The 57,671-nt window shown below is 56.7% G+C and carries 51 protein-coding genes and 1 pseudogene (2 of these 52 cut by a window edge); 14 read left to right on the top strand and 38 right to left on the bottom strand.

Annotated elements, in window-relative coordinates; all coding sequences use genetic code 11:
- Window positions 1-30 carry the 5' end (the start) of a GNAT family N-acetyltransferase gene (locus tag DYL59_RS02865; RefSeq protein ID WP_003189869.1) on the bottom strand. Its footprint begins 252 nt before the window's first position, so only the first 30 of its 282 coding nucleotides appear in the window; the start codon lies at window positions 28-30; the stop codon falls past the left edge of the window.
- Window positions 31-641: 611 nt separating this feature from the next.
- Here DYL59_RS02865 and oprI point away from each other — a divergent pair.
- Window positions 642-893 (top strand): outer membrane lipoprotei OprI, encoded by a 252-nt coding sequence (gene oprI, locus DYL59_RS02860; RefSeq protein WP_003172710.1) that lies wholly within the window; start codon window positions 642-644, stop codon window positions 891-893.
- 135 nt (window positions 894-1,028) lie between these two features.
- On the opposite strand, the gene DYL59_RS02855 is transcribed toward oprI, so the two are convergent.
- The 3 genes from DYL59_RS02855 to DYL59_RS02845 all read right to left on the bottom strand — a co-directional run bounded on the left by DYL59_RS02855 (window position 1,029) and on the right by DYL59_RS02845 (window position 3,028).
- Window positions 1,029-1,997 (bottom strand): L,D-transpeptidase family protein, encoded by a 969-nt coding sequence (locus tag DYL59_RS02855; protein WP_135287815.1) that lies wholly within the window; start codon window positions 1,995-1,997, stop codon window positions 1,029-1,031.
- Between the two features lie 73 nt (window positions 1,998-2,070).
- Entirely contained in the window at window positions 2,071-2,364 is a 294-nt protein-coding gene (locus DYL59_RS02850) for a hypothetical protein (protein ID WP_010211879.1), read from the bottom strand.
- 58 nt (window positions 2,365-2,422) lie between these two features.
- The gene (locus DYL59_RS02845) at window positions 2,423-3,028 is read right to left on the bottom strand and encodes an arylesterase (protein ID WP_167496649.1); all 606 of its coding nucleotides are present in this window, start codon (window positions 3,026-3,028) and stop codon (window positions 2,423-2,425) included.
- 10 nt (window positions 3,029-3,038) lie between these two features.
- Here DYL59_RS02845 and DYL59_RS02840 point away from each other — a divergent pair, with 10 nt between their 5' ends.
- Both DYL59_RS02840 and DYL59_RS02835 read left to right on the top strand, forming a co-directional pair.
- Complete coding sequence (locus tag DYL59_RS02840; protein WP_135287813.1) at window positions 3,039-3,722, top strand: ABC transporter ATP-binding protein; 684 nt, start codon at window positions 3,039-3,041, stop codon at window positions 3,720-3,722.
- A complete protein-coding gene (locus DYL59_RS02835) occupies window positions 3,722-6,232 on the top strand; it encodes an ABC transporter permease (RefSeq protein ID WP_135287812.1) in 2,511 nt (836 codons plus the stop codon). Before DYL59_RS02840 ends, DYL59_RS02835 begins: the two co-directional genes overlap by 1 nt.
- A 44-nt stretch (window positions 6,233-6,276) precedes the next feature.
- On the opposite strand, the gene greB is transcribed toward DYL59_RS02835, so the two are convergent.
- On the bottom strand, window positions 6,277-6,750 hold the full coding sequence (greB, locus tag DYL59_RS02830) for a transcription elongation factor GreB (RefSeq protein WP_135287978.1): 474 nt from the start codon (window positions 6,748-6,750) through the stop codon (window positions 6,277-6,279).
- A 123-nt stretch (window positions 6,751-6,873) separates the two neighbouring features.
- The gene (locus tag DYL59_RS02825; RefSeq protein ID WP_337678409.1) at window positions 6,874-8,025 is read right to left on the bottom strand and encodes a hypothetical protein; all 1,152 of its coding nucleotides are present in this window, start codon (window positions 8,023-8,025) and stop codon (window positions 6,874-6,876) included.
- Between the two features lie 257 nt (window positions 8,026-8,282).
- Here DYL59_RS02825 and DYL59_RS02820 point away from each other — a divergent pair, with 257 nt between their 5' ends.
- From DYL59_RS02820 to DYL59_RS02810, 3 genes are read left to right on the top strand one after another with little or no spacing between them, the layout of a single operon-like run.
- A complete protein-coding gene (locus DYL59_RS02820) occupies window positions 8,283-9,206 on the top strand; it encodes an ATP-binding cassette domain-containing protein (RefSeq protein WP_135287810.1) in 924 nt (307 codons plus the stop codon).
- A complete protein-coding gene (locus tag DYL59_RS02815; protein ID WP_135287809.1) occupies window positions 9,203-9,928 on the top strand; it encodes an ABC transporter permease in 726 nt (241 codons plus the stop codon). The genes DYL59_RS02820 and DYL59_RS02815 overlap by 4 nt, the downstream gene beginning before the upstream one ends.
- A gap of 14 nt (window positions 9,929-9,942) precedes the next feature.
- Window positions 9,943-11,622 carry a Gldg family protein gene (locus tag DYL59_RS02810; RefSeq protein ID WP_135287808.1) on the top strand — a complete coding sequence of 560 codons (1,680 nt, stop codon included), beginning with the start codon at window positions 9,943-9,945 and terminating at the stop codon, window positions 11,620-11,622.
- A gap of 4 nt (window positions 11,623-11,626) precedes the next feature.
- Here DYL59_RS02810 and DYL59_RS02805 read toward each other — a convergent pair whose 3' ends face one another.
- From DYL59_RS02805 to DYL59_RS02795, 3 genes are all read right to left on the bottom strand, one after another.
- Window positions 11,627-11,935 carry a class I SAM-dependent methyltransferase gene (locus tag DYL59_RS02805; protein WP_135287807.1) on the bottom strand — a complete coding sequence of 103 codons (309 nt, stop codon included), beginning with the start codon at window positions 11,933-11,935 and terminating at the stop codon, window positions 11,627-11,629.
- A 250-nt stretch (window positions 11,936-12,185) separates the two neighbouring features.
- Complete coding sequence (locus tag DYL59_RS02800) at window positions 12,186-12,620, bottom strand: DoxX family protein (protein ID WP_135287806.1); 435 nt, start codon at window positions 12,618-12,620, stop codon at window positions 12,186-12,188.
- 103 nt (window positions 12,621-12,723) lie between these two features.
- Window positions 12,724-14,145: an MltF family protein gene (locus DYL59_RS02795; protein WP_135287805.1), complete on the bottom strand. Its 1,422-nt coding sequence runs from the start codon at window positions 14,143-14,145 to the stop codon at window positions 12,724-12,726.
- A 237-nt stretch (window positions 14,146-14,382) separates the two neighbouring features.
- Between DYL59_RS02795 and DYL59_RS02790 the strand changes: the two genes are divergently transcribed.
- From DYL59_RS02790 to DYL59_RS02770, 5 genes and pseudogenes are all read left to right on the top strand, one after another.
- Window positions 14,383-15,189 carry a TatD family hydrolase gene (locus DYL59_RS02790; protein WP_135287804.1) on the top strand — a complete coding sequence of 269 codons (807 nt, stop codon included), beginning with the start codon at window positions 14,383-14,385 and terminating at the stop codon, window positions 15,187-15,189.
- 96 nt (window positions 15,190-15,285) lie between these two features.
- On the top strand, window positions 15,286-16,767 hold the full coding sequence (locus tag DYL59_RS02785; RefSeq protein WP_135287803.1) for a methyl-accepting chemotaxis protein: 1,482 nt from the start codon (window positions 15,286-15,288) through the stop codon (window positions 16,765-16,767).
- A 198-nt stretch (window positions 16,768-16,965) separates the two neighbouring features.
- Window positions 16,966-21,684, top strand: coding sequence for an RHS repeat-associated core domain-containing protein (locus tag DYL59_RS02780; protein ID WP_135287802.1), 4,719 nt, complete (start codon window positions 16,966-16,968; stop codon window positions 21,682-21,684).
- Window positions 21,681-22,085, top strand: a complete 405-nt coding sequence (locus DYL59_RS02775) for an Imm50 family immunity protein (protein WP_135287801.1) — start codon at window positions 21,681-21,683, stop codon at window positions 22,083-22,085. Before DYL59_RS02780 ends, DYL59_RS02775 begins: the two co-directional genes overlap by 4 nt.
- 119 nt (window positions 22,086-22,204) lie before the next feature.
- Window positions 22,205-22,453: pseudogene (locus DYL59_RS02770) on the top strand (terminase); the annotation flags it as partial.
- A 6-nt stretch (window positions 22,454-22,459) separates the two neighbouring features.
- Here the strand turns inward: DYL59_RS02770 and DYL59_RS02765 are convergent.
- The 3 genes from DYL59_RS02765 to DYL59_RS02755 form a co-directional block, all read right to left on the bottom strand.
- Window positions 22,460-23,257, bottom strand: coding sequence for an acyl-CoA thioesterase (locus tag DYL59_RS02765; RefSeq protein ID WP_135287799.1), 798 nt, complete (start codon window positions 23,255-23,257; stop codon window positions 22,460-22,462).
- Window positions 23,258-23,347: 90 nt separating this feature from the next.
- A complete protein-coding gene (locus tag DYL59_RS02760; protein WP_135287798.1) occupies window positions 23,348-24,109 on the bottom strand; it encodes a CHAD domain-containing protein in 762 nt (253 codons plus the stop codon).
- A gap of 44 nt (window positions 24,110-24,153) precedes the next feature.
- A complete protein-coding gene (locus tag DYL59_RS02755; protein ID WP_017734442.1) occupies window positions 24,154-24,432 on the bottom strand; it encodes a hypothetical protein in 279 nt (92 codons plus the stop codon).
- A gap of 218 nt (window positions 24,433-24,650) precedes the next feature.
- On the opposite strand from DYL59_RS02755, the gene DYL59_RS02750 reads away from it, so the two are divergent.
- Window positions 24,651-25,688, top strand: a complete 1,038-nt coding sequence (locus DYL59_RS02750) for a patatin-like phospholipase family protein (RefSeq protein ID WP_135287797.1) — start codon at window positions 24,651-24,653, stop codon at window positions 25,686-25,688.
- Window positions 25,689-25,826: 138 nt separating this feature from the next.
- Here DYL59_RS02750 and DYL59_RS02745 read toward each other — a convergent pair whose 3' ends face one another.
- From DYL59_RS02745 to kdpF, 6 genes are all read right to left on the bottom strand, one after another.
- Window positions 25,827-26,516, bottom strand: a complete 690-nt coding sequence (locus DYL59_RS02745) for a response regulator (protein WP_135287796.1) — start codon at window positions 26,514-26,516, stop codon at window positions 25,827-25,829.
- Between the two features lie 118 nt (window positions 26,517-26,634).
- The gene (locus DYL59_RS02740) at window positions 26,635-29,274 is read right to left on the bottom strand and encodes a sensor histidine kinase (protein WP_135287795.1); all 2,640 of its coding nucleotides are present in this window, start codon (window positions 29,272-29,274) and stop codon (window positions 26,635-26,637) included.
- A gap of 134 nt (window positions 29,275-29,408) precedes the next feature.
- A complete protein-coding gene (kdpC, locus tag DYL59_RS02735; RefSeq protein WP_135287794.1) occupies window positions 29,409-29,954 on the bottom strand; it encodes a potassium-transporting ATPase subunit KdpC in 546 nt (181 codons plus the stop codon).
- Window positions 29,955-29,979: 25 nt separating this feature from the next.
- Complete coding sequence (kdpB, locus tag DYL59_RS02730; protein WP_420359259.1) at window positions 29,980-32,037, bottom strand: potassium-transporting ATPase subunit KdpB; 2,058 nt, start codon at window positions 32,035-32,037, stop codon at window positions 29,980-29,982.
- Between the two features lie 22 nt (window positions 32,038-32,059).
- Window positions 32,060-33,760, bottom strand: coding sequence for a potassium-transporting ATPase subunit KdpA (kdpA, locus tag DYL59_RS02725; RefSeq protein WP_135287792.1), 1,701 nt, complete (start codon window positions 33,758-33,760; stop codon window positions 32,060-32,062).
- A 9-nt stretch (window positions 33,761-33,769) separates the two neighbouring features.
- On the bottom strand, window positions 33,770-33,859 hold the full coding sequence (gene kdpF, locus DYL59_RS02720) for a K(+)-transporting ATPase subunit F (protein ID WP_003218754.1): 90 nt from the start codon (window positions 33,857-33,859) through the stop codon (window positions 33,770-33,772).
- Window positions 33,860-34,272: 413 nt separating this feature from the next.
- Here kdpF and eat point away from each other — a divergent pair, with 413 nt between their 5' ends.
- Both eat and DYL59_RS02710 read left to right on the top strand, forming a co-directional pair.
- The gene (gene eat / locus DYL59_RS02715) at window positions 34,273-35,637 is read left to right on the top strand and encodes an ethanolamine permease (RefSeq protein ID WP_135287791.1); all 1,365 of its coding nucleotides are present in this window, start codon (window positions 34,273-34,275) and stop codon (window positions 35,635-35,637) included.
- A 111-nt stretch (window positions 35,638-35,748) separates the two neighbouring features.
- A complete protein-coding gene (locus tag DYL59_RS02710) occupies window positions 35,749-35,916 on the top strand; it encodes a DUF2897 family protein (RefSeq protein WP_008437727.1) in 168 nt (55 codons plus the stop codon).
- Window positions 35,917-35,924: 8 nt separating this feature from the next.
- Here the strand turns inward: DYL59_RS02710 and DYL59_RS02705 are convergent, their stop codons facing one another.
- The 20 genes from DYL59_RS02705 to rpsA form a co-directional block, all read right to left on the bottom strand.
- On the bottom strand, window positions 35,925-36,773 hold the full coding sequence (locus DYL59_RS02705) for an urea carboxylase-associated family protein (protein ID WP_135287790.1): 849 nt from the start codon (window positions 36,771-36,773) through the stop codon (window positions 35,925-35,927).
- 15 nt (window positions 36,774-36,788) lie between these two features.
- Window positions 36,789-37,433, bottom strand: coding sequence for a GntR family transcriptional regulator (locus DYL59_RS02700; protein WP_135287789.1), 645 nt, complete (start codon window positions 37,431-37,433; stop codon window positions 36,789-36,791).
- A gap of 242 nt (window positions 37,434-37,675) precedes the next feature.
- Window positions 37,676-38,008 carry a ComEA family DNA-binding protein gene (locus DYL59_RS02690; RefSeq protein ID WP_135287787.1) on the bottom strand — a complete coding sequence of 111 codons (333 nt, stop codon included), beginning with the start codon at window positions 38,006-38,008 and terminating at the stop codon, window positions 37,676-37,678.
- 109 nt (window positions 38,009-38,117) lie between these two features.
- A complete protein-coding gene (locus DYL59_RS02685; protein ID WP_135287786.1) occupies window positions 38,118-40,112 on the bottom strand; it encodes a polysaccharide biosynthesis protein in 1,995 nt (664 codons plus the stop codon).
- 96 nt (window positions 40,113-40,208) lie between these two features.
- Entirely contained in the window at window positions 40,209-41,234 is a 1,026-nt protein-coding gene (locus tag DYL59_RS02680) for an MraY family glycosyltransferase (RefSeq protein WP_135287785.1), read from the bottom strand.
- Window positions 41,231-42,196, bottom strand: coding sequence for a UDP-glucose 4-epimerase family protein (locus tag DYL59_RS02675; protein ID WP_135287784.1), 966 nt, complete (start codon window positions 42,194-42,196; stop codon window positions 41,231-41,233). Before DYL59_RS02675 ends, DYL59_RS02680 begins: the two co-directional genes overlap by 4 nt.
- Entirely contained in the window at window positions 42,196-42,963 is a 768-nt protein-coding gene (locus DYL59_RS02670) for a glycosyltransferase family 2 protein (protein ID WP_135287783.1), read from the bottom strand. The genes DYL59_RS02675 and DYL59_RS02670 overlap by 1 nt, the downstream gene beginning before the upstream one ends.
- Before the next feature lie 4 nt (window positions 42,964-42,967).
- Complete coding sequence (locus DYL59_RS02665) at window positions 42,968-44,383, bottom strand: mannose-1-phosphate guanylyltransferase/mannose-6-phosphate isomerase (RefSeq protein WP_135287782.1); 1,416 nt, start codon at window positions 44,381-44,383, stop codon at window positions 42,968-42,970.
- 118 nt (window positions 44,384-44,501) lie between these two features.
- Window positions 44,502-45,479, bottom strand: a complete 978-nt coding sequence (fcl, locus tag DYL59_RS02660) for a GDP-L-fucose synthase (protein WP_135287781.1) — start codon at window positions 45,477-45,479, stop codon at window positions 44,502-44,504.
- A gap of 1 nt (window position 45,480) precedes the next feature.
- On the bottom strand, window positions 45,481-46,605 hold the full coding sequence (gene gmd, locus DYL59_RS02655; RefSeq protein WP_135287780.1) for a GDP-mannose 4,6-dehydratase: 1,125 nt from the start codon (window positions 46,603-46,605) through the stop codon (window positions 45,481-45,483).
- A gap of 30 nt (window positions 46,606-46,635) precedes the next feature.
- On the bottom strand, window positions 46,636-47,595 hold the full coding sequence (locus DYL59_RS02650; RefSeq protein WP_135287779.1) for a GDP-mannose 4,6-dehydratase: 960 nt from the start codon (window positions 47,593-47,595) through the stop codon (window positions 46,636-46,638).
- Between the two features lie 4 nt (window positions 47,596-47,599).
- Window positions 47,600-48,700: a glycosyltransferase family 4 protein gene (locus tag DYL59_RS02645; protein WP_135287778.1), complete on the bottom strand. Its 1,101-nt coding sequence runs from the start codon at window positions 48,698-48,700 to the stop codon at window positions 47,600-47,602.
- Window positions 48,701-49,159: 459 nt separating this feature from the next.
- Window positions 49,160-50,149: an oligosaccharide flippase family protein gene (locus DYL59_RS02640; RefSeq protein ID WP_135287777.1), complete on the bottom strand. Its 990-nt coding sequence runs from the start codon at window positions 50,147-50,149 to the stop codon at window positions 49,160-49,162.
- 596 nt (window positions 50,150-50,745) lie between these two features.
- Complete coding sequence (locus tag DYL59_RS02635) at window positions 50,746-51,720, bottom strand: NAD-dependent epimerase/dehydratase family protein (protein ID WP_167496647.1); 975 nt, start codon at window positions 51,718-51,720, stop codon at window positions 50,746-50,748.
- Window positions 51,713-52,768, bottom strand: coding sequence for a glycosyltransferase family 4 protein (locus DYL59_RS02630; RefSeq protein ID WP_135287775.1), 1,056 nt, complete (start codon window positions 52,766-52,768; stop codon window positions 51,713-51,715). The genes DYL59_RS02635 and DYL59_RS02630 overlap by 8 nt, the downstream gene beginning before the upstream one ends.
- Complete coding sequence (locus DYL59_RS02625) at window positions 52,765-53,574, bottom strand: glycosyltransferase family 2 protein (protein WP_135287774.1); 810 nt, start codon at window positions 53,572-53,574, stop codon at window positions 52,765-52,767. The genes DYL59_RS02630 and DYL59_RS02625 overlap by 4 nt, the downstream gene beginning before the upstream one ends.
- A gap of 37 nt (window positions 53,575-53,611) precedes the next feature.
- Complete coding sequence (locus tag DYL59_RS02620) at window positions 53,612-54,670, bottom strand: hypothetical protein (RefSeq protein WP_135287773.1); 1,059 nt, start codon at window positions 54,668-54,670, stop codon at window positions 53,612-53,614.
- Window positions 54,671-55,743: 1,073 nt separating this feature from the next.
- Window positions 55,744-56,040 (bottom strand): integration host factor subunit beta, encoded by a 297-nt coding sequence (gene ihfB, locus DYL59_RS02610; RefSeq protein ID WP_023966377.1) that lies wholly within the window; start codon window positions 56,038-56,040, stop codon window positions 55,744-55,746.
- A gap of 132 nt (window positions 56,041-56,172) precedes the next feature.
- Window positions 56,173-56,457 (bottom strand): hypothetical protein, encoded by a 285-nt coding sequence (locus DYL59_RS02605; protein ID WP_135287771.1) that lies wholly within the window; start codon window positions 56,455-56,457, stop codon window positions 56,173-56,175.
- Window positions 56,458-56,617: 160 nt separating this feature from the next.
- Window positions 56,618-57,671: the 3' portion of a 30S ribosomal protein S1 gene (gene rpsA, locus DYL59_RS02600; RefSeq protein ID WP_135287770.1), read on the bottom strand. 638 nt of this gene lie beyond the right edge of the window; 1,054 of the gene's 1,692 nt are visible here — the last part of the coding sequence; the start codon falls outside the window, past its right edge; it ends in the stop codon at window positions 56,618-56,620.

Below are 57,671 nucleotides of genomic sequence, written 5' to 3'. Positions count from 1 at the left end.
GTCATGGTGGATGGACAACGCCTCGCTCATCACTACTCCTCGCGGGTCTTGGTTTCTGACCCCTACCTTACCGATGTTTTTCCGGCGAAGGAACATCTACGCCACCCCGTGCCGGTTTCGACAACGAGAAACCTCTAGCGCTCACAACCAGCACGAGGGGAATAGTAGGCACCAATCCTGCAATTGCTCAAGGCGCACTCGTCTTCCCCTGCCGCTGGTGGATATAGAAAGGGCCCGATCAACCTGGGATCGAAAGCCTGAACATTGCCGGCAGTTGAACCTTGAGACGAACAGGCGCTCTTAAAGTCACCTCTAGATGTGCGAAAGATGCCGGACGGGACAAACCCAAGCGGAACGTAAGTGTCGGCGTGGATATATAAATTTTTATCTGTTCACAACGTCCAGCACAGGCTGGCTGGACCTTTCAGCCTGGCTCGATTTTTTGCCTGAATGAAAAAAAATTGAACGGTTTTTATACAAACCTTCAAAAGGTTAGCCAAAATAGATTCGGCGCGAGAATTTTTTTTGCTTCTTGCGCTACGTCAGTTTACTTACTACAAGTAATGGGTAGTATGTACGCCGGCTATTAGCTCACTCTGAGAAACTAGCCATCTAATTGAAAGTCCTTGAAGGGGAACACGATGAACAACGTTCTGAAATTCTCTGCTCTGGCTCTGGCCGCAGTTCTGGCTACCGGTTGCAGCAGCGTCTCCAAAGAAACCGAAGCTCGTCTGACTGCAACTGAAGACGCAGCAGCTCGCTCCCAGGCTCGTGCAGACGAAGCCTACCGTAAAGCTGATGAAGCTCTGGCTGCTGCTCAAAAAGCACAACAGACTGCTGACGAAGCTAACGAGCGCGCCCTGCGTATGCTTGAAAAAGCTAGCCGCAAGTAATAATCCCTCGGGGTTGTTATCAAGCCGATCCATTTATGGGTCGGCTTTTTTATTGCCTGGCGTTTGTGCCTGAATCACGGGCAATAAAAAACCCGCCACAGCGCGAGGCCATGGCGGGCTGTTGATCACACCGCGTTATTGCTGCAGATCGATCGGCGCGCTGGAGGCGATGGGTGCCCCGCCCGGTACGCCGATTTCAGTCGGCAAGCCGTCCTCGGCCGCAACCACATCCCGCACTTGATCCCAGTTCACCCGCAACTGATTGGCCAGGTCTTCACGCTTGAGCAAGGCGTTGATCACCGCGGTGTGCTTGTCGACCACCGACGGCGTGCCGTCGTCATTGAGCGGCGTGTGCGCCTCAAGGTAGACCTTGCCGCCGCTGCTGCCGAACTTGTAGGCATCGTTGATGATGCGCACCGACGTACCCACCGGCACCATGCTGGCCATTTCCAGCACGTTGTTGTTGAACATGCGGAAGCAACCATGGCTGGTGCGGGTGCCAATGCCGAACTTCATGTTGGAGCCGTGGATCAGGTAGCCCGGTGTCCCCAGGGTGAACTTGAAAGGGCCCAAGGGGTTGTCCGGGCCAGCCGGTACCACGTTGGGCAGCGGATCACCGTTGGCGGCGTGCTCGGCCTTGATCGAGGCTGGCGGAGTCCAGGTGGGGTTGGGCGTCTTGGCAATGATGCTGGTATGGGCGATGGGCGAACCCCAGCCTTCCCGACCGATGCCCAGCGGGAAGGTGTAGACCACGTTCTGGCCCTTGGGGTAGTAGTACAGCCGGTACTCCGCCAGGTTGATCACAATACCTTCGCGCGGGCCTGGGGGCAGGATGAAGCGCGTGGGCAGCACGATCTCGGTGCCCGCCCCCGGCAACCAGGCATCCACGCCCGGGTTGGCCGCGACCATCTCCGAATAGCCCAGGTCATAGGTAGTGCCCAGGTCGGCGAAGGTGTCTTCGTACTTGGCCTTGATCACCTGGACCTGACCAACGATGTCTTCACCCGGTGGTGGCAAAGGCAACTGCAAGGCTGACGCAGTACCGGCTGCGCAAAGTGCAGCGAGAGACAGGCAGCAGGTGACGACGGAAAGGCGCGACAACATCCGGAAAATCCTTCGCAGAACGACGGGTAGGTAAAAAACGATTGTATACGTGAAGCGGGGTTCTAGCTGCCCCCTACAACTCGAAACGCAACTCTGGCCAGATCGGCGGTGTGCCGCGCTTCTGGGATTCGAGGATCGCCCGGCATAGTGGGCACAGGCGTTGGTCCTGGAAGATCGAGCGATCAACTCGCGACCAACGCGGCTGTGCAGGCAGCAGCGTGCCGCACAGCGTGCGATCGATGGAGCCGCCCAGTTCCAGTTGACGCGCCACCAGGTGTACCCGCACTTCCTGGCAGGCGAACAGATCCAACTGCTCGTCCGGCTCGATCAGTTGGTAGTTAAACAGGGACCAGGCAGGACGCGACATCAGGGGCTCCAAATCGGGGGGGCGCCACCTTAGCCGAAAGCCTGCCGGTAGAAAAGCGTCATAGCAGCGGTTTTAGCGTCGGCCAGACATTTTCCAGCAACTTGCCCTGGGCGCCGACTGCCGGGTGCAGACCATCGGCTTGCATCAACTGTGGATTGCCACCCACACCCTCTAGGAAAAACGGCACCAGCGGCACCGCTTTTTCCTTGGCAAGGGTGCCATAGACCTCGGCGAAGGCATGGGTGTAACGCGGGCCGTAGTTGGGCGGCAATTGCATGCCGAGCAACAGCACCTTGGCGCCAATGGCCTTGGACTGATCAATCATCGACGCAAGATTTTGTTTCAATTGAGCGGGAGGCTGCCCGCGCAGGCCGTCGTTGCCACCCAACTCGATAACCACCACTTCCGGTTTATGCTCTGCAAGCGCCACCGGCAGCCGCGCCAAGCCTCCGGCACTGGTGTCGCCACTGATGGAAGCATTGACCACTTTATCGTCGAAACCTTCAGTCTTGAGCCGTTGCTCCAGCAGTGCGACCCACCCTTTGCGGGTATCCAGGCCGAAACCGGCACTGATACTATCGCCAACGATCAGGACTGTACCCGCCGCTGCGTTCTGGGCCATGCACATCAAGGCCAGGCCAGCACTCAAAAACCACATTCGCATCGGATTCTCCATGGGCGCAAGCATTCTCACCGCGCGGAACCTTAGCAAAGTGGTTCCCAGCGCGGAAGGTGAACTGACTATCCTGCACGAACTGAGCCTGGAACTGAACAAGGGCGATAGCCTGGCTATCGTTGGCAGCTCCGGTTCCGGTAAATCCACCCTCCTCGGCCTGCTGGCCGGCCTCGACCTGCCCAGCAGCGGCGAAGTCACCCTCGCAGGGCAAGCGCTGAGCAGCCTCGACGAAGACCAGCGTGCACGCATCCGTGCCGAACATGTGGGCTTCGTGTTCCAGTCGTTCCAGCTGCTCGACAGCCTCAATGCCCTGGAAAACGTCATGTTGCCGCTGGAACTGGACGGCCGCAAAGACGCCCGCGAACGCGCCCGGCACCTGTTGGAGCGCGTTGGCCTGGGCCAGCGCCTCACTCACTCGCCGCGCCAGCTGTCCGGTGGCGAGCAGCAACGAGTCGCAATCGCCCGCGCCTTTGCGGCCGAACCCGATGTGCTGTTTGCCGATGAACCTACCGGCAACCTCGACAGCCACACCGGCGAGCGCATCAGCGACCTGCTGTTCGAGCTCAATAAAGAGAGCGGCACCACCCTGGTGCTGGTCACCCACGACGAGCGCCTGGCCCACCGTTGCCGACGCCTGATCCGCCTTGAAGCCGGCCTGATGGTCGCGCCCCTGGAGCCTTGATGGCACGTTTGCCGCTGTTGCGCCTGTTCAGCCTTGCCATGCGCCAATTGCTGCGCGATGCCCGCGCGGGGGAATTGCGCGTGCTGTTCTTTGCCCTGCTGGTGGCCGTGGCGGCGAGTACCGCCATCGGTTACTTCGGGGCGCGTCTCAATGGCGCCATGCTGTTGCGCGCCACCGAGTTCCTGGGCGCCGACCTGGTGCTGGAGGGCAGCTCGCCGGCCAGGTCCGAGCAAATCAAGACCGGCACTGAACTGGGCCTGGATCACGCTCGCGTCGTGGAGTTCTCCAGTGTCATTGCCACTGACAATGGCATCCAGCTGTCCAGCATCAAGGCGGTCAACGAGCAGTACCCCCTGCGGGGCCAGCTGAAAAGCGCCGCCGCCCCCTTTGGTGACGAAACACCCGGCGGTGGGCCGAAACCCGGTGAAGCCTGGGTGGAGGCAAGGCTGCTGACCGCACTGGACCTCAAGGTCGGCGACAGCATTGACGTGGGCATGAAGACCCTGCGCCTGGCGCGCATCCTCACCTACGAGCCAGACCGTGCCGGCAACTTCTACAGCCTCACGCCACGGGTGATGATCAATCTGGCAGACCTGGACGCCACCGGTGTAGTCCAGCCGGGCAGTCGCGTCAGTTACCGCGAGTTGTGGCGCGGCCCCCAGGGCAGCACGGTGCTGCAAACCTATCGCGACCTGGTCAAGCCTGGCCTGGCCGCCAACCAGCGTTTGCAGGACTCGCGGGACGGTAATCAACAGATCGGCGGCGCCCTGGGCAAAGCCGAGCGCTACCTGAACATGGCCAGCCTGGTGGCGGTGTTGCTGGCCGGCGTGGCCGTGGCGCTGTCGGCCAACCGCTTCGCGACGCGGCGCTTCGATGCCAGTGCGCTGCTCCGTTGCCTGGGGCTGTCTCGACGTGAAGCCATGTTGCTGTTCAGCCTGCAATTGAGCGTACTGGGACTGCTGGCAAGCCTGACCGGTGCCGTGCTTGGCTGGTTGGCGCAGTTCGGCCTGTTCTATTTCCTACATGACCTGCTGCCCGCAGACGTTCCACCCGGCGGACTGTTGCCAGCCATCGCCGGGATCGGCACAGGCCTCGTCGCCCTCGCCGGCTTCGCCCTCCCCCCTTTGGCCGCCCTTGGCCGCGTGCCGCCGCTGCGGGTGCTCAGACGCGACCTGCTGCCCATCCCGTCCAGCACCTGGATGGTCTATGGCGCGGCGCTGTTCGCCCTGGGGCTGATCATGTGGCGCCTGAGCCTCGACCTGGTGTTGACCTTCGCCCTGCTGGGCGGAGGCGTAGTGGCAGCGCTGGTCCTCGGCGGCTTGCTCCTGCTGTTGCTGCAAAGCCTGCGTCGCCTGCTGGCGCGAGCCTCCCTGCCCTGGCGCCTGGGCCTGGGCCAGTTGTTGCGCCATCCTCTGGCAGCGGCCGGTCAATCGCTGGCGTTCGGCTTGATCCTGCTGTCCATGGGCTTGATCGCACTGCTGCGCGGCGAATTGCTCGACACCTGGCAAAACCAGTTGCCCAAGGACGCACCCAACTATTTCGCCCTGAACATCCTTCCGGCCGACAAGGACGCCTTTGGCGCCCGCCTGCTGGAACTGCAAGCCCAGTCCGCGCCGCTGTACCCCGTGGTGCCGGGCCGCCTGATCAGCATCAATGGCGAAGCGGTGCAGGAAATTGTCAGCAAGGACTCCAGCGGTGACCGCGCCGTGCAACGCGACCTGAGCCTCACTTGGGCCGCCGATCTACCGCCGGGCAACGCCTTGACGGCGGGCTCGTGGTGGTCGCAGCAACCCACCGAGGAGATTCCGGGTGTGTCGGTCGAAGCCAAGGTGGCAGAAAGCCTCAAGCTCAAGCTCAACGATCTCCTGGTGTTCACGGTGGGTGGGGAAAATCGCGAAGCACGGGTCACCAGCCTGCGAACGATCAACTGGGATAACTTCCAACCCAACTTCTTCATGATTTTCCAACCGGGCACCTTGAAGGACCTGCCGGCGACCTACCTGACCAGTTTCTATCTGGCGCCGGGGCATGACCAGCAGATCGTCGACCTGTCCCGCGCCTTCCCGGCAGTGACTATCCTGCAGGTCGAGGCCCTGCTGGAACAGTTGCGCAGCATCCTCGCCCAAGTGACGCTGGCGGTAGAGTACGTGCTGTTGTTTGTACTGGCTGCGGGGATGGCGGTACTCTTTTCGGGGCTGCAGGCCACCCTGGACGAGCGTATCCGCCAAGGCGCGCTGCTACGTGCACTGGGTGCCGAGCGCAAGTTGCTGGTCAAGGCCAGGCGTATCGAGTTCGGCTTGCTGGGTGCCGTCAGCGGACTGTTGGCGGCGCTGGGAACAGAACTGGTGACCTTTGTGCTGTACCGCTATGCCTTTGACCTGGCCTGGCACCCGCACCCGTGGCTGTTGGTGCTACCGGTGATCGGTGCTGTGCTGATAGGCGGCGCCGGGGTGTTTGGCACGCGCCGCGCACTCAATGCCAGCCCACTGACGGTATTGCGCGAAGGCTGAAACAACGCAGGCCCGTACGCCTTTTGGGTACGGGCCCGCATCATTCATTTGAGGTATTCGATACCGGTGATCCACCAGCACACGTCCCCACTGGGGGTCTGCACAATGGCCTCATCGTCCACTTCCTTGCGCAACAGCGCGCGGGCCATCGGTGAGTCGATGGAGATGTAGTCCATCCGATCATAAATTTCGTCATATCCTACGATTCGAAAGCGCTTGGTCTCGCCCTGCTCGTTTTCGATATCAACCCAGGCACCGAAGAACACTTTGCCTTCCTGCTCGGGCATGTACTCGACCACACGCATGTCTTCCAGGCGTTTGCGCAGGTAACGCACGCGGCGGTCGATCTCACGCAGCAGTTTCTTGTTGTACTGGTAGTCCGCGTTCTCGCTTCGATCCCCCAGGGAGGCTGCCCATGTCACCTTGCGTGTGGTGTCCGGGCGCTTCTCTCGCCACAGGTAATCCAGCTCCTTTTTCAGCGCCTCATGACCCTCTTTGGTAATCAGCTTGGTACTCAAACGCATGCATCCCCAGGAAATATCCATTGACTCCAATGCCGCACCCTCAAGGCCTGGCGCCGGCGAACAGAGGTGGATAATAAATGAACGCGCGAAAGTAGCCAGGCCAGCAGGCCGATCGCCTCACAGCAAAACGCCAAATACGCCACCATTTGACGTCTGCTCATCAGGCTTGGCGAAACTGTCCATCGTCCGATCCAGCTCAAGCATCAGCGCATGCAGATTTTGCCGCCCCTCGGATAGCTGAGCCCACAGAACCGCCAATTTTTCACTGCGCTGACGAAGTACCAACTCTTGGCTATAGGCTTGGGTGATCCGTTTTTCCAGGACAGCGGCACGCTCCTCGATCGTTTGCTGCTCGTGGTGTTGCGCGGCGAGTGCTTCGGCCAACTGGGCCTCACGACTCTCCAATGCCTGGACCCGCAACTGCAAGGTGGCCTCCTTTTCCAGCGTTCGGTTACCCAGTTCCTGACGCTCCTGGTCAAGCTCGGCCTGGCCTTGCTGCAGTCGGCTCTGCCATTGCTCAAGTGCCTCTTCTTGCTTGAGCACCGCCGTCTTTTGCGCGGTGAGTTGCTGGGAAACACGCGCAAGGTTGGTCAGGGTACTGTCCACTTCAAACAGTGAACTCTGCTCCGCTGGTACACACTGCAACGGCGGCTCAGCGACCGCAGGCATAGGGCTCGGCGCCTCCTCCTGCGTCGAGGGCACAGCTTGCGGCTCGACCCGTTGCTCCAGCAACGGCGGCAGGGCTTTTTCAGCCGTACTTACCACCTTGGGTGGCGAAATCATCTGGGAAGAAAATCGAATGGACGGGACAATCAGCGTGGCGCTTTCAATCGCCGCGCCCGCCGGTGCAGACGCTCCCAGGGTGATCACTTTCATCACCAAGGCTTTCTTGATGATCACCGAATGGTGGTCTTGGGGCCGCGCAGGCGGCAACTTGCAACCGTTCAAGTCGACAAAATGATAAGGAATCTGAGTTTCGGTTTCGCTGGCAGGCTTGGTGCCGGCTGCGGCCAACGTCAATATCTGCTTGAACACCTGCATCGCAACGTGCAGGTCTTCCTGAGCCTCAACACCACTCAAGAAATAACGTTCAAGCTTCTTGCGTAAAGCTGCAACGTATACCCGGGCACTTCCGGGTTCGGTCTCTTCATCCAGGCTGTACACCAGAAAGTTAGAGCCTATTTGAGGAACGGCAAAACCGCAGAGTAATGCACCGTTGAGTGGAGCATCCTCACCTGAGCGTTCCAGAACAAGGGTACGTAGAAGCATCACGATAATCAGGCCTCACGACAATTAAACAATAATTAAACCACCCATAAACATCCAATTTTGCAACCCCCCCATCATATAGCGATTACTTGCGCAGACTATAAACCCCGCTGTAGGACTTCTCTTATTAGAACACCTCAGCATTTTCAACTTTTGTTATTGAACGTACCCTTTTCCCACTTCGAGCCCCTGCACAGTTCAATTTAGGCGCCTGCTTTAGCAGACAAGTTGGCAAACCAATCCAGCAGAACAACAAAATGATCGAGATAAGCAACCTGACAAAACAGCTGGACAACAAAATCGTAATAAGAGATCTCTCATTCTCTGCCCAGCGCAACGAATGCCTTGGACTGTTTGGGCTTGAGCGCGCGGGCAAGACCACACTTTTAAAAATGGTGGCTGGCTCGACAAGCCCCTCATCCGGTCAGGTGAACATCGTCGGTTTCGACACCCGCACACACGCTCGCCAAACGTGCCAAGCCGTGGGCTACCAGCCCGCCGAGTTCAACCACCCCTCAATGTCCGTCAACAGCTTGCTCAGCTTTATTGCCGAGCTTCGCGGATTTCGCGGCGCCGAAAAACGCCGCCGTGTGGATAGAGCGGTTGCGCGACTCGAACTGTCCCCCTTGCTCAGGTATCCGATCAACACACTTCCCCTGGGCCTCAAACGCAAAGTTGCGATTGCCCAGGCGATCCTGCATACACCCCGCGTACTGCTACTGGACGAACCCTGCGAGGGCCTGGCATCGCTCCAGCAAAGCAAGGTCCGGGCACTTATCCAATCATTGACCGAGGAAATGACGGTGATCGTCGCCTCGCGTGATTGCGAAGCGCTGGTCGATACCTGCACACGCGGCCTCATTATCGAGAAGGGCTGCTTATTGGCGGATGCCCCAATGCCGGAACTGCTGCGCAGTTCACGGTACTTCCAGGCCGTTACCCTGGCCTCATCGTCTGAGCTGGACTTGCTAGCCCTTGCGGTGCTGCCTGGCGTTGCCGGCATCGAAGAGGATCACCAACGTCCCGGCACGGTGACCGTACTGGCCATGCCAGGCCACAGTATCTTCCCTTCCATCAGTGCGCTGATTGCCAACCGACACTGGCAAGTTCACTCACTGAAAATGGAACCCGGTCGCTTTGACGATGTGGTTCATCGCTTGGCCCAAGGGGCGTCCCTTTGAACAGAGTGTTCACGGTCTTCCGACGTCAACTGGCCAATTATCTATGCGCGCCTTCCACCTACTTGAGCATCACCGCGTTCCTGCTGCTGTCGGCAGTACTGGGATTACAGACTCATCAATGGCTGGAACAAGGCAGCCGTCACTTACAGGCATTTTTCCAGATTCACCCGTGGCTGTACCTACTGTTGATTCCCACGCTGTCTACCCAACTTCTGGCGAATGAGCACGAGAGTGGCTTTGTGGACTTTCTGGCCACCCTGCCCCTCAAACCGTCTGAACTTGTCGTCGGCAAGTTTTTTGCCGCTTGGGTTATCGCCGCACTGGCCCTGTTGCTGACCTTTCCGCTGGTGATCATGATCAATGTGTTCGGCACTGCAGATAACTTAGTCATTGCCTCACAATTTCTGGCCAGCTGGTTATTGGCAGGCAGTTATCTATCAGTCGGTTTTTTCATTTGCGCGTTGACACATCAACGCTTGGTCATTTTCCTCTTAACGCTGTGTTTATTATTGATCGCCGGTAGCCTGTCGTCTGTACTTGACGCACTTGAACATCAAACCCCGATCTGGATCATCGACAGTCTGACGTCTCTTAGTCCCTTTCTGCGCTTTGCCATGATCGACCATGGCTCATTCATTCTTCGCGACGGCTTGTACTTCATCAGCATGATGGTTGCCTTTCTAACGGCAACGATTGTGCTGCTCAACTATAAACGCCGCTAAGAAGGTCGTTCTAGATGCGATCCGCCTTGCGCACCGGCATAACCCTCACTGTCATTCTGCTGCTTTTCCTGGCGTTCAACCTGGTTTGGGCCCCCAGGTTTCCCGACCTGCGCTGGGACTTGTCCCCCCATAAAACCAACACGTTATCGCCCGCCGCCGTGCAATTGCTTTCCAATCTGCAAGTGCCATTGGACTTTTACTACTTCCACTCACGCAAGTCTGGCGAGCAAAAACGCTACGGCAGGCAAGTTGAAGAAACGCTCAAGGCATTCGAAAAAGCATCGAAGGGCATGATCAATTTGCGCATCATCAATCCTGCTCCTTTTTCAGAGGATGCCTACAAAGCCAAGCTGTACGGCCTTGAGGACAATCAGGGCTTCCTGGGGCTTATCGGTACCCGTGATGGCCAGGCCGCACAACGTATCGAATCATTCAGCCCTGACAGAGCCCCGCTTCTTGAATATGAAATCAGCCACCTGATCACCCAGCTCCATAATCCGGAGCCCCCCATGATCGGGCTGTTATCAGGTTTGTCACCGGAAGAATCCATTGAGCCGCAGCTGCAGGAGTTGCACCGGCACTTTGACGTTTTGGAGCTGGAACCAGACGCCGATCATGTGCCTGCACGTACTAAAGCACTGATGGTCGTACACCCTCGCAGGCTGCCAGAACAAACCCTGTATGCGGTTGATCAGTTTGTACTGGGAGGCGGCAAGGTCATGATGTTTATCGACCCGCAGAGCAACCGGCAATTGGAGGAAACGCGTTCGCCCGCAGTTCTGGACGGGCTGCTTGCCAGCTGGGGCGTCGCCATGAAGAGCGACAAGATACTCATCGATACCACTTACGCCTCGACCGCCCCTCTCCCGGAAACGTTGACACTGCCGCGAAAGGCAATGGCGACCAGCGATGTCAGCACCTGGAAACTCGATGCGGTAACGGTAGCCAGCAGCGGCGTCCTCACACGTCTTGAAAAAAGCCAGACGGACTTCACCCCACTGCTGCGCAGTTCAAGACAATCGGCGCTCGCACAGCCTGACGAACTGGACAGTGAACTCACCAGAAGCGGCGAACAGCACGTCATCGCTGCCCGCATTCAGGGGCCAGCCTATTCAGCGTTTCCCGATGGGGTGGGTGAACGATCGCCGGGCCTGCAAAAATCAGCACAAATCCATGTGGTGATCGTTGCCGACACGGATGTGCTCGGCGACCACCTGGACAGCCCGGCCCAACGTAGCAATAGCCTGTTCGTGCTTAACACATTGGATAACCTGGCCGCTCCCGATGAGCTTGCAAACATACGTCCTCATGGGGTCACTGGCGCAACATCGCAGGTGCTGGAAAACCTGCGCGAGTCCGCCGAGCAGGCCTATCAAACCCAGGCCAAAGACCTGTTGCGACGGCTAGCGCACACCGAAAAGGAATGGCAACGCATGAACCCACCCGCTACCGCGATGGGCACGGAGGCTGTGGATACCGGCACCCAGCTGCAAGCGCTCAACAAAGAACGGCTAAGCCTGCCGGCGGAACTGCACGCGCTGAAAACACAGGCCTATGCGCCTGTGCGTCGCCTGGAGCGAAACATGAAGCTAGTGCTTATCGTGCCAGTGCCTGCGTTGCTGTGCCTGGTTGCCTTGGGGGTGTACCTGTGGCGGCGGCGGCGCCGTCCCCTACCGCCTTGCGCGCTGTATTGAAACCTCAACGGCGCGCAATCAAGCCTTGACGGGCAATACGCGTCAACTGACGAATCACTTCATCGGCATTGCTGGCACTGGGGGCCTGGATAACGGCCAGGTCAAAGCTGTTGCTGGCGAAACGGGCAAGGGAGTCGCCGTCTTCAACAAACTGAATCAAGAACGCCGAGGGACGCCCGCTACGACGAGGCCAGCCATCCAGGTAACGCAACAGCGTCGGCTGGTGCTTGCCACCCAGGAGGATCTTGGGATTGCGTTGAGTGAGGTCCGCGGTGATCGGGGCCAGGCGAATCAGGGGGCGTAGTGCATTCATCGTGTCGAGTCTCTGCCTCAAAAGTCTGCGGGCAGGTGAGAGGCAACACCGAACCAGCGCTTTAGCGGAATTTCGAAGCAAGGTGATTGCTTCTGTCGGGACCGAGAACGGTCACCCATGGCGCCCCGCAATTAGCTGTTTAAATCGGCGCATGAGCGGCATCCTAGAGAAGCCAATAGCGCGGTGTCAAGAATCCCGAGCAGCAAAAGGCCCGCACATGGCGGGCCTCTTGGGCGTTCTACAGCGAGAGTCAGTTGGCGATGGCGCGGTCGGCAGACAGTTTGCCAGCGCCTTCCAGCAGCACCGCCAGCGAGCCACCCAGCAAGGCCAGTGCAAACTCATACCCGTTGTTGGCCATGAACAGACCGTTGTGGATATGCACCGAGAAGATCGCCACCAGCGACAAGATGGTCAGGCCCAATGCCGCAGGGCGCACCAGCAAACCGATGATCAGTGCCAGGCCCGCGAAGAACTCGGTGCCGCCAGACAACAGCGCCATCAGGGTACCCGGCGCCAGGCCGATGCTTTCCATCCACTGGGCAGTGCCCGCCAGGCCATAGCCGCCAAACCAGCCAAACAGTTTTTGCGAGCCGTGGGCGGCAAAGATGATGCCGACCACAACGCGCAGGATGGTCAGGCCGTAGCCGGCGCGGGTAGACAGGATGCTTTTGATCAGTGGGCTCATGGTGATAATCCTTTTCAAAGTAGGGGTTGGTTGGCCGCTATATTAATCAGATTACAGAATGATAAAAGCCGAAAAAATGCCTAATTAACATCGATAAAATCGATTATTTGCGTGAGGCAATTTTCGGCGTTGGCGGCTCCAGGGACTCCCGCTCCCGATCAAACGCCAAGTAGTACTTGTTGACGCTATTAACATAGCTCACGCCGCCCATCCCCACTTGCTCCATGGCAATGCGTTCAACCTGGAAGAACCACTGGTTAGGGTTGAGCCCCCGGCGCCTGGCCTCGGTACGCATGCCTTGCACGCGCTCGGGGCCCATGTTGTAGGCCGCCAGCACAAACGCCATGCGTTCACGTTCGTTGAGCTTGGGGCTGGAGAAGAACTTGCGACGGATCATCGCCAGGTAGCGCGCACCTGCCTGCACATTGCTATCAAGGCTTTCGATATTGTTCACGCCCACCCGCTGCGCTGCCGAAGGGGTGATCTGCATCAGGCCCGTAGGGCCGCCGCTGTTGCGTGCGCCGGGATCGAGCGCCGACTCCTTGAACGCCAGTGCAGCGAGGTTCAGCCAGTCCATGCCCTGCTCGCGCGCATGCTTTTGCAGCACGGGCCGCAGTTTTTCCAGGCGTTGGCGGTCGACACGCGCCAAGGGATTGCGCACCTGATACAGGCGTCGGTAAATGCGCTGGAACGCTACGTCCTGGTCGGAAGGGGTTCGGTAGGTCTTGAGAAAACGATCAATGCTGGCCCGTAACATCGAGGCGTCCTGACGCACAAACCAGTATTCGTCGCCCGGTTCATTGATGACCACCTGCTTGTCAAAACGCAGCTTCGGCAGGATCTTCGACCAGCGTTCGGCAATCGGTTTTTCGACAATGGTCAGGTGAAAAATGCCGGCCTGGACCATTTCCAACACGTCTTCCACGGCCAGGGTGGGATCGACCCACTCCACTTTTACCGGCGGCTGCTTGTGCAAGGCCAGTTTCTGATTCACCTGGCTGATGGCATCCGCTGCCGCGCTGCCGGTGGTCAACGCCAGGGTTCGACCCGAGAGTTGCTCCAACTTGGTAAACCGTCGCTCGCCTTTGACACCCACCAGCCACAGGGGCACATCGCTGGCAATCGGGTCGCTGGTGCTGATCTTGTGCGCAGCCTTAACGTCCAGCAGTTCACCGGGCGCCACCAGGTCGCCTTCGCCACGGGCCAGCGCGCCGAGCAACTGGTCCTTGGCCTTGGGAATGATCTTGAGGTTGATCGCCTGGCCATCGCGGGCATGGCCATTGAGGTATTGCTCGAAGGCACGCAGGCGGTGGTATTCAACGCCGATGGCCTGGCCCTGCACTTCGCCGGAACTGTTACGACTCTGGTTGACCAGTACGCGCAGGGTTCGGCTGGAACGGATTTCCGCCAGGTCGCGCACCTTGCCGGGCTTGGTCACTTCCAGCGGCCCGTCCAGACGCGCCACCGCCGCCATGGGCAGCAGTAACGTCAGGCACAACATAAGCAACGCCGAGGGTCGGATCATCCGCTCTCCGGAAAAGAATACTGCCCAACGTCCTCGCGAAAAACGAGGCGCTGGGGGTCAGAAACAGAGCGCTTAATGCGCAGGCTTTGCGCGCAACGGTGGCACAGGGAACGGCGCGCGGCCAGGCCCAATGTCACTTGCGACGTTCAAAGACAGCGATAACTCGTTGTAGTTCTTCGATTTTCTTATAAATCTACAGCTCTGATATGCTTTCCGGCCGCAGGCGGAGATAGCACCATGCAACTCATTGATATCGGCGTCAACCTGACCAACCCCAGTTTTGACGAGAAACACCAGGCCGCCCTCGACCGCGCCTACGCCGCCGGCGTGCAGCAATTGGTGCTCACCGGCACCAGCGTCGACGGCAGTGAGCAGGCCCTGGAACTCTGCGTAAAATTCGATCAAAGCGGCCAGCGCCTGTTCAGCACCGCCGGCATCCACCCCCACAGCGCCAGCGACTGGAACGGCGACAGCGCCCAGCGTTTGCGTGGCTTGCTCAATGACCGTCGCGTGCGGGCGGTGGGCGAATGCGGGCTGGATTTCAACCGGGATTTTTCACCCCGCCCGCAACAGGAAAAAGTCCTCGAAGAGCACCTGGCCCTGGCCGTCGAGCTTAAACTGCCGGTGTTCCTGCATGAGCGCGATGCCAACGTTCGGCTGCTGGAGATCCTCAGGGGTTACCGCGACCACCTCACCGCAGCCGTCGTGCACTGCTTTACCGGCGAGCAGCAGGCGTTGTTCAGCTACCTCGACCTTGACTTGCACATCGGCATCACCGGGTGGATCTGCGACGAGCGCCGTGGGACCCATCTGCACCCGCTGGTCAGGGAGATTCCCCGAGGCCGCCTGATGCTGGAAAGCGATGCGCCCTACCTGCTGCCGCGCACCCTGCGGCCCAAACCGAAAAATGGCCGCAACGAACCGGCGTACTTGCCCGAGGTGCTGCGCGAGGTGGCGTTGCATCGCAATGAAAGCGTGGAAGACCTGGCACAACACAGCACCGCCAGCGCCCGCGCCTTTTTCGGGCTGCCTGCGGTGGATTGATGCGGCGCATTGACCCATGTCAAAACGGTTTTCTGCACTAGCGGCACAATAATGGCACCTTGCCAATGCTGTTTCCGCTATCAGAGAAAACCTTCCATGGGTGCCTGGCTTAGCAATATCTCGCTTAAATACAAATTCTGGGCCGTCAACGCGGTCGCCTTCATCACCACGCTGTTGCTGGTGCTGTACGCCGTGCAGCTCGAACAACAGGCGCGCGGCGCTGCGGCCCAGGCTAGCGCGCAGGCCCAGGGGCGCTTGCTCAGCGCCTGGCCAGCGGGCCAGGCATTGCCCAACGACGAGCACTGGCTCACGTTCACCCGTGGCCAAATCCCCCAGTTGGCCGATCAAGACCTGGCGGCCCTGAGCAACGCCAGTGGTTGGGTCGAACTCAACCCCATGCCCCTGTTTGGCGAAAACCCGTTACTGGGCGCCGAAGTGATCGCTCGCGCCGACGGCCAGCAGGTGGCTGTGCTGGCCTACGCGCCAAGCCTGAGCCAGGTGTTCGAGGATCGTTTTGCCCATTACGCCGTCGCCGTGGCGATCCTGATGCTGGCGATGCTCGGCGCCTCGCAATTGCTGATCCGTTTCCTGCTCAGCCAGCTCAACACCCTCAAGGACGTGATGCTGCACGTAGAGAAAACCGGCGACCTCTCGGCCCGCGTGCCTTTGGCGTGCAAGGACGAAGTCGGCCAGATGGCCAGCGCCTTCAACGCCATGCAGGCCGGTTACCAGCGCGTGGTCAACACCGTGGCGCACACCGCCCAGCAACTGGACGACGGCGCCGCCCGCCTGGCCAGCAGCATGAACGACGTACAACACGGCATGCTTGGCCAGCAAAGTGAAACCGACCAGGCCGCCACCGCCATCAATGAGATGACGGCCACCGTCTACCACATCGCCCAACATGCCGGCGCCACCCGTGACCTGTCCCAGACCGCCGACACCCTCGCCGGCAGCGGCCAGGAAGTTGTCACCCGCGTGCAGCGCTCGATTGCCGGGCTCTCCACCGGCGTGCAACAGACCGCCGAAATGATCCAGAAACTTGCCGAAGACAGTCAGAAAATCAACGGCGTGGTCAGTGTGATCCACAGCATCGCCGAACAGACCAACCTGCTCGCCCTCAACGCCGCCATCGAAGCCGCCCGCGCCGGGGAAATGGGCCGTGGTTTCGCCGTAGTCGCCGACGAGGTGCGCAACCTCGCCAAGCGCGTGCAAAACTCCACCGACGAAATCACCCGCATGGTTTCGGCGCTGCAAGCCGGCACTCGCGACGCCGTGGACTTTATGCAGGAAAGCTCGTTCAAGGCCGACGACTGCGTACAGCAAGCCCAGGAAGCCGGCATCGCACTCGCCGAAATCACCGGCGCCGTGGCGCAGATGCGCGAGAGCAACACTCAGATCGCCGTCGCAGCCGAACAGCAAAGCCACGTTGCCGAGGAGATGAACCGCGCGGTGGTGAGCATTCGAGACGTGACCGAAAACACCGTGCAGCAAACGGTGGATTCGGCCACCACCAGCAATCAGCTGGCAACCTTGGCGGGAGAGCTGAGCAAGGCGATTGGGCAGTTGAAGCTGTAGGACTGTTCGACCTGTAATCCTCCCCCTACATCCGAACCTCGGTTTGCCCGAGGTTTTGACGAAACTTCCTAGCTTTCCTGGCGAATAACGCCGACTTCTTTTCCCTACCAACCTCTCCAAAGTCTCTCGCCTGACCCACCAGCGCGAGGGACCGCCGATGCACTTCTCTTTCAATGCCCGACTCAATAGGGCCACGTCTTGATCCCGGTGATTGCCAGGCTGGTCCTGGCCCCCATGGATGCCAAGACGCCGGACATTGAAAACGTCTTGCGTGATTTCCGCGCCTGTCTGAACGACTTTGATGCGTGGGCCGAAAGCTTCTGGAGCTCCTCTGCGCTTGAGGTGGAGCAGGTATTCAAGGTCGGCGATGAAGTCGCACTTGTAGCCCCAGCCTCGTCCCAAAAGCCCCATCGCACAGTCGCCCTCTGCAAAGCCCAGGGCTCATTGACCCTGGTGCATCTGTTCGAAAGCACGCGATTCGTGCCCATCGGCAACACCCCGGTGATGCTGCAAGGCATCGCGTCGGACGGCAGCCCAATGGGCGCACCGACCCATCACGTCATCGGCGCCAGCGGCATTCTTGAGGTCAAGGACTGCACCCGCGACCAGCGCTACCAAATCACCTTCTACCCCAACGTTTCCAAGGATCACGTCAGGGCGCTGTATGCGTCTTATCAGTCGGTGATCAAGGGCCTGGACATTCATCTGCGCGATGAATGGATCAAAACGTTTAAGCCGCTGTGGAACGACTTTGCCCACACCACGCCGCTGGAACGCAGCGCGATGCAGGGCCTGGCATTTTCAAGCGGGATCGCCAAGGCGCTCTACAACCTTTGGGACAACCTCACGCAGTTGTATGACCTGCTGGCGGATCTCAAGGCCAACAGTGAGAAGTTGCGGCACTACATCTCCCAGGCCGAACTGGATGAACTGCTGAAACTGGGCAAAGACGCCATCGCCAGCGGTTTGTTGGTGCTCAGTGATGAGCCGCTGTTGTTCATTTACCTGTCCGCCATGGTCGCCTGGCTGCGCATGCTGCCACCCCCGCAAATGTTTGAAGTGGTCGGTGAGATTACCGGCGAAGTGCTGATCAACCTGTTTCTGATCTGGGCGACACGGGGCATGGGCGTGCGGATTCGCCTGGGCGCGCAAGTGCTGGGCCATATCAAGTCCGGACGGGCACGCAAGTGGCTGGAGAGGCTGGCGGATCGGTTGGGCGGACCGCCTTTGCAACCCCATGTGGACGTGGCTAAACCCTTGTTGCTCGGAGGGCGGGCGACGCCGATCAAGGCCATTCCGGCAGTGCCGATGAGGGCTGGGGATGAGTTGGTTTCGAACCCGGTGGCGATGGCGCGGGATAAGGTCGTGCAGAGGACTGCGTTGGTTCGGCAGGAGCACCTGGATGACGTACCTATTTCGGGGAAAAACCCGCACGGGGATGCCGCTTCAAGTGCTGATAAAACCGCGACCAATGGCTGTCCGGTGTCGATGGTCACCGGGGAGGAACTGCTAACCCTGGTGGATGGAGCACTGGACGGGATTTTGCCGTTTGAGTGGAGCCGGTTGTATCGCACCAGTGCCGTGGAAGTGGATTGCGGCTTGGGGTTTGGTTGGAGTCACTCGCTGGCGCATCGGCTTTCGGTTGCGGGTGATTCGGTGGTGTGGACCGATCATGAGAATCGCTCGACTGCCCTGCCCTTGCCGACCACTGCTCGGCCGGCGATTACCAATAGCTTGGCCGAAGTGGCGATTTATCTGGGGGATTTGCCGGATGAATTGGTGCTGGCGCAGGCGTCGCGTTTCTACCATTTCGTTAACGGTGCGCTGACGGCGATCAGCGATGCGTATGGCAATCGGCTGCGCATTTCCCGGGATTATTCGGGGCGTATTGAGCGGGTGGATAACGGGGTTGGGCGCTCGTTGTTCTTGCGCTACTCGCTCGGTCGAATCGTCGCGGTGGAGTACCAGATTCAGCGGGCCAAGGACTATGAGCCCTACGTCTGGGTCACCGAGCAGAACGTTGTTTCCTACGCCTATGACGCACTTGGCAGGTTGGTTTCGGCGACCAATGCTGTCGGCGAAAGTGAGGTTTATCGCTACGACGAGCAGCACGTCATTCTTGAACGGGGTTTGGCCGGTGGGGCGAGTTTCTTTTGGGCGTGGGAAAGGTCTGGCAAGGCGGCGCGATGTGTTCGGCATTGGGCCAGTTTTTCGCAGATGGACACGCGGTATACCTGGGATGACAACGGCCGAGTCACGGTGTTTAACGCTGATGGCAGCCAGGAAGTCTACGTGCATGACCAGCGGGCGCGACTGGTGCAGCGGGTTGATCCGGATGGTGCCCAGCACTTCAAATCCTACGATGACAACGGCCGGCTGACGGTTGAGCAAGACCCGCTGGGGGCGGTGACGGCGTATCAGTACGACGATGCCGGGCGTTTGGTGGCGGTGTTTCCGGGGGAGGATGAGCCCACTTCCTACGAGCATCACAACGGCTTCGTACGGGTGGTACGGCGCGGTGAAGCCGTTTGGAAATATGAGCGCAATGATCAGGGCGATATCACGCGCAAGATCGATCCTGATGGGCATATCACCGATTACACCTACAACAAATATGGGCAGTTGATTGGGGTTTGGTATCCCGATCACAGCAGCCAGCGGTTGGTCTGGAATGAACGCGGGCAGTTGCTTGAGGAGCAACTGCCCAATGGTGGGATCAAGCGGTATCGCTATGACGATATTGGGCGGCAGATTGCCCGTGAGGACGAACATGGCGCGCTGACCGAGTATCGGTGGGACAGCGTTGGGCGCTTGATCCGTGTAGTACTACCGGGCGGTTTGACGCGGGAATACAGCTACAACCCCTACGGAAAAATCACCGCCGAGCGCGATGAGCTCGGGCGCGTCACCCGCTACGAATACGCGGATGGCCTGCACCTGATCAGCCGTCGCATCAATGCCGATGGCACCCAGGTTAAGTACCGCTACGACAACACCCGAATACTGCTGACCGAGATCGAAAATGAGGTTGGCGAAAGCTATCGGCTGGATTACCACCCCAACGGCCTGATTCAACAGGAAACGGGTTTTGACGGCCAACGTACTGCCTACGTCTACGACCTCAACGGCAACCTGCAGGAAAAAACCGAACACGGTGATGACGGCAGTCAGCTAGTCACCCGTTACCAACGCGACTTTGCCGGGCGCCTTGTACGAAAAACCCTGCCTGACGGAAAGGCTATCGACTATGCCTACGACCGCCAGGGCAATCTCCTCAGCGTCGAAGACGGCCACTGGGCGCTGTCCTACGAGTACGACCACCAAAACCGTCTCACCGCTGAATACCAAGGCTGGGGCACTCTGCGTTACGGCTACGACGCCTGCGGCCAGCTTCAAAAGCTGCGCCTGCCGGATAACAACCGTGTCACCTACAACCACGCCAAGGGCGGCCACCTCGCCACCGTCGAGCTAAACGGCGACGTCCTCACTTCACACCTATTCAAATCCGGCCAAGAACACCAACGCCAACAAGGCCAACTCTTAAGCCATTACCACTACGACGACCAACAACGCCTGCACGCCCACGCTCTCACCCAGCAGGATCATTACCTCTACCAACGCCAATACGACTACGACAAAACCGGCAACCTCACCCGGCTCTTAGATACCCGCAAAGGCGAACACCTTTACCAGTACGACCCACTCAACCGCCTGACCCGCGCCGACCACTCCCAAGACCTACAAGAGCGCTTCGGCCACGACCCGGCGGGCAACCTGTTGATGCAAGACCGCCCCGGCCCCGACATCGTGGCGGGTAATCGTCTGCTGATGCAGGGTGATCAGCATTATGACTACGACGCCTTCGGTAACCTGATTCGTGAGCGACGTGGCAAAGGCCATCAGCTCGTCACCGAGTACCGCTACGACTGTCAGCATCGGTTAATCGGGGTCACCAAACCCAACGGCCAAAATGCCAGCTATCGCTATGACCCGTTTGGGCGGCGTATCAGCAAAACCGTCGACGGCATCACCACGGAGTTTTTCTGGCAAGGCGACAAGCTGATTGCCGAGCACCACAAGGATCAACACCGCAGTTATATCTACGAACCGGATAGCTTCCGTCCACTGGGAATGCTGGAAGGCTTTGGCCCAAAAACAGTAAAGCCCTACCACTACCAACTCGACCACCTCGGCACGCCCCAAGAACTCACCGCTCCTGACGGCGAAATCGTCTGGTCCGCGCATTACCGCGCCTACGGCGAAATCTCCCGTCTCGATGTCGCCAAAATCGACAACCCGCTGCGCTTCCAAGGCCAGTACTTCGACCAGGAAAGCGGGCTGCACTACAACCGCCATCGCTACTACAATCCGGATATTGGTCGCTATCTGACACCTGATCCAGTGAAGCTGGCGGGTGGGATTAACACGTACCAGTACGTGCCCAACCCTACAGGATGGATCGATCCGCTAGGACTTAACGCCAACTGCCCTGGTTCAGGTAAGAAAAAACAAAACTGCGCTTTACCAACTGAGCCAGGTGTACCTGACGTATCTCGAAAAGGCGCATTTAGGGAAGCAAAAAGGGACGCTGGTATACCGATGAATCAACAACCCGATGTGACAACACACCCTAAATCTGGAAGAACATCACAGTACAAAACAGAAAAAATGACTGATTTGAATGACGACAATATATTGGATGAAAATGGCAGGACGATTAATACACGGGTGTATCAATTTACAAGAGCAGATGGCTCTAAGGTTCTCATCCAGGACCATTCTGCCGGGCACACATTTGGGAGAGCAGACGGAATTGGAGATCAAAAAACACATTTCAACTTACGCCCCATTGAAAAGCCCCGAAACGGTCATATTTCCGGAACTAAAGAACATTACGAGTTCAGAGGCAACAGATGAAATATTGGAATGAACTAGAGCAAAATATTTTTTTTGAAAAATTATTTAGCCAACCAATAGCAATTGGAAAAATCGCCCTGTTTTCTCTCCAAATAGAAAACGATAGGCCGTCCTTGGGCATAGGGTTCGACATCCCTGACTTTCCAGATTTTTTACCAAAAAAATGGGAAGGGAAAGGCTACAACACTTGCAGAATGGGGATTGACTGCCACGGCATTCGTGATCTGAAAATACAGAACATACCAGTCAGAGAAGTCTTTTCTGTGAGTATCACGAAGGAAAATGATCAATTCTGCTTTCAAGCAAAAAACAGCAACGCTCTAATCGAATTCAAAGCCAAATTCATTTCACTTTGCGACCCGAATGTCTACATAAATGGCCCAGATGATTATTTTTTCTAGCGTTTCCTAGCTCCCGTGCGCAGGCTCTATGAACCCCATAGCAAACCTTGATTCGAAGATCTGCATCCCCCCACCTAAACTCTGTTCAAGTTGTTTCAACGGACAGAGGATTTTTCATCATGGGCAAACGTCACTCCAATCTCCCCGCCTGGCAATGGCGCAACCAACCCCACAATCACCAGCACCCGACCAACTTGGCGTTGCAGTTGATTGCGGTGCCGCTGTTGATCACCGGCTTTCTGTTGATTGTTTCCGGGGTATTCAGCCTCAGCCTGGCAAGCGTCGCGGTAGGGGTTGTGGGTGTGTTGGCTGGCGTGGCGCTGCAACGCCACGGCCGTAATATGGAAGCCAAAGACAGTCACTCGTTCTGAGGCTCAGCCGAACACCACTACAGTCTGGCGGCTGATGGCGATCAAGTCACCACTCGGGCTCCACAGTGCGGCAGAGGCGTGGCCATAGCCATCGCGAGCATGTTCGATGCTGACTTGATACTGACACCAGTCCAGCGTGGTGAGGGTTTGCAGCGGTTGAATAAATTCGATAGTCCAGGTCAGGGTGCTGCCGGGTGCCGGCTTTTTCAGGTGCGGTAGCACCGACGGTGGCCAGGCATCGACCAGGGCGAGAATATGCGCTTCGGTCAGCGGCTCTTCCTTCACATCGCCCCGCAGGCGAACCCAGCCGCCCATGTCGCGGGACTTGTTACCGGTGAACGGCAGGCCACCAACGCTCCAGCGCATCGCCAGGTGTCGCATGAACTCCGGCGTGACGCCCTTGATATACGGCAGTTCCTGGCATTCATCCCAATGCTTGAACACCGGCGCAGGTTCTGCGGCAACGTCGATCTCGGACTCACGGGACGCGCCAAAGCTGGCCTGTACCAAGGTCGCCACTTCACCGTTTTGCACAACCCGGCCAAGCAATTGGCTGACAGCCTTGCCTTCGCGCAGCACTTCAACTTGATAGCTGGCCGATACATCCGGCGCCACGGGGCCCACAAAGGTGATCGCCAGCGAACGCAGCCCTCTGCCTTCCGGGACCTGGGCGCGCAAGGCTTCGTACTGCAACGCGGCGACCAAGCCACCAAAAGAGGCACGGCCCTGGGCCCACTCAGCGGGGATGGTGACGTCCAGCGGGTTGCTACGGACGGCATCGAGCAAATCACTAAAACCCATGGTGACCTCAGATCAAACAGAACGGATGGGGGATCTTAACCATCACACCCGGCAGGCACAGCGCTTATTCCGGCCAAAAACCGGACCGATCTAGAAACAATCGGCGCTGAGCTTATCCAGTACGCGGTCTGCCCGCCCTTCGGCCTTGGCCATGGTGCGCTGCCATACCGCAACGCAGGGCTGCAGATCCGGTTGGTGCTCGGCTTGCGCCAGCCACTGCCAGCAGTCGTGCCAGTCACCCAGGGCGCTTTGGGCTTTCTTCAAGCGAGGCATGGCATGGGTGGGGAGTTTGTCCAGTTCGGGATAGGCTTCTGCGGCGTAACGCACGCGTTTGATCAACAAGCGCAGGCGATGGCGATCATGGCCGGGATCTTTCAGCGCTGTGTCGAGCGCCTTCCATTGCTTGGCCAGGCGCTTCTCGATGCGCGGGCGCAGGCCCTTGAGCAGTTTTTGGTGCTGGGAGGCGCGGATAAAGCGTGGGAAGGCATCGAGGATCAGCAGCAAATGCGCGAGTTCAGGGCTTTGCGCCACTTGGCGATAGGCCTCGGGTTGCAAGCGCAGGCGCCGATCCGCTGCGTCGTGATAGCCGTGCTGGTGCAAATACGCCGCCAGCACCTCACGGTCGCGCAGCGGCGTGGTCAGTTGGCCCACGTTGCTGGCGGACGACTCAAGCTGCTCAACCCCCGGCAGCCCACGCAGAGGGCGCAACAGGCTGCGCAGACGCCGCACGGTGGTGCGCAGGTCGTGCAAGGCCTCATCATCGGTGACGGCGGCGAGGCGAGCCTGGCAGCTCAGTATCCCTACTTCCAGGCCAATGACCTGAGCGACTAACTGATCGACCAACGCTGACATCCTGCCCTCACCTTCTGATGAAAAATCCTACCCGCCATTACCGGTTAACGCCCGGCGCGCGACTCGCGAATGTAGAAACGTGCTTTCTCAGCCTTGTTGGCACAGCCTTCAAACGCTTCGAATTGTTGCTGGGTCTTGGCGCCAGTCAACAGGGACAGGGCCTTGGAGTAGCTGACCGTGCCGGCGAAACCTTCGGCCTTGGCCAGGTCCAGTTCATGCCAGGCAGCATCCAACTGGGTGCCACAGCTGTCGCGGTACGCAGTTTTCCCGGCGCAACCGGCCAAGGCCAACACGATCACGGGTACACACATCCAGGCTTTCATCGATGACACCTCAAAATAAAGAAAAAACAGTCGTACGTTGTAGACGTTGCCTACATTGAAAAGTGCCTTGTCCTTAGCCTGAAATCGATCGTACCTATTGCCAGAGCATACCCGAGTACCGTGGCTATTCTGGAAAAATAGTGTAGACACCTCCGGCGATTGAAGGCGCCCCCTTAAAAGGCGCATTGTGGGCGCCTGGCTTGGGGAGGACATGGACCATGAAAAAACGTGTTGCCTTGGTACTGGGCTCCGGCGGCGCACGGGGCTACGCCCATATCGGGGTGATTGAGGAGATCGAGCGGCGCAGCTACGACATCGCGTGTGTCGCAGGGTGTTCCATGGGCGCGGTGGTGGGCGGGATCTACGCCGCCGGCAAACTGGACGAGTACCGAAACTGGATCGAAAGCCTCGACTACCTGGACGTGCTGCGCCTGGTCGATGTGAGTTTTCGCCTGGGGGCCATTCGCGGAGAGAAGGTCTTCGGGCAAATCCGCAAGATCGTCGGTGAACTCAATATCGAGGAACTGCGCATCCCCTACACAGCCGTCGCCACCGACCTTACCAACCAACAGGAAATCTGGTTCCAGGAAGGTTGCCTGCACCAGGCCATGCGCGCCTCGGCGGCGATTCCCAGCCTGTTCACCCCGGTGATGCAGGGCAACCGCATGCTGGTGGATGGCGGCCTGCTCAACCCGCTGCCCATCGTGCCGGTGGTGTCGAGCCACTGTGACTTGATCATCGCGGTCAACCTCAACGCCACCAACCAGAAGCACTATCAATTACCCGTGATTCAACGCCCGCCGGCGTTCAAGAGCCGCTTCAACAACCTGGCGAAATCCCTGGGTTCGCACCTGCCGTTTCGCCGTAAACAGGCAGAGCAACTGATGAAGTTGGAGCAGGAGGCCTTGCAGGCTGAAGCGGCGGAAATCAATCCGTGGCTGGAGTCGGCCGAACCTGAGTCCCAGCAACCGGCCGCCGCGCCGGAAAAAGCAGGCGCACCGAAGTCGGCAACCGGTTCATTCATCATCGATAACGTGGGGCCCGCGTCACTGCTGGACTTGATCAACCAGAGTTTCGAGGTGATGCAGACGTCCCTGGCGCAGTACAAGATCGCCGGGTACCCGCCGGATGTGCTGATCAACGTGCCAAAGCGCGTGTGCCGTTTTTTCGAGTTCTACAAGGCACCGGAGTTGATCGCGTTGGGGCGGGAGATTGCCAGCGATACGTTGGACCGGTATGAGAGTGAGCAGCGCTGAGATCTTGGGTGGTGCTGATGGCCCCATCGGGGGCAAGCCCCCTCCCACATTGGACTGGGTTCACACATTTCTATTTGCGAATACAGTCAAGTGTGGGAGGGGCTTGCCCCCGATGAGGCCCGAGCAGGCACCACAAATCTAGGCACTCAACAACCGATACCCCACCCCCGCCTCGGTCACGATAAACCTCGGCTGAGTCGGATCATCCGCCAATTTCTGGCGCAGGTGCCCCACCACAATCCGCAGGTAGTGACTGTCCTCGGTATGGGTCGGCCCCCAGATATCCTTGAGCAATTGCTGCTGGGTAATCACCCGCCCCGGATGGCGCGCCAATTGCGCCAGCACCGCGTATTCCTTGCGGGTCAGTGCCACTTCGGCGCCGTCCAGCAGCACACGGCGATAGGCCAGGTCCACCGTCAACGGGCCGAACCGCAAGGCCGCTTCCTGGGCCTCCCCAACCGGTGCCTGGCGCAGTAAAGCGCGCACGCGGGCGAGAAACTCCTGGATGCCAAAGGGCTTGGTCACATAGTCATTGGCACCGCCGTCGAGGGCTTCGACTTTTTGCCCTTCGCTGGCCCGCACCGACAGCACCAGCACCGGCACCGTGGACCACTCGCGAAACTCGCGCAGCACTTGCTGGCCGTCCATGTCTGGCAGGCCAAGGTCGAGCACCAGCAAATCTGGCTTGCTCAACGCCGCCTGGGCCAGGCCTTCGTTGCCAGTGCCGGCCTCGATCACCTTGTACCCCTGGGAGGCCAGGCTGATGCGCAGGAATTTGCGGATCTGCGGTTCGTCATCAATGACCAAAATCGTTGCGGTCTGGCTCATGGTGTCTCGTCAAAACCATTCAGTGTAGGAGCGAGCTTGCTCGCGAAAAATGCGAGGGCACCGCGTTGATTCAGGGTGCAATCATTGTCGTTAACGCTCTTCGCGAGCAAGCTCGCTCCTACAGGGTAGGTTGCGTCGGCAGTGGCAGGAACAAGGTGATGCAGGTGCCCCGCCCATCAATACCGTCGGCCACACTGATGTGCCCGCCATGGGCGCCGACCATACCCTGGCAGATCGCCAGGCCCAGGCCAGTGCCCTGCCCGCCCCGGTCCCCACGGGCGGCGGTGTAGAACATGTCGAAAATCTTCGCGCGCTCCTCTTCGGGGATCCCAGGGCCCTCATCGGCCACGGCGAAAAACAGCTGGTTGTCAGCGACCCCCGCGCTTACCTGCAAGCGCCCATGAACCGGTGAAAACCGCGCGGCATTTTCCAGCACATTGACCAACGCCTGCTCGATCAACGCGGCGTGTACGTACAGCAATGGCAACTCTGGCGGCACCTCGGCGCGCACGTGCAATGGCGCCAGTAATGCCCGCAGACGGCCAAGGGCACTGCCGACGATATCCCCAGGCGACACCCAATCACGCGCCAGCTTCAAGGCCCCGTGGCCCAGGCGCGTCATGTCCAGCAGGTTCTGAATGTAGCGATCAAGCCGCTCGGCCTCATCGCGGGTGCCTTCGAGCAACTCGCGGCGGTCCTCCAGGGGAATGGCTTCACCAAGGGCCAGCAAGCTGTCGATGCTGCCACGCATGGCGGTGAGCGGCGTGCGCAAATCGTGGGACACCGACGCCAGCAAGGCGCTGCGCAGTTGCTCGGTTTCGCCATGCAGACGGGCAGACTCCAATTCCTGCGCCAGTTGCGCCCGCGCCAGCGCCTGCGCCAGCGGTTGGCTCAAGGCAGTGAGCAAACGACGGCGTTGCCCGCTCAATTCAAGGCCCGGCTTGGGACTGACCCCGAGCAAACCCAGGGGCCCTTCTTCGCCAGACAACGGCCACCACCACCATCGTCCAAACGGCAGCGTGCCCGTGCCCATGCCGGCCGGCTGGTCGTGTTGCCAGGCCCAGTCGGCAGCGGCGCGCTCAGCTTCAGTCAGGGTCAGTGGCGCGCCGGTTTCGACGTTCCAACCGCCTTGGCCGTCGCGATTGACCAGGCATAGTTCCAGGTCGTTCCACCCTTCCAGGTGATGGGCCGCCGCACTGATCACGGCCTGACGGTCTGTGGCGGCCGTGAGTTTGCGCGACAGGTCGAGCAGTTCGCTGGTTTCTTCCTGGGTATCGCGCAGCGCCTGCAACTGCCGGCGTTGCCGCGCCGCCAGGTTGCCGGTGAGGGCTGCCATCAGCAGGAAGAACAGCAGCGTCAGCACATCTTCCTCGCGTTGGATGGCGAAGGAGAAATTGGGTGGAATAAACAGGAAGTCGTAGGCCATGAACGACAACGCCGCACACACCAGCGACGGCCCCAGGCTGCTGCGCACTGCCACCAACAATACGGCGGCGAGGAACACCAAGGAGATATTCGGCAGCGGCAAGACGCTGGACACCGCCCAGGCCACCGCCGCCGCAACCAGGGTCGCCACAACGGCCAGGCCATAGTCGAACCACACCAGGCCTCGAACATCCGGCAAACGCGCTGGCGCGGGGATGTCATCGCTGTCGAGGACGTTGATTTCCAAACCACGGGCATTGCGCAACAAACGCGCCGCCAGCCCGCCACCGAATACACGCCTGCGCCAACGCATGCGCGACTGCCCCACCAGCAGCAGGCTGGCGCGACGTTCAGCGGCGTGCTGGATCAGGGTCTTGGCCACCTCCCCCGCCCTTAGCAGCACCACTTCGCCACCGAGGCGCTCGGCCAATTGCTGGGCATTTTGCAGACGCAGACGCGATTGCTCATCCCGTGCGCGGCCGTTATCGATATGCACCAGGCTCCACGGCAAATGCCGACGCTGGGCCACGCGACTGGCATGGCGCACCAGGCGTTCGGCCTGGGCATCGCCGTCCACGCCCACCAGCAAACGCCCCCGCACCGCCGGCGCGGCCTGGCCGAGTTGGCGATAACCCTGGGCCAGATCATCGTCGACATGGGCGGCGGCGGTCTGCATCGCCAGTTCGCGCAGGGCCATCAGGTTGGTTTGGGTGAAGAAGGCGTCGATGGCCGCGCGGGCCTGTTCCGGCACGTAGACTTTGCCGTCGCGCAAGCGCTCCAGCAATTCGCGCGAAGGCAGGTCGATCAGCAACAGTTCATCAGCCTCTTGCAGCACCCAGTCCGGTAATGTTTCGCGCACCTGCACGCCGGTGATGCCGCGAACCTGGTCGTTAAGACTTTCCAGGTGCTGGACGTTGACCGTGGTAAACACATTGATGCCGGCGGCCAGCAGTTCCTGGATATCTTGCCAGCGCTTTTCATGGCGGCTGCCGGGGGCGTTGGTGTGGGCCAGTTCGTCCACCAGCACCAGCTTGGGCTTGGCAGCGAGCAGGCCATCGAGGTCCATTTCTTCGAGCATCACGCCACGGTATTCACTGCGCAGCAGCGGCTGTTGCGCCAGGCCACTGAGCAAGGCTTCGGTCTCGGCGCGGCCATGGGTTTCGACCACGCCGGCGATCAACTTGACGCCTTGACGCAGTTGGGTGTGGGCCGCCTGGAGCATGGCGTAGGTCTTGCCCACGCCCGGCGCAGCGCCGAGGAAGACTTTGAGCCGGCCACGGCCGTTGCGGGGCAGGTCGGCTAGCAGGGCATCGGCGCGGCCGGAGTCGCTCATGCTGGGGGTTCCTTGAGAAATTCAAATCCACTGGAGATCAATGTGGGAGGGGGCTTGCTCCCGATGGCGGTAGGTCAGTCAGCCTATTTGTTAGAGATACACCGCTATCGGGAGCAAGCCCCCTCCCACAGGGTTCAGAGTTTTTCCAGAGCCATGTTCAGCGCCAGCACATTCACCACCGGCGGCCCCACCAACGGGCTTTCGATGTGCTCATCCAACAAGCGCTGCAAGGTCGACACCGGCACATTCCGCGCCGCCGCCACCCGCGCCAGTTGATAGGCAATTGCCGGTGGTGGCAAGTGTGGATCAAGACCGCTGCCGGAGGTAGTCAGCAACGCCAAAGGCACAGGCCCCTGGCTGGGCACGAGCTGTTTATTGGCATCCTCAACGACCCGCGTCGCCAACGCCGGGTTGCTTGGCCCCAGGTTACTGGCGCTGCTGGAAACGGTTGCAAACGCGCCGGCCGAGGGGCGCGGGTGGAACCACTTGTCACCGGTGAAATCCTGGGCGATCAGGCTGGAACCGCGCACCTTGCCACTGTCATCACGCACCAGGCTGCCGTTGGCCTGGTCGGGAAAGGCGACTTGCGCGACGCCGGTCACCACCAGGGGGTAGGCAACGCCGGTGATCAGGGTCATGAGCACCAGCAGGCTCAGGGCCGGGCGAATCATGTTGGACATTTCAAATTCCTCAACTGAGTTGGGTTTACACCAGATGCAATGCGGTGAGCAGCATGTCGATGGCCTTGATGCCCACAAACGGCACCACAATCCCACCCAGCCCGTAGATCAGCAGGTTGCGCCGCAGCAACGCCGCCGCACTCGCCGCTTGCACGCGCACGCCGCGCAACGCCAGGGGAATCAGCACCACGATGATCAAGGCGTTGAACACGATGGCCGAGAGGATCGCGCTCTGCGGGCTGTTGAGGTGCATCACGTTGAGCACGCCCAGTTGCGGGTAGATCGAGGCGAACAGTGCCGGCAGGATCGCGAAGTACTTGGCCACGTCGTTGGCGATGGAGAATGTGGTGAGCGCGCCACGGGTCACCAGCAATTCCTTGCCGATCTGCACTACGTCCAGCAGCTTGGTGGGGTCGCTGTCGAGGTCAACCATGTTGGCGGCTTCGCGGGCGGCCTGGGTGCCGTCGTTCATGGCCATGCCCACGTCAGCCTGGGCCAGGGCCGGGGCGTCGTTGGCACCGTCGCCGCACATGGCCACCAGGCGGCCGTCGTTCTGTTCGTGACGAATGCGTGCGAGTTTTTTCTCCGGCGTGGCTTCGGCCAGCACGTCGTCCACGCCCGCTTCGGCGGCAATGGCGGCGGCGGTCAGCGGGTTGTCGCCGGTGACCATCACCGTGCGGATGCCCAGTTTGCGCAGCTCGGCGAAACGTTCGCGGATGCCGGGCTTGACCACGTCCTTGAGGTGGATCGCACCAAGCAATTTGCCATCGGCACACACCAGTAACGGGGTGCCGCCGCTTTGGGCGATCTTGTCGATTTCCCGTGACAGCGCGGGTGCGAGGTCGCGGCGTTGTTGGCCGATGAAGGCCAGCAGCGAATCCACTGCGCCCTTGCGGAACACCCGGCCTTGGTAGTCAACGCCCGACAAGCGCGTTTCTGCGCTGAACGGTACGGCGGTCAGTTGGTCGGGCGATGGCTCGGCCTGCGGATGCAAGGCACGCAGGTATTCAACGATGGATTTGCCTTCTGCGGTGTCGTCCGCCAGGGAAGCGAACAACGCCCCTTCGGCCACCTCCCTGCCGCTGACACCAGGCGCCGCCACCACCGCCGCACAGCGACGGTTACCAAAAGTGATGGTGCCGGTCTTGTCCAGCAGCAACACATGCACATCCCCCGCCGCTTCCACGGCACGGCCGGATTTGGCGATGACGTTCAAACGCACCAGGCGGTCCATGCCGGCGATGCCGATGGCCGACAACAGGCCGCCAATGGTCGTAGGAATCAGCGTCACCAGCAGTGCGACCAAGAACACCAGCGGCAAGCTGCCATTGGCAAAATGCGCGAACGGCTGCAGGGTCACCACCACCAGCAGGAAGATCAGGGTCAGGCCAATCAGCAGGATATCCAGCGCGACTTCGTTGGGGGTTTTCTGGCGTTTGGCGCCTTCCACCAGGGCGATCATACGGTCCAGGGTCGACTCGCCGGGGTTGGCGGTGATGCGGATCAACAGCCAGTCCGACACCAGCCGTGTGTTGCCGGTGACGGCCGAACGGTCGCCGCCGGACTCGCGGATGACCGGCGCCGATTCACCGGTGATGGCCGCTTCGTTGACCGCCGCAATACCTTCGATGACCTCGCCGTCACCGGGGATCATTTCCCCGGCGGCGACACGTACCACATCGCCTTTGCGCAGGCTGGCGGCGGGCACCACCTTAAAGCTGCCATCGGCTTCTTTACGCCGCGCGCTCAAGCCTTCGCTACCGGCCTTGAGGCTGTCGGCACGCGCCTTGCCCCGCCCTTCGGCCAAGGCTTCGGCGAAGTTGGCGAACAGCACGGTGAACCACAGCCACACGGCGATTTGCACGGCAACGAAGGTCGGCACGGCGGTGTCGGGCACGAAGCACAGCACGGTGGTGAGGATGGCGGTCAGCTCGACCACCAGCATCACTGGCGAGCGCTGCAGTTGGCGTGGGTCCAGCTTGACGAAGGCTTGCACCAGCGCCGGACGCCACAGGGCGGCGATAGCGGTTTTAGCGGGCTCCTGGGTGGTTACGGGAGCGGCATTTTTTGCAGGCATATTCATTTTCATATCCCTCTTTAGCTCTCTATTTAGGAGCAGCCATGCTCAAATGTTCAGCAATGGGGCCCAGCGCCAGGGTTGGCAGGAAAGTCAGGCCGCCGACCAGCAAAATGGTCACGGTCAGCAGGGTCACGAACAGCGGGCCATGGGTGGGGAAGCTGTTCTGGCCAATCGGTGCGGCCTTCTTCATTGCCAGGCTGCCGGCCAGGGCCAGTACCGGGAGGATGTAGCCGAAGCGGCCGATCAACATGCCCAGGCCCAGCATCAAGTTGTGGAAGGGGGTGTTGGCACTGAAACCACCAAACGCCGAGCCGTTGTTGGCACTGGCCGAGGTGTAGGCATAGAGCAACTGGCTGAAACCATGGGGGCCAGGGTTGCTGATGGCACCGGCCGGACCAGGCAGGCTCGCGGCGATGGCGCCGAGTACCAGCACGCCAACCGGCATTACCAGCAACGTCACCACCAGCAATTGCACTTCCTTGGCTTGGAGCTTCTTGCCCAGGTATTCCGGGGTGCGACCAATCATCAAACCCGCGAGGAACACGGCGATCAGCACGTTGAGCAACATGCCGTACATACCAGCGCCCACGCCGCCGAAGATCACTTCGCCGACCATCATGTTGACCAGCGCCACCATGCCACTGAGGGGGTTGAGGCTGTCCTGCATGCCGTTGACCGAACCGTTGGACGCCGCAGTGGTGGTGACGGACCACAGCACGGTGCCGGTGGTGCCGAAGCGTGATTCCTTGCCTTCCAGCGGTGCGGTTTGCTCCACGACTGGGCTGTTCAGGGTCGGGTTGGGCTGGTACTCGGCCCACAGTGAGGTGGCGCCGCCGATCAGGAACAGCGCGAGCATGCAGCCTAGGATGGCGCGGCTTTGGCGCAGGTCTTTGACGTAGTGGCCGAAGGTGAATACCAGCGCTACCGGGATCAGGATGATCGCGGCCAGCTCGAACAGGTTGGCCCAAGCGGTCGGGTCTTCAAACGGGTGCGCCGAGTTGACACCGAAGAAGCCACCGCCGTTGGTGCCCAGTTGCTTGATCGCAATCTGGCTGGCCGCCGGGCCCAGGGGAATCACTTGATCCACACCCTGCATCGTCACCGCATCGACGTAATGGGCGAAGGTTTGCGGTACGCCCTGCCACACCAGAAACAGCGCCAGCACCAGGCACAACGGCAGCAACCCGTAGAGGGTGGCGCGGGTCATATCGACCCAAAAATTGCCCAATGTCTTAGTGGATCTACGACCGATCCCACGGCAAAGAGCGACCAGGACTGCCAGACCGGTGGCAGCACTGACGAAGTTCTGCACGGTCAGGCCGGCCATCTGGCTGAGGTAGCTGAGGGACGCCTCACCGCTGTAGGACTGCCAGTTGGTGTTGGTCATGAAACTGACCGCCGTGTTGAAGGCCAGTGTCCATTCCTGACCCGGCAATTTCTGCGGGTTGAGTGGGAGATAGTCCTGGAACAGCAGGATCGCGAACAACAACACAAAGCCGGCAAGGTTGAAGGCCAGCAGGGCCAGCGTGTACTTCTGCCAGCTTTGTTCCTGATGCTCGTCCACGCCCGAGAGTCGGTAGCAGGCTTTTTCCACAGGTCCCAGTAACGGACTGAGCCAGGTGTGCTGCCCTTCCATCACCTTGTAATAGAACCGTCCTAGAAAGGGTGCAGGCACCAGCACCACGGCAAAGAAGGCAATGATCAGCCAATAGTCATAACTGTGCATGGCCCGCTCCTAGTTCCGGTCCGCGCGTAGCAGCGCAACCAGCAGATAAATGAACAGCGCCACGGCCAATAGCAGTGACACCCCGTCCAGAACGCTCATGGAAGTCTCCCCGTTTAGCGGCGTATTGCCGCGTGTGGGGCAATTGTCGGCAGGAGTGGCGTAAAGGAACGAGAGCGAGGGGGTGGATGGGGCGTAAAGATGGCGTAAAGAGTGGGGTTATGCTGGGTTTACAGGGGGATTTTTGGCGCCTGGGGGGGCCTCATCGGGGGCAAGCCCCCTCCCACACTTTGATCGGTGCCCGGCATGACAATGCGGTCAAATGTGGGAGCGGGCTTGCTCGCGAAAGCGCCGGCTCAGTCAACACTGCACTCAACTGGTGCAATGACAGAAACATTCAAACGCCAAACCGTCTCTTCGGCGACAATTACACCGCTTTACGACACCGATGCCTGGCATGGCATGCCCGCTGCAACACCTTGAATCATTCCAACCGGTTCAGGGAGAGCAACACGATGAACACACAACTCAAACCCACCCTCGGCACCCTGCATTTATGGGGCATCGCCGTTGGCCTGGTGATCTCCGGGGAATACTTCGGCTGGAGCTACGGCTGGGGCGTCGCCGGAACCTTGGGCTTTCTGGTGACTTCGTTGATGGTCGCCGCGATGTACACCTGCTTCATCTTCAGTTTCACCGAGCTGACGACCGCGATTCCCCACGCCGGCGGCCCGTTTGCCTACAGCCGCCGCGCCTTTGGCGAGAAAGGCGGCCTGATCGCCGGCCTTGCGACCCTGATCGAATTTGTCTTCGCCCCACCAGCGATTGCCTTGGCCATCGGTGCCTACTTGAATGTGCAGTTCCCGGCGCTGGACCCCAAACATGCGGCCGTGGGTGCCTACATTGTGTTCATGGGCCTGAATATCCTCGGCGTCAAACTCGCCGCCACCTTTGAATTGGTGGTGTGCGTGCTCGCCGTCGCCGAGCTGCTGGTCTTTATGGGCGTCGTTGCCCCGGCGTTCAGCTTCAGTAATTTCGCACTCAATGGCTGGGCCGGCTCCGACACCTTTGGCGCCCCAGCGATTGCCGGCATATTTGCCGCGATTCCCTTCGCCATCTGGTTCTTCCTCGCCATCGAAGGCGCGGCCATGGCGGCCGAAGAAGCGAAAGATCCCAAGCGCACCATTCCCAAAGCCTACATCAGCGGCATCCTGACCCTGGTGATCCTGGCCATGGGCGTGATGTTCTTCGCCGGTGGCGTGGGCGACTGGCGCACCCTCTCCAACATCAACGACCCACTGCCACAAGCCATGAAAACCGTGGTGGGCGACAACTCCGGCTGGCTGCACATGCTGGTGTGGATCGGCCTGTTTGGCCTGGTGGCCAGCTTCCACGGCATCATCCTCGGCTACTCGCGCCAGTTCTTCGCCTTGGCCCGCGCCGGTTACCTGCCATCTTTCCTGGCCAAGCTGTCACGTTTTCAGACACCCCACCGGGCAATCATCGCCGGTGGCGTGGTCGGCATCGCCGCCATCTACAGCGACGGCTTGATCAACCTCGGTGGCATGACCCTCACCGCCGCGATGATCACCATGGCCGTGTTCGGCGCCATCGTGATGTACATCATGAGCATGCTCAGCCTGTTCAAACTGCGTAAGACCGAACCCCTGCTGGAGCGTACCTTCCGCGCACCGGGTTACCCTGTCGTGCCGGGCATTGCCTTGGTATTGGCGGTGGTGTGCCTGGTGGCCATGGCGTGGTTCAACGCACTGATCGGGCTGATCTTCCTGGGTTTTATGGCGGTGGGCTTTGCCTACTTCCAACTGACCGCCCAAGCCCGCGCCGATGCACCGGCAGATGCGATGCTGACCGGGCTCTGATCTACTTGGGGCAGAACGGGCCTACACTGAACTAGTCAGAAAGCCCGTTACTCAAAGCAGTTATTCCCGTGGGAAAATTCTCCCACGGCAATCTGCCTCAAGGAGAGCCTTATGCCGTGGTATGCGTGGTTGATTTTAGTGGTAGCGATCGGGTCGATCGTCGGTGGCCTGCTGATGCTGCGAGACAGCGCCAACAAGGTGGAACTCACCGACGAACAGCGCAAGCGCGTGGCCGAACGCAACGCCCAGGCGGATGCCAAGGATGCGCAGGACCGCTGAGCCAGGGGCTACTCCCAATCCGCCTTGGCAATCTGCAACCCGTGCTGCCCCTGGTAGGCAGCACGCTCAGGCTGGCTCCAACCGCTCAGTAGTGCCTCGTCCAACTTATAGATCTCAACCCCTAGAGGGCGACATACCGTCAGCGGGTCCTGCGCATCCGGCCCCCACATCGGTAGCGACAAATCCCCACCTGGGCACGTCGAAAGCGCACACAGCAAATCAATCTCGGCAAAGAACTCCAGGTAGTCGCCCTTCTGCGCCGGACACGCCTTCATAAAGTACATGTCGTCATGATTGAGGCCGGTGCACTGGAAAATATTCAACACGTCATGCACGTCGAATTCCGTCAGACCGTGAGGCAATACCGCACGGGTCAGGTTCGAGTGGCAGTGATGGTGGAAGTCCTCACCGGTCAGCATGCGATTCACATAGGGGTCGCAGCGCGTACCAAGCAGGTCGTGCAAACGTCCGCCGTGTTCATCGATGCCATAACTCGCCAGGCTATCGTCGGTGATCGTCACCAGCGGCCTTAGGAATGGTAGGTTCGACCACAAGCGGTCATGGGTACTCACATGCGCGCCCTGTAACTGCCGCGTACGCGCCGCCCACAGGCGTTCGCGAGGGTCGTTGGCGTTCCACACATTGAAGTCGCCGACCTGCGGCCCGACCGGTGTAGTGACTCGAAACACATGCCCCGCCGGCACTTTCCACGCCCTGCCTGTACGAATGGGCACCTCGAACTGATCGATCAGGGTGCGTTGTTCTTTTTGGTCCCGGATGCGCTCATAAAACGCCGTGTCGACCTGCAACGCCGAACCTTTACTGACCTGATAGGCCGCCGGATAGTCTTTGTACATGATTCAGATGCTCCATCAGGGGTGGGAAAACAGGGCCAACGACAGGCGTTCCGAATCATCCAGGTACAGGCTCATCGCCTCCCCTGCCGCCGGCTTGTCCTGCTGGACCAACAGTTGGTAAATCTCACGATCACGCTCCAGCCATGGCGTCTGGAAACGCTGCTCATCGGGCGCAGCGCAAAAAACCAGGCGCAGTTGGGCAATCACCTGAGCGAAGAACTCATCGAACAGGGGGCTGCGTATCAGGCCGACAATCTGCTGGTGGAACACCAGGCTGTGAGTGGCTACCGCGCGCCAGTCTTCGCGCTCGCGAGCCAGGGTGGTGGCGTCTATAGCGTTTTGCATGCGTTCGGACTGGTCTACTGTAAGCGCACCGCTCTGGGCAATGGCCTGCAACTCCAGCGTACGACGCACCACAAACAGATCGCGAACCTCGTCCCGCTCCAACCGCCTGACCATCACCCCCTTGTTGCGTACATACCGTGTCAGGCCTTCCTGCCCCAGGCGATGCAACGCCTCACGAATGGTATTGCGCGAGGCGTTATAGGCTTTTACCAATTCCACCTCGACCAGTGCCATGCCCGGCAAAAGCCGCCCGCCGATGATGTCGGCACGCAACTCCAGGGCGATTTGGTCGGCTAGGGATAGGCTGAGTGTCATTACTACCTCTCGATTGTTGAACAATCTATGAGGTAACCGTAATCACTTTTCGTGCCAACGTACCGCCAATTTGCTTTCGATTCCGACCTATGCATTACTCAAAAAGCCCCTAAAGCCCAGATCCACCAGCGCATCATCAAAAAAGCCTCCGTACGCTTTCGCCGCACCGGCATCGGCGCTACTGGTCTACAGCCGTTAACGAAAAGGCCGATCAATGACCGGCCTCTTGGTGTGTTGAGTGTTTAGTTAAGCGCCAACCTATCGCGATTCTTCTCCAGCAACGCCTTGCCTATCCCCTTCACCTCCAGCAATTCATCTACCGCCGTAAACGGACCGTTGCTCTCGCGGTACGCGACAATCGCCTTGGCTTTGGCGGCGCCGATGCCGAAGAGGTCACGGCGTAGGGTTTCGGCGTCGGCGGCATTGAGGTTGACCTTGGCGGACTGCTCGGTTTTGGAGAGTTGGGCGGTGATGGGAGTTGGGGGTTCGGGTTTGATAGAAGGCGCTGCGGTGGTGGTAACGGAAAGGGTGGTGAGGAAGGCGAAGATTAGGGAGGTTAGGTAGGTGTTTTGCATTTGACGCTCCTTGGAATCGATAAGTGGAAAAGCAGCTTTCCGAAGCTGCTTTTCTAACTTAGGCGACGTTGGGGATTCGTCAAAAGTGGTTGAGTAACAAGGTGTTAAATCAAGGTTCGAGGCGGCGCTGCTGGTAGATCCAGTCGACGATTTCGCCGTCGGGGGAGTAGCCGCTGACTGTGTCGCGAAGGAGCTCACGGATACTCGCGTAATCGTCCTCATCGACCGCTACCAATAGCTCGTTCAGTTTGCCCTTGAGCACATCCCACGACAGATGATCTTCACTGGCGCTCATAATCATCGGGTGCTGTGTCGCGACGACGTTATCGCCAATCAGTAACTCCTCGTAAAGTTTTTCACCGGCGCGCAAGCCGGTGAACTCGATGGAGATGTCACCTTGGGGGTTTTTATCGGAACGTACGCTCAGTCCAGAGAGATGAACCATCTTCTCGGCTAGCTCGATGATTTTCACCGGCTCGCCCATATCCAATACAAATACATCCCCACCCTGGCCCATGGAGCCCGCTTGAATGACGAGTTGGGCGGCCTCTGGGATCGTCATGAAGTAACGCGTGATCTTCGGGTGGGTAACTGTCAGCGGCCCGCCGGACTTGATCTGCTTGTGGAACAACGGAATCACCGAGCCCGAGGACCCTAGAACGTTGCCAAACCGAACCATCGTGAAGCGTGTTTTATTGACGCGGGACACATTGGACTTGTCGCCGAACAGTACGGGGGCCAACTCTCGGCTCAGGGCTTGAAGCGTCAATTCAGCCAGCCGTTTGGTGCTCCCCATAATGTTCGTGGGGCGCACGGCCTTGTCGGTCGAGATCAATACGAAATTGGCAACACCCGCCTGAAGCGCGGCCTGTGCTGTATTCAGTGTTCCAATGACGTTGTTCAACACACCTTCTGCAACATTGTGTTCAACCATCGGGACGTGTTTGTAGGCCGCTGCATGGTAGACAGTATCGACATGCCAGGTCTTCATCACGTCGAGTAGTTTCCCCTGGTTACGCACTGATCCGAGAATCGGTAGAAGCTTCAGTGGCATAGACTCCCGCGCGATGCGTTGCTCCAACTCGGACAGAATGGTGTATAGATTGAATTCGCTATGATCAAACAACAGCAAAGTCGTTGGCCTTAGGGAAACAATCTGCCGACAAAGCTCAGAACCGATGGAGCCACCCGCGCCGGTAACCAGTACAACTTGAGCCTTGACGCAGTGCTCAAGCAAATCAGCCTGGGCCGGGACAGCATCGCGACCCAGCAGGTCTGCAATATCTACTTCTTGGATATCATCGACTTTAACGCGCCCACTAGCGAGGTCCATGAAGCCGGGAACGCTTCGCACGTGGAGTGGAAAGCCTTCGAGGAAGCTGAGGATTTCACGACGGCGGCCGCGATTGGACGAGGGGATGGCTAAAAGGATTTCCTGAGCGCCTGTTGCCTCGATCATTTGTTGAATGTGCTTGGGATTATAAACGTGCAAGCCCGATATGACGCGGTCGGAAATACTGGAATCGTCATCAATAAATGCCACTGGGCGCATGACTCGACCCATTCGCAGTGCGGCGACCAGTTGATTCCCCGCAGAGCCGGCTCCGTAGATGGCGACTTTGATCAAGCCATCGTCACGACTGGTAAAAGGCACGTGCTGCGACGCGGTGAACCAATCCCCCAGGAAATACTGACGCATTCCCAGGCGTAAGCCACCGATCATGATCAGGCTCAGCCACCAATAGTTGAACACGATAGAACGCGGAACTACGTTTTGATGATTGCTGTACCAATAGACCACCAGCGCCAATATCAATGCTGACAAGCTGACGGCCTTAATGATCGCGATCAGCGCATCGTTGCCGAAATAACGCATGACCGCCCGGTACATGCCAAATCGTACGAACAAAGGAATGGCAATGATCGGCGCAGAAATGAACAGCCAGAAATGCATCCGAACAGGATTGACCATTTCATCAATGCCCAGCCGCACTACAAAGGCCATCCACAAAGCGATCCACACCATCAAGACGTCGGTCAGAACCTGCAGAACGCGCTTGTAACGCCTTGGCAAGCCCAGCAGCAGCGTGCGCATCCGATCCATCTTTACTCTCCAAAATGACATTCACCTGCAAATAAAAAATGCAGGGCAGATCTAGCTATCAGAATATTTTAGTCTGCACTTGGATATTCAGAATGATCAGTTCGCATCAAACTTCTCCAACGCTCCGGCGTGAAACCTTACTGCCAGCCAAACCAGTGGGGCATAAGCGAGAGCGAGTCCAAAAAGTCCATCGATATCCAATAGCACGACCGAAAGCGCTACTGGGAACAACCAGAATATATTGATGCCCGCAACCGCCAGCGTGACCGGGCGGTGATAACCAAACTGCCGGGAGGCAAACTGATAGGCGTGACTGCGATGTGCCTCATAGACCTTGTCCCCGCGGACTAGTCGGCGTATCAGGGTGAAGGTGGCGTCCACGATGAAAACCCCCAACATGATCAACCATGCCCAGAACAACTGGGGGGAAACAGCACCGGCCTGCAATGAAAAGGTGCCCAGCATAATACCAATAAACCCGCTTCCGGCATCGCCCATGAAAATTCTAGCCGGTGGGAAGTTCCAAAACAGAAACCCCACTACCGCCATACTGAAAACCAGCGGCGTCCACACGAGTAGTGGCTGTTCAACCCACCAATAGATGACACTCATACCCAAGCAGGCGCAAAGAGCCTCAACGCTTGCAATGCCATCGATGCCGTCCATGAAGTTGTAGAGATTCAATAACCAGACCAGATAAAGAACGGCCAGGAAGTTCCCGAACCAGCCGAGGTCCAGGAGACAACCGAACACCTTGACCGGACCCAGTCCATGTAGAAAAAACAATACCCAGGCGGCGGCAAGAAAATGACCGAGGAGCCGCCAACGTGCGGAAATATGCTCGTGGTCATCCATAAACCCCAGGATTGCCACGCCCATCCCGGCGCCCAATATGGCCCACGCCCATGACCACGGCAAAAGGTCGGCAAAAGCCAGCACAGGGACTGCTGCTAGAAAGCTGATCACAATCGCCACCCCGCCACCCCTGGGGGTTGGAACAGAGTGAGAACTGCGGGCGTTGGGTGTATCGATCAAACTGGTCGATAGGGCATAACGCCTAAGCAACCACGTCAGCAGAAGCGAAACACCCGCCAAGCCGGGGAGTAGCCAAAGGAAATTCATCTTTTATTCTGATCCAGAAAATGACGTGCCGTAGCGTCAAGTGCTTGATCAACACCGATACGAGGTGCCCATCCAAGCAATGAACGCGTCTTGCTGATATCGACCTGCAACGTCCCGCACAGCCGCTGAGAAAATCCGGACATTCCCAAAAGCTTAGCCGTACCCTTGAGTAGCCAGGATGGAACGGGCACTAAACGCGCCGGCGTATGCAGCGCACGCGCCATTTTGCGCAACAGATCGGTGGTAGAAAGGTCCTCATCATCACTGACGAGAAAAACTTGATTGCTGGCGGCGGGATGATCCAGACAAGTCACGATTAAGTCCGTCACGTTATCAAGGGCGACAAAGCTGCGTTTGTTGTGAATAGCGCCCAATGGCAACGGGATGCCTTTGCGCAAAAAACGCATCATGTTTTGAACGTTTGCTTTTACGCCTGGGCCGTAGATAAGCACGGGGCGAATGATGACAATATCCATCTCGAGTTCCTCGGCCAATCGCAACAGCTCTTTTTCAGCTTCCCATTTGGAAAGACCATAGGCGTCGATTGGCTTCGGCCCGTCATCGGGGGTGTAAGGCCTGCCGACCTGGGACTCTTCGCCATTGACCTTGATCGAGCTGATAAATACAAAGCGACGAACCCCGGCTGCTGCAGCCTGTCGAGCTAGGTGCAACGTGGCGCCAACGTTAACGTCGCGAAAAGCCTGAAGCGGATCCTCTGACTTATCGGCCATGATATGCACACGAGCGGCGCAGTGAACGACAACGTCCACACCTGTCAGGGCTGCCGCCCAGGATGTCTGGGTGTCCATGGCGCCGGTGAAATGCGTAACCACGCCCGCAGCGACATTGGTCTCGGCATTACGCACCGAGGCCGACAAACGATATCGATCCTCTGATTGCAAGCGACGGATCAGGTCCTGACCCAAAAAGCCGCCCGCACCGGTAATGAAGATGTGTTCCATCAACGCCGCGTTCCCGAGCGCTTGAAGTACTCCAACAACTTGAATGGAATCTTACTGAGGACCATGAGCAAGTTGGTATAGACGCCATTTCGCCGACAGGCCTGAACGATCTCCCTATTGAGTTTCAGGCTGCTTTTGATACCGGAAGTACTGACACCACCGGAACGCATGCGAACCAATACCTTGTCGATATACGAGAAGCTAAATTGTTTGGTCAGCAGCAACCGAACAAACATCTCATAGTCCGCCGATATCGCGTACAATAAGGAATAGTCACCGACTTCCATGTACGCGTGCTTTCTTATGAACGTGCCCGGATGCGGAGGCATCCATCCAAACCGAAGCTTCCAGGCCTTGAAATGAGCGGCGCGATAGACCCGTGTCACTCGCTGCAGGTCGTCAGGTTTTACGAAAACGACATCGCCAAAAATCAACGCATCGTCTGGTTTTAGACGAAATACTGCAGCAACGCTCTCCAGCGACGAAGGGCTCTCGTAGAAATCATCGGAGTTGAGAATACCGATAACATCGCCGGAGGCCAGCGCGATACCTTTGTTCATCGCGTCGTATATCCCGCGATCCGGCTCGCTCACAATGGTCGCTATAGACTCTGCATACTCCGCGACCACACCCATCGTATTATCTTTGGACCCACCATCCACGATGATGTATTCAATGTCCGAATAGGTTTGCGCCAACACAGATTCAATAGTGTCTCTTATTGTTTTTTCACTATTGTATGAAACCGTGATAATCGAGATCTTCAAGACATCAACCCTTTACGCGACCGTATATATCTTCAAACCGTACGATATCATCCTCTCCCAGATAAGACCCTGATTGAACTTCAATCAGTTCCAGGGGAATCATTCCTGGATTTTCTAGTGCATGCACCTGGCCAATGGGGATGAACGTGGATTGGTTCTCCGTGACGAGGTAGATCTTCTCCCCATTCGTGACGCGGGCAGTGCCACTCACGACCACCCAATGTTCGGCGCGGTGATGATGCATCTGCACCGAAAGCTTCTCACCTGGTTTGACCGTAATGCGTTTGACCTGATAACGCTCGCCCCTATCAATGGAATCGTAAACACCCCAGGGGCGATAAACCTCGCGGTGGTTTACCTGCTCTTTGCGTTGACCGGCCTTGAGTTGATCGACGATCTTTTTGACTTCCTGAACTTGGTCTTTATGCGCCACAAGGACTGCGTCCTTGGTTTCCACAATAATCAGGTCTTGCACACCTACAGTGGTGACCAGTCGATGAGTCGCATGAACGTAACTGCCGGTGGTTTTCTCCGATAGCACATCACCTTTGAACAGGTTGCCTTGCGCGTTTTTCTCGCCGGCCTCCCAGAGAGCCGACCACGAGCCGATGTCGCTCCAACCGGCGTTCAAGGGCACCATTACCGCATCCGAGGTTTTTTCCATCACGGCATAGTCGATGGACACGTCTGGGTTGGTGGCAAAGATGGCGCCGTCAACCCGGGTAAAATGCATATCTTGCTGGCCGCCGGCCAAGGCATCGCGACATACCGACACGATTTCTGGATGAAACTTTTCCAACTCCTGGATAAAACGGCTGGCGCGGAACATAAACATGCCGCTATTCCAGAAGTAATCACCTTGGGCCAGATAAGACTTCGCGGTACTCAAGTCAGGCTTTTCAACGAATTTACTGACCTGAAACCCTCCCCCCCCAACGGATGTGCCCAATTGAAGGTATCCATAGCCCGTCTCAGGGCTCGTAGGCGTAATTGCGAACGTGACCAACTTGCCAGACTCTGCGAGCAAAAGTGCCGTTGAAATGCTCTTCTGAAAGGCTTCGACATCCTGGATCAAGTGGTCAGCAGCCAGCACCAGCATGATCGGATCGTCCTGCTCGCTCAAAGCCTGAAGCGCAGCCAGAGTGATGGCTGGTGCCGTGTTCCGGCCGACAGGTTCAAGAATGATATTGGCGTCTTCCAGCCCCAATTGCCGCAGCTGTTCGGCAGCAAGAAAGCGGTGATGTTCATTGCATATCAACCGCGGCAGCCCGTGCTCAAGCCCATCAAGGCGCTTGATCGTGGACTGGAGCATCGTCAGGTCCGCATCTACCAAGGGTAGAAACTGCTTGGGGTTCAGTTGACGAGAGAGTGGCCATAGCCGGGTGCCTGAGCCGCCCGCCATGATTACTGGGAGAAACATTCAATCATCCTTTGAGACCGAGGTCAGCGCTGCGGTGCAGGCGCGAGTGTAGTATGCACGGGAACCATTAAGTGGATAACCCAAGCCTTGGAAAAGGCTGCTAGGATGGATTTTCAGCCTAGCGCGAACGAGCTTGCAAGGCGTTATCGGAGAACCAGGCATAGGCATCTCGCAACCCGTCCTCGAGGCTGATAGTCGCACGCCATCCTAGTCGCCCTAGACGCGAAACATCCATCAGCTTTCTTGGCGGCCCGTCCGGCTTAGTGGCATCAAAACTCAGCCGCCCCTTAAATCCGGTGACCTTGGCGATGGTTTCGGCCAGCTCTCGAATAGTGCAGTCCTCCCCGGTACCGACGTTGATATGAGAGAGCATCGGCTGGGTATAGGCGCCATACAGGTCCTGATCCAATTCCATGATGTAAACTGAGGCGCCGGCCATGTCATCGACATGCAGGAATTCACGCATCGGCGTGCCGCTGCCCCATATGACAACCTCCTCAACGCCCTGTTCGACGGCGTCATGGAACCGACGCAGAAGCGCCGGTATGACGTGGGAGTTTTGCGGGTGGAAGTTATCATTCGGGCCATACAGGTTAGTGGGCATTGCGCTGCGATAGTCACGCCCATATTGGCGGTTGTAACTCTCGCACAACTTGATCCCGGCGATCTTCGCAATCGCGTAAGGCTCATTGGTAGGTTCAAGAACCCCGGTCAGCAGCGCTTCTTCAGCCATCGGCTGCAGAACCTTGATGGGATAGATGCACGAGGAGCCGAGAAACAAAATTTTCTGCACATCGTGCTGGTGCGCCGCATGGACAATGTTCGCCTGCATTGTCAGGTTTTCGTAGATGAACTCGGCCGGGTAGTTGTTGTTGGCATAAATGCCACCCACCTTGGCCGCTGCCATATAGACTTGCTCGATTTTGTTTTCGGCAAAAAATTCCGTCACCGCGCGTTGATCCAGCAAATTCAATTGAGCCCTGTCGCGGGTCACAATATTGATATAACCCAACGCTTGAAGACGCCGGACGATGGCCGAACCTACCATCCCCTTGTGGCCAGCAACAAAAACACATTCGCTCAATTGACGTGGCATGTTAGTTCTCCAGCGACACCGGCAAGTCATAGCCATGATTCTTCAACAATGCATGACGCTGGGCGACTTTCAAATCCTCGCGAACCATTTCCGCACACATCTCCTGGGCAGTGATTTCCGGTACCCAACCTAACTTCGTCTTGGCCTTGGTAGGATCTCCAAGCAGTGTTTCAACTTCGGCCGGGCGGAAATAACGTGGATCAACACGAACGAGCGTATCGCCGACTTTGAGCGCTGGGGCCTTATCTCCAACAATCGACTCGATGATGCCCCGCTCATCTACACCTGTGCCTTCAAAACGCAAGGTCAGGCCAAGCTCAGCAGCAGACCAACGAATGAAGTCGCGTACAGAATACTGAACGCCTGTCGCAATAACGAAATCTTCAGGTACGTCTTGCTGCAGCATCATCCATTGCATGCGAACGTAGTCTTTGGCATGACCCCAATCTCGCAACGCATCCATGTTACCCATGTAAAGGCACTGTTCAAGGCCCTGGGCAATGTTTGCAAGACCACGGGTGATTTTTCGGGTGACAAAAGTCTCGCCACGTCGCGGTGATTCGTGATTGAAGAGAATGCCGTTACAGGCATGCATGCCATATGCTTCGCGGTAGTTGACCACAATCCAGTACGCGTAGAGTTTCGCAACAGCGTAGGGCGAGCGCGGATAGAACGGTGTGGTTTCTTTCTGCGGTGTTTCTTGCACCAGGCCATAGAGTTCGGAAGTGGAGGCTTGGTAGAAACGGGTCTTTTTCTCGAGCCCGAGCAGACGGATCGCCTCGAGAATTCGCAGGGTGCCCATTGCATCGACGTCAGCCGTATATTCCGGAGACTCAAAGCTCACAGCCACGTGAGATTGCGCGCCGAGGTTGTAAACCTCGTCAGGTTGCACCTCCTGAATGATGCGGGTCAGGTTCGACGAGTCGGTGAGATCCCCGTAATGCAAGATAAAGCACTGATTATCAACATGCGGATCCTGATAGATGTGATCAACACGTTGTGTATTAAAGGAGGATGCGCGTCGTTTGATACCGTGGACTTCATAGCCTTTTTCCAACAACAGTTCGGCCAAGTAAGAGCCGTCCTGGCCGGTGATCCCGGTAATTAGCGCTTTCTTCAGGGTCATGTTTAAGTCCTAAAATTCTTAGAGTTACTGTTAAATCGCATTTAGCATGCAGGTAATGACATCAGGCATCGTCGATTTTGCCTTCCAGCCCAAAACCTGTTCGGCCTTCTCTGGACAGGCGCGACTGACCAATAGATCAGTGGGTCGAAAGAACTCAGTCGATTGGTCGACATGAGCCTTCCAGTCGAGGCCCAATTGTGTGAATGCTTCAGTGACAAAGCTTTCCAGCTTATGCGTTTGACCGGTTGCGATCACGAAATCACTGGGGTCGTCACACTGCAGCATCCGCCACATTGCATCAACGTACTCCGAGGCGGCTCCCCAATCACGCGCGATATCCAGACGCCCAAGCGTCAACCGCTCCTTGGACCCCGCAGCAATTCGTTTGGCCGTAGTCACGATTTTTTGTGTTACAAATCTGGAGGGGCGTAAAGGGGATTCATGGTTAAACAAGATGCCCGTACACGCAAAAAGATTATAAGCCTCACGGTAGTTATCAACCAGCCAGAACGCTGAGGACTTAGCCACGGCATAAGGGCTTCGAGGATGGAAAGCGGTGCCCTCGGAAGCTGGCTCGCCATTGGTATCACCAAAACACTCGCTGGAGCCCGCTTGATAAAAGCGAATCGGACGTTCCGTCATCCGACATGCTTCAAGCATATTCAGTGTACCCAGCGTAATGCTCTGAATTGTTTCAGCAGGCTGCTCGAACGACAGTCCGACTGAAGACTGCCCTGCCAGAAAGTAGACTTCATCTGGCTCGCTACGCTTGAGTGCCATGAAAACACTGCGAAAGTCCTCGGGCACCATCGACAGCAATTTCACCCTGGAGAATATGTCCAGTCGTCTCAGATTTACGAATGAAGAGCCCTGCGCATCCCGGGATGTCCCCCAAACGGAATAGCCCTTACTCAGCAACAGCTTTGCGAGATAAGCACCATCTTGGCCACTCACACCGCAAATCAGGGCGGTTTTTTCTGAATATTCCAAAGTATTACCTTTGTAATGAATTGTAGATCGATAGTGTTTCTTGGCTACAGCGCTGCCATGAAAAATGATTTAAGCGCTCATGACCGAGCGCCACCAATCTCGCAACTTCGCTGTCAGAGTAAACCACCCTTTCTATCGCTCCAGCCATTTCATCATCATTAACAGGGTCGAAAAAAACACCTGCATCACCGATGATTTCAGGCATTGAACTGGTACCACTACTGATGACAGGGCAAGAATGCGCCATCGCCTCCAACGGAGGAAGGCCAAAGCCCTCATAGATAGACGGATAGACGAACGCCTGGGCGCCCTCATAGAGGTCACCCATTAACGCATCGTCCCCACCCATCTGCCGCACCTGACCCACTGCAAAACCGAGGCGCTGCATCAACTCATGTTCGCTTGCGGAGAATCCACCGCCGCCAAAGGCAACAATGTCGAAATCCGACTTCAACCGTGTTGAGCCCGCCACGGCACGAAGCAGCCCGGCGAAGTTCTTGTAGGCAAAGCGCGCCCCGACATACAACAGGTAGGGTCTGGGCCACCGGGCCTGTTTTTTTTCCGCGACCAGTTTGAATTGCTCAAAGCCCAAGTGAACAACAGACAACTTGCTTTCGGGGACAGCAAACAGCCTCATGAGGTCTTGCCGTGTGCTCTCTGAAATACAGATGACGTGGTCCGCACGCTCTACCGCCCGTCGCTTGAGCTGGGATGTCTTATCTTCTGAAGAGAAGCTTTCGGGGTACAGTTCATGGATCATATCGTAGACCGTCAGAACAGTCGGGCACCCCTTGGGGGCCGTGCTAGAACGGGCGTAATAGGTTTCATGCACCACCTGGGGCCGCCAACGGCTCATCGCCACTCGCCCTTGAAGACGGTTATACCCCAGCATGAGCCTAGCTGTATAACGCGGATAATTTTCTATCCAACGCCCATGAACGATCTCGTCAGACAATTCATTTAAATAAGCATTGCGGTATAGGGGCGAAAAAACCCTCACATCGGTACCCGCCTGAGCCATCTGCTCGGCAATGCGGCAAAAATAACGAGAAATTCCACCGTAGTTTTGCAAGGCGAATATTTGATAATCGAAAGCAACACGCATATTATTTTTTCGCTCGAGAGAAGATTAAGCCCCAACCGATTAAAAACTAAGCTCGTAGCGCATCAAAGCCACTGCCAATTTGAACAAGGGCTGCCGAGGCTGCGCCAGCGTCATAGGGCTCATTAATGTATTACAGTGCAATTCTCCACTGAACCCTCTGGATATCAAAGCGAAAAACGAACAACCGGAGCGCCACGAGAACATAGCTTACCCCTAGCGATAAAAAAATCAAAAAAATATTACCGACACTTAAAACGTCATAGATCAACTTGAAAAACCACAATGAACACACTGAAATCATTATTGGGATGACAATTGCTTCCAGGTACCAAAGCTTCGACGGCTTGACACCTAACTTTCTAAAAATAATCGGCGGGTACAAGACAACAAAACCCAAGTTCAGTAACAGCCAAGGCCATGCACTACCGGTGAGCCCGTAGGTACTGGCCAAATAATACGTCAATGGGACCACAAGACGCGCGGCGATAAATTTTGCCAGACGCTGAACCGGGTCCAGCCATGGGCCAATTGCAACGCATAAGGCATATGCATAAACGAACGAACCATCGTACCCACAATCAGTATCACGAGCGGTCCGCTGGCAGCGGCGGCGATATTCGAATCCCTGGTCCACAGCGCAAGCAACGGGTGGCTGTACACTGCAATCCACACAGAAAACGGAACGACCAGCATCGACAGTATCTGACTTGCCCTGATGTATGACCCAAACACATCTGCTGTATCTCCAGAAGCCACCGCTGCAACGAGTTTAGGATAATAAGCATTAAAGACTGGCGATATCATCCTGAAGGCAATCGTTCCTAACGTCCACGCAAGCATGTAATAACCAAAATCCGTCAATGACAGCGTTTTTGACAACACGATTTTGTCGGCCTGCATCAATAAAAACGCCAGGGCGTTTGTCACCCCAACACCAACTGCAAAGCCACGAAGGCGACGCAGCGCCTCAACAGAAAACGGCCGAGATTGCTTCCAGCAGCCCAACTCTCGAACCAACTGAATACGCAAAATAAAAACGGTCAGAACATTTATCACACACTGCCATATGAAGAACCACTCGACCGTAGGTGAAACAAGCCACAACACCAGCACAGTACCGACCGAACGCAACGTTGCAAAAACAAAGGTCGCAATATTTAATTCGACTTGCTTCTGAAGCCCTGTCAGAATGCCATAATAGAATGCGATAGGAAACTGAAGAACCAACGCCACGCCCATGACTCTTAGCGACTGAGTCACCGACTCCAGCTTGCTGGGCGTCACATCAAGCCAATAGTAAGAAATCACCGGTGCCAAACATATGACGACCGTGCCGGCCGTGAGCGCTACACCCCAAAATATCCACTCAACGCTTCTCAGTAGTAAAACCACTTTTAGTTTTTCAGTCGGCGAAGCCGCCTCATATACTGAAGCCTCTGTAGTCGCCACCGCACCGCCCCCCCATCAAGCATCGTCATCGCAGCAGAAAGAATTACAAACAATCCAATTAAGCCGTAACCTTCAACGCCAATAAACTTTAAGTACAAAGGTACAAAGCAGATTCCCATCAAGGCTGCCCAGATCTGCCCCAGGAAGTTCGCTGCTACGCTCTTGCGAGCGCTATTCATACATTACAGCCCTTCAGCACACAACGGGTAACTTTGGGAAAATCAATGAAATTTAAAGACATCTTCTATATTCCGTCGCAATTCAGCCCCTTCGGAAATACGCGGGTCCTGTACCTCCACCACACGTCCAGACTTTACAAAAAACGTATTTAACAACACGACCGAAACAGCACTACCGCTGGATGACTCGACAGCACAAAGCACTTATACCGACCGAACATAAAGCCTGGCGACAATGAGAACCTTAGCATGACGCCGGAGCACTGAAAAGTGTTTGAGCAAGCGTAGACCCTTGATTTAACAGGTAAAGCACCACCTAGCACATGCATGCTGAAGCTTGCGAATCCCCATCCAGAAAAGGAAATTACGTCCTTGAGCGCCCCACCATGAAGCGGTGGGACAACTCGAGATATGCGACTATTTTGCAACTGATGGCACCTTCAGCCATGACAATGTTTTCGCAATGCCCTCCTCCTGCCCTACTGCGGGGTATGCATTCGACTTTTCCGCAGGAGAGCAATTCACAACATTATCAGTTGTCATGTTTCTCAGCCTAAAACTACCAAAAGGAAACCTCAAACCGACAAAATTGCAGGCATCACCAACAAGCGCCAAGCTGTGGAAAAAAAACATCGGCGCCTTGATCGGCTTCCGACGACCTGCAAGCGATACAATGCTCAAACTCCACTCATCGACATTCAGGGGTGGCGTATCACCAATATAATAATATTCAACCCTGTCGTCAGGCGATTGAGAAATAGAAATGATCTGATTCACTGTGTTTTCTACATAACCGTACGTTTTCGTGCTCGACGCATTGCCAATTCGAATATAGCGACCGGCGAGCACTATATCGAAGAAATTTCGATAAGGTTCTCCAAACCAAGGCCCCCAAATAGATGTAGGACGTACGATAGTGCATCTGGGTACCTGCGCCTTCCACTTCTTAACGATGCGCTCACCCTCTACCTTGCTTTTGCCGTATACCGTAGTCGGCGAAACATCTTCGATCGTAGACGGTATATGCCCAGCCCTACAAACCAGCATACTGGAAGCAAATACGGTATGCCTGACGTAATGAGCCGAGGACAGAACCTTGCACAAGTTCTCCACACCCGCAATATTTTCCCGGTAGTCCTCCAGGGTCTTACCACAAAGATCTGTACGCGCCGCAAGGTGAAATACATAATTGGGCTTGAATAACTCAAACGCCTCAGCCAGTAGCTCTAAATCGCAAATATCACAATAGTGGTGGACGTCGAAATTGTCACTATTTCTGGGTGGCGCCACATCAAGGCTTAGAACCGCACACCCCAATTCCTTTAGCCGGCACACCAAGTTGGTCCCTATAAAGCCTGACCCACCGGTAACCAAAACCTTAAAGTTAGTCACGCTGCAACCCCTCATAGACCATAAGATAGCTGGACGCCATCGCAGAAGAGCTATAACGCTCACGAGCAACTTTCAGCACCGCCGCTGCCTTAGACTCGTCGGCCACGCACTTCATCACCGCTGCGTTAAGGCTAGGCACATCATCCACTTTGAAAAAACAAACCGCCTCCTCAGTGAAAAGTTCCCGAAAGATAGGGATATCTGAGCACACGATCTTTTTCGAATGGAGGGCAGCCTCAATCAAAGCAAGCCCAAAACCTTCCGCGCGCGAAGGCATGGCAAATACATCGAAAAAAATATTACATTGGTGCGCATATGGAACGGACGGAATAAAGACACAACGATTATCAACACCCAACGTTACACTCAGCTCTTGCAATGACTTCTTCGCCGGCCCATCACCAATAACCACCAGCCCCACCCGAGCATTTTCACTCAACAACCTAATTAACTGATCAACGCCTTTAGTGGCAGTGAGCACGCAGTACGTACCCAATAAAACATCTACACAAGCCTTTAACGCGCTGATCTCAGTAGCGCACCAATCCTCGATCAAACCATAATTAATAACAACATCCCGACCATTGTAAACCCGGGTTATTTTCTTATTATATGAAAACCTCGAGTAGTACTTAACCGCATCCTCACTCAAAACAACCAAACGATTGTGTCGCAACCAACATACATTCCAAATAAAACTAAAAACAAAAGAGACAAATTTGTTGTAGTGAAAATACAATTCCCTCTCCACATAATTATGCAGCGTACTTACATAGCGCACCTTACCAAATAACGATTTATTTCTGAATACAAAAGCATCAGCTCTCAACAAGTGAGAGTGAACTACATCATAGATAGAAAAATCAAAGGTCCTATAAAAACCAACTCGCTCAAAGCTTACACCCGCGAGCAACTCAATCTCGACACGCTCGTCAAAATAAAGCACCGTAACATCATGCCCCTTAAGAAGCATCTGCTCGCACAACTGCAAAACCACTAAAATAGGGGCTTTATTAACAATGGCCGGAACCACATAGCAGATTTTCATTTCTTCACAGCCCCTCCATAAACCGATAGCAGCCTCATCACCCCACGATCACCCAACACAACACTAAGCACGAAAAGAGTCAATCGCTTGAGAAAAATCGAGTCAACCAAATACACTGGAGATAGAGCCAACTCTTTCCGAAGCCTGAAATTCTCACGAATAATAGACATCATCAAACTCGGCTTATTACTAAGCCCTCCCACGCGATGAGAGACGACTGAAAAAGGATAAAAGCCAGCCTCCTGCGCACGAAGCGCGCGCAGAATAAAATGGTAATCACCTATTACCTTATAACTCTCGTCAAATCCATTCCCTGCGTCAAACAAAGAAGCATGATGAAAGCAACCCGGGTGACGTATCGTCATCTTGTTTTTCAAACCGACACTTGCCATCTCCCAAGGCAGACCAACCTCTGCAATATATGCTCCAGACTGATCGACGAGATTATTTTTTCCATAGACGATGTTAATGCCGCGCTCGCGGGCAGCATCTAGGTGTTCAATTACCGATGATAGCGCCGATGGCGAGCTAAAATAATCGTCACTCCCCAGGAACGTTATCCATTCTGCATCCACCTGCACCAATGCCTTGTTCCATGCATTGTAAACGCCAGAATCCTTCTCACTGGAAAATCTCGCCATTTCGTATTCTTTTATAATATGTAACGTCTCATCAGTGCTACCGCCATCTTGAATATACAAATAAATGTCTTTAAAGTTCTGCGCCAAAATAGAATCCAAACACTCGCGCAGTGTTCGCTCACTATTGTACGTAGCAACTACAATTCCAATTTTCGCCCTAGGCATCCCAGTTCACCCCATCTTAATTCACTTAGATCACGGCCTATCTTTGACTACGTAATTGCACTGACCGACAATACACCTTGTCAAACAAAGCATTTATAATCATAAAAAACACGAAGTGATACTTGTAAAAATACATCACATTACCAAAAGATCCCACCACAACGAATGCCAATAAAAATGCCCTGGCCAGAAGGCTTTTATTTCGCCGATAACTATAAATTACCAACGCAAGGAAAAACGCCACCCCCACCACACCCGTCTCGATTGCAGCGCTTAACAAAAAGTTATGGGCGGGGTAATTAACTCCAGACAACGCGAATATAACCTGGCTTTCAGTGCCGATGCCGTATCCGAATGGATTTTGAATAAATGCCTCCAGTGCAGTGCTGTAGAGAATCTCTCGCGTCGGGTCAAACCGGGAAAAATCTCCGCTAACGGCGGCGATTACCGCTGCTAGCGCCAGGAACGCAAAGAACAAATTCGGCACTCTAAATTTTGCGAAATACAGATAAACCAAAGCGAGCGCGACGGCCAGCACGTCCCCCTTGGACAAGAGCATTAGAGGCGGAAGCAGCATAAACATGCTGAGCAACAAATACATCGTATTCCCGGTAACTTTATACTTCAACAAATTCAAATAGATCGACAGCAGCAATACCGCACCAACCGTATTAATGTGCACACTCAGAAATGAATATGGGCCATTGAAGAAATCCTTATAGTATTGCTGACTTTCCACCAAAATACTTGCTGAGTAGTCCAAATTGAATACCAGATAGAACACTATCAATAGCGCAAACACCGGCCCCCAATTGGCCATCCCATCAAGCATCGCCGTTTTTTCAACATCAGACATCAGCGACATGACAATGATGACAAGCAATACCTGTAGTATACGAAAGAACACATCGTAGTTAACAACAAGGCCACTCACATAAACCAGTATTACCCCGTAAAAAAAATAAAACAGGACAATAAAGATATAACCCAACATCACAGGCTTAGCGTGACGAGCGCACAAATAAACCATACCTATAAAAACAAGCAAAAACTCATCTAACTTGTAATTCACACCGCGAATCTCGAGCATCTTCACGGGAAAAACCATTAAGGCGCCGAGCAAATAGCATAGATACTTCATCGGCATATACCACAGGCTCTATCAAGCATCAGCTTCTCGTGCCTATCAATCTTCCAGCATCTCCGAGGCGCCCCAAGTTGCTTATCACAGTAGCCCCTGTAAAGCCGATCACTGGCTGCTCTCGCCCTCTGAACTACCAAATCGAGGACAATTTGGGGCACAGAGCTAGCTGCGCCATGGGTGGCTTGCCAACTATTTGCTCTCATCCCCCCCCCCCAGTTTGCTTATATTGGAACGCCCTTCCTAACGAGTACTCAGCCCCCCATCAGCCGATGAGGCCTTATATGCTCGCTCCAGGACCCACTCCCCTTGGGCACTCCTTCACGGCAAGCAAGGCTCTGCACGGGATAGCTCAAGGTGATATCGCGCCCAATACTGATCTCAAACTGCGTGGTACTTGGGGAGGAGAACGATTGATGGAAAATTCGGGCGACTACCAATTGCCCTCGCTAGACCTTTCGAAATTCCGAGCGCCTTAAAAATACACGCTGGACTGACGAGCAGAACACATATCACTTACAAACGTGGGATCTCGCATCATGCGAAATCTTCTAAAAAACCAAATCGGGTAATACGCTATAAAAAACAGAGCTAACCGTATAAAACATCCGAACCAATAGTAACGATATTACCCCGAGTATAGCTCAAGAGAAGTAGACACCAGATTACAACGAATCGCCTGATATCGAATTGATGGTAGCACCGACCAATCAACGCTTAAGCCGCTTACAGCTTAGACCTCACTGAAGCCCATCGCCGAGACAAGAGTAATCCGCTCACAAGCGCCTGGACTGCCCCGCTAGCCTCGTTAACACCCCCAAGAAGGGTCCTATCAAGGCACCAACTATCAAAGCAAGCACCACAAACACAGCTACCGGTAATTTGGCGCTTATCCGCCCAAGAAAAGACAAAGCCACACCCTGCTGGTTTTCCAACACGAATGCGATGATCGACAAGATGAGAGCGATCAGGGTCACCCCCAAGAAAATACGCCCTACTTTACCCATGGCAGCTATCCTCAAAGAAACTCAGACCCCATCTTCTTCCTCCTCATTCACCCGATCCCGCAACTCCTTCCCCGGCTTGAAATGAGGCACAAACTTCCCATCCAGACTCACCGACTGCCCAGTCTTAGGATTCCGTCCAACCCGTGGCGCACGGTAGTGCAACGAAAAACTCCCAAACCCCCGGATCTCAATCCGGTCACCCGTTGCCAGGCACTGGGACATTTGTTCAAGCATGGTCTTGATAGCCAGCTCCACATCCTTGGATGAGAGCAGCCCTTGATGGGTGACAATTCGTTCGATCAACTCCGACTTCGTCATAATTTTCCCTTCTTTTTCAAGCAGCTAGGAAAAGCGCTTCGAAGGTTTTAGCATGACTTGATGAATTTGAACAGCCCATACAGCAACTTATATACAGGTTAGATAGATGCCTGCAATACCCGCGTTACACCCTCAATTGCAGATCACCAACATGGTGCGGGTTACGGCGCCGGCGGGGTTCCAGCCGAAGAGGTAGTCGCCCTCTTCGTCCTTGGCGTCACTGGACCTTGTGATCACCTTGTAGCCCTGCTGCTTGCACTCTCGAGCAGCACGGCTCTCGCACTTGTCCCAGCTGTTGCCCAACCCTGAGCAATCGACTTCTATGCCGCTGACGCCGCGCCTGGCATGGGTCTTGGCACTGGTAACAGAGCAGCCTGCTAGCGCTAACACTACGAATACTACGATAAGCCTGTTCATTCAGTTCCTTATTGAAGCCACAACACGGGAGCCGCTTTTGTTAAGACTATAGTCAGTTCTGACACTGCGCTGAACGTCTTGGTTCTCGGCTGTTGGATCAAGGAATTTCAGGCACAAAAAAGGGCGACCGAAGTCGCCCTTTTTTATGGTCTAGCAGAACTTAGTTCTGTTTTTCCATTTGTGCACGCAACAGGTCGCCCAGAGTGGTAGGACCAGCAGCAATGCTATCCGAAGGCTTGTCTTTCAAGCTTTGGATGGCTTCTTTCTCTTCAGCATCGTCTTTCGACTTGATGGAGAGCTGGATTACACGGCTCTTGCGGTCAACGCTGATGATCTTGGCTTCTACTTCCTGGCCTTCTTTCAGAACGTTGCGCGCGTCTTCAACGCGGTCACGGCTGATTTCGGAGGCTTTCAGAGTTGCTTCGATATCGTCGGCCAGAACGATGATGGCGCCTTTGGCGTCAACTTCTTTCACGATGCCTTTAACGATTGCGCCTTTGTCGTTGTCCTGAACGTATTCAGAGAACGGGTCGCTTTCCAGTTGCTTGATACCCAGGGAGATGCGCTCGCGCTCTGGGTCAACCGACAGGATAACGGTGTCCAGCTCGTCGCCCTTCTTGAAACGACGAACAGCTTCTTCGCCAACTTCGTTCCAGGAGATGTCGGACAGGTGAACCAGGCCGTCGATGCCGCCGTCCAGACCAATGAAGATACCGAAATCGGTGATCGACTTGATGGTGCCGGAGATTTTATCGCCCTTGTTGAACTGGCCAGAGAAATCTTCCCATGGGTTAGATTTGCACTGCTTGATGCCCAGGGAGATACGACGACGCTCTTCGTCGATGTCCAGAACCATAACTTCCACTTCGTCGCCGACTTGTACGACTTTCGAAGGGTGGATGTTTTTGTTGGTCCAGTCCATTTCGGAAACGTGTACCAGGCCTTCAACGCCTTCTTCCAGCTCAGCGAAGCAGCCGTAGTCGGTCAGGTTGGTAACACGCGCAGTTACGCGAGTGCTTTCTGGGTAACGAGCTTTGATAGCAACCCATGGATCTTCACCCAGTTGCTTCAGGCCCAGGGAAACACGGTTGCGTTCGCGATCGTATTTCAGAACCTTGACATCGATCTCGTCGCCAACGTTGACGATTTCCGATGGATGCTTGATGCGCTTCCAAGCCATGTCGGTAATGTGCAGCAGGCCATCCACGCCACCC

Origin of the sequence: Pseudomonas kairouanensis, assembly GCF_004682055.1 — a bacterium.
GTDB classification, from domain to species: domain Bacteria; phylum Pseudomonadota; class Gammaproteobacteria; order Pseudomonadales; family Pseudomonadaceae; genus Aquipseudomonas; species Aquipseudomonas kairouanensis.
This window is presented reverse-complemented; position numbering and strand designations above follow the sequence as displayed.

Excerpts from the sequence above, each read along its gene's own strand:
- DYL59_RS02845 (WP_167496649.1), bottom strand. The coding sequence starts at position 3,028 with ATGCGAATGTGGTTTTTGAGTGCTGGCCTGGCCTTGATGTGCATGGCC.
- DYL59_RS02810 (WP_135287808.1), top strand. The coding sequence starts at position 9,943 with ATGCGATCCGCCTTGCGCACCGGCATAACCCTCACTGTCATTCTGCTG.
- DYL59_RS02710 (WP_008437727.1), top strand. The coding sequence starts at position 35,749 with ATGCCGTGGTATGCGTGGTTGATTTTAGTGGTAGCGATCGGGTCGATC.
- kdpA (WP_135287792.1), bottom strand. The coding sequence starts at position 33,760 with ATGCACAGTTATGACTATTGGCTGATCATTGCCTTCTTTGCCGTGGTG.
- DYL59_RS02850 (WP_010211879.1), bottom strand. The coding sequence starts at position 2,364 with ATGTCGCGTCCTGCCTGGTCCCTGTTTAACTACCAACTGATCGAGCCG.
- DYL59_RS02755 (WP_017734442.1), bottom strand. The coding sequence starts at position 24,432 with ATGAAAGCCTGGATGTGTGTACCCGTGATCGTGTTGGCCTTGGCCGGT.
- DYL59_RS02840 (WP_135287813.1), top strand. The coding sequence starts at position 3,039 with ATGGGCGCAAGCATTCTCACCGCGCGGAACCTTAGCAAAGTGGTTCCC.
- DYL59_RS02790 (WP_135287804.1), top strand. The coding sequence starts at position 14,383 with ATGCAACTCATTGATATCGGCGTCAACCTGACCAACCCCAGTTTTGAC.
- DYL59_RS02690 (WP_135287787.1), bottom strand. The coding sequence starts at position 38,008 with ATGCAAAACACCTACCTAACCTCCCTAATCTTCGCCTTCCTCACCACC.
- ihfB (WP_023966377.1), bottom strand. The coding sequence starts at position 56,040 with ATGACGAAGTCGGAGTTGATCGAACGAATTGTCACCCATCAAGGGCTG.
- DYL59_RS02785 (WP_135287803.1), top strand. The coding sequence starts at position 15,286 with ATGGGTGCCTGGCTTAGCAATATCTCGCTTAAATACAAATTCTGGGCC.
- DYL59_RS02765 (WP_135287799.1), bottom strand. The coding sequence starts at position 23,257 with ATGGGTTTTAGTGATTTGCTCGATGCCGTCCGTAGCAACCCGCTGGAC.
- DYL59_RS02820 (WP_135287810.1), top strand. The coding sequence starts at position 8,283 with ATGATCGAGATAAGCAACCTGACAAAACAGCTGGACAACAAAATCGTA.
- DYL59_RS02835 (WP_135287812.1), top strand. The coding sequence starts at position 3,722 with ATGGCACGTTTGCCGCTGTTGCGCCTGTTCAGCCTTGCCATGCGCCAA.
- kdpB (WP_420359259.1), bottom strand. The coding sequence starts at position 32,037 with ATGAATATGCCTGCAAAAAATGCCGCTCCCGTAACCACCCAGGAGCCC.
- DYL59_RS02700 (WP_135287789.1), bottom strand. The coding sequence starts at position 37,433 with ATGACACTCAGCCTATCCCTAGCCGACCAAATCGCCCTGGAGTTGCGT.
- DYL59_RS02625 (WP_135287774.1), bottom strand. The coding sequence starts at position 53,574 with ATGCCTAGGGCGAAAATTGGAATTGTAGTTGCTACGTACAATAGTGAG.
- DYL59_RS02805 (WP_135287807.1), bottom strand. The coding sequence starts at position 11,935 with ATGAATGCACTACGCCCCCTGATTCGCCTGGCCCCGATCACCGCGGAC.
- DYL59_RS02605 (WP_135287771.1), bottom strand. The coding sequence starts at position 56,457 with ATGAACAGGCTTATCGTAGTATTCGTAGTGTTAGCGCTAGCAGGCTGC.
- kdpC (WP_135287794.1), bottom strand. The coding sequence starts at position 29,954 with ATGTCCAACATGATTCGCCCGGCCCTGAGCCTGCTGGTGCTCATGACC.
- gmd (WP_135287780.1), bottom strand. The coding sequence starts at position 46,605 with ATGACCCTGAAGAAAGCGCTAATTACCGGGATCACCGGCCAGGACGGC.
- DYL59_RS02645 (WP_135287778.1), bottom strand. The coding sequence starts at position 48,700 with ATGCGTGTTGCTTTCGATTATCAAATATTCGCCTTGCAAAACTACGGT.
- DYL59_RS02760 (WP_135287798.1), bottom strand. The coding sequence starts at position 24,109 with ATGTCAGCGTTGGTCGATCAGTTAGTCGCTCAGGTCATTGGCCTGGAA.
- DYL59_RS02740 (WP_135287795.1), bottom strand. The coding sequence starts at position 29,274 with ATGAGCGACTCCGGCCGCGCCGATGCCCTGCTAGCCGACCTGCCCCGC.
- DYL59_RS02630 (WP_135287775.1), bottom strand. The coding sequence starts at position 52,768 with ATGAAAATCTGCTATGTGGTTCCGGCCATTGTTAATAAAGCCCCTATT.
- oprI (WP_003172710.1), top strand. The coding sequence starts at position 642 with ATGAACAACGTTCTGAAATTCTCTGCTCTGGCTCTGGCCGCAGTTCTG.
- DYL59_RS02680 (WP_135287785.1), bottom strand. The coding sequence starts at position 41,234 with ATGAATTTCCTTTGGCTACTCCCCGGCTTGGCGGGTGTTTCGCTTCTG.
- DYL59_RS02795 (WP_135287805.1), bottom strand. The coding sequence starts at position 14,145 with ATGATCCGACCCTCGGCGTTGCTTATGTTGTGCCTGACGTTACTGCTG.
- kdpF (WP_003218754.1), bottom strand. The coding sequence starts at position 33,859 with ATGAGCGTTCTGGACGGGGTGTCACTGCTATTGGCCGTGGCGCTGTTC.
- DYL59_RS02665 (WP_135287782.1), bottom strand. The coding sequence starts at position 44,383 with ATGTTTCTCCCAGTAATCATGGCGGGCGGCTCAGGCACCCGGCTATGG.
- DYL59_RS02775 (WP_135287801.1), top strand. The coding sequence starts at position 21,681 with ATGAAATATTGGAATGAACTAGAGCAAAATATTTTTTTTGAAAAATTA.
- eat (WP_135287791.1), top strand. The coding sequence starts at position 34,273 with ATGAACACACAACTCAAACCCACCCTCGGCACCCTGCATTTATGGGGC.
- DYL59_RS02800 (WP_135287806.1), bottom strand. The coding sequence starts at position 12,620 with ATGAGCCCACTGATCAAAAGCATCCTGTCTACCCGCGCCGGCTACGGC.
- DYL59_RS02685 (WP_135287786.1), bottom strand. The coding sequence starts at position 40,112 with ATGGATCGGATGCGCACGCTGCTGCTGGGCTTGCCAAGGCGTTACAAG.
- DYL59_RS02705 (WP_135287790.1), bottom strand. The coding sequence starts at position 36,773 with ATGTACAAAGACTATCCGGCGGCCTATCAGGTCAGTAAAGGTTCGGCG.
- DYL59_RS02745 (WP_135287796.1), bottom strand. The coding sequence starts at position 26,516 with ATGAGCCAGACCGCAACGATTTTGGTCATTGATGACGAACCGCAGATC.
- DYL59_RS02675 (WP_135287784.1), bottom strand. The coding sequence starts at position 42,196 with ATGGAACACATCTTCATTACCGGTGCGGGCGGCTTTTTGGGTCAGGAC.
- DYL59_RS02855 (WP_135287815.1), bottom strand. The coding sequence starts at position 1,997 with ATGTTGTCGCGCCTTTCCGTCGTCACCTGCTGCCTGTCTCTCGCTGCA.
- DYL59_RS02750 (WP_135287797.1), top strand. The coding sequence starts at position 24,651 with ATGAAAAAACGTGTTGCCTTGGTACTGGGCTCCGGCGGCGCACGGGGC.
- fcl (WP_135287781.1), bottom strand. The coding sequence starts at position 45,479 with ATGCCACGTCAATTGAGCGAATGTGTTTTTGTTGCTGGCCACAAGGGG.
- DYL59_RS02825 (WP_337678409.1), bottom strand. The coding sequence starts at position 8,025 with ATGCTTCTACGTACCCTTGTTCTGGAACGCTCAGGTGAGGATGCTCCA.